The organism is Psychrobacter sp. TPE 89C (genome assembly GCF_055522395.1).
In genome coordinates this window covers 1-56,050 of record NZ_JBVFXW010000019.1, presented here as the reverse complement: position 1 = coordinate 56,050, position 56,050 = coordinate 1, and the positions used below count along the sequence as shown (strand labels likewise).

The window sequence follows — 56,050 nt, the reverse complement described above, 5'->3', positions numbered from 1 at the left end:
TGTGGTAGCTCATCCAGCTACTACAGGTATACCCAAAGATAATAACCCCATTCCCAATAAATTTTTCATATCCATTCAAGAAATTATAATATTATAATTAAAAACTAATTAATCGATTTTGATCCCAAAAAAAACTCTGCACGAGTGCAGAGTTTTTATTTGAATCAATTCAATAAATCAATAATTACACACGCTCGATGATAGTCGCAATACCTTGGCCAAGACCGATACACATCGTCGCTAGACCGATTTCAGTATCTGACTGTTCCATCGCGTTTAGCAACGTAACTGTGATACGGGCACCTGAACATCCTAGTGGATGACCTAGTGCAATCGCGCCACCGTTGATGTTGACGATGTCTTGCTTATCCGTCAAGTTCAATGCTTTAAGTACTGACAATCCTTGAGCAGCAAATGCTTCGTTTAGCTCGATGGTTTGCATATCATCGATGCTCATGCCAGCACGCTTAAGTGCTTTTTGAGTCGCAGGTACAGGACCATAACCCATGATAGCAGCATCACAACCAGCCACTGCCATGCTACGAATACGGGCACGTGGTTTTAGACCTAGCTCTTTGGCTTTTTGTGCGCTCATCACTAGCATTGCAGACGCACCGTCAGACAATGCAGATGACGTTGCAGCCGTTACTGTACCACCTTTAGGATCAAACGCTGGACGTAGCTTTTGCATTTGCTCCATGGTCGCATCTGGACGAATCACTTCATCAACAGTACATAGTTGCAAGCGACCAGAAGCATCATGACCTTCGATGCCGATGATTTCATTATCAAAACGACCTTCAGTAGTCGCAGCCCATGCACGGCGATGAGACTCAAGGCCAAACGCGTCTTGCTCTTCGCGAGTGATATTATTCATACGACCTAGCATTTCAGCAGTCAAGCCCATCATGTTTGAGGCTTTTGCATAGTGCTTTGATGCTTCAGGGTTTAGATCAACACCATGCATCATGCCGACGTGACCCATATGCTCAACACCACCGATGATGAAAATATCACCTTGATTGGTCATGATTTGAGCTGCAGCAGTGTGAAGCGCCTGCATAGAAGAACCACACAGACGGTTAACTGTTTGGCCACCAGCAGTTTTTGGAATACCAGCTAGCAGACCGATATTACGACCGATGTTTAGGCCTTGTTCTAGTGTCTGGTTGACACAACCCCAGATAATGTCTTCAACGTCACGTGGGTCAAAGTCATTACGCTCAACCAATGCACGTACCAATTCAGCAGACATGCTATCAGCGCGAACGTGGCGGAACATACCGTTTTTAGTTTTACCCATCGCTGAGCGTACGCCATCTACGATGACCACGTCTTTTGGACTTAAAATTGTCATACTATCTTCCTTTTCAATTTTTATTGTCAGTGTAGTCGGCTCAATTTACTACTATAAACTCGTCAATCTCGCTTAAAGTACAATAGGTACATTTGCGCTCGATTTCTTGGTACTAGTATTGAATTGAACCAACTATAATCGTACGTTCACTATTGGAGACGATTCATGTCTCAATTGCTTTCATGCAAAAATAGCAAACGTACGGCACTTCATCCTAGTAGTGACTGCCTATTACGCTGTTGCGTAAAAGGTCTCGCCCGCTGCTGCCATATCGCGAATCTTTTGCGGGGCTTCATAAGCTTTGCCTAGATATGCGTATTTTTCACACAGTGCCAAGTAGTTCTCTAGACCCATTTGGTCGACATAACGGCAAGGGCCACCGCGGAATGGCGGGAAACCTACGCCCATGATCATTGCCATATCAGCTTCAGCAGGCGTGCTCACGATGTTGTCTTCTAAGCAACGTACTGTTTCATTACAGAACGCAATCATGGTGCGGTCAATGATGGCTTGATCGTCAAATTCTTGCTTTTCGCTATCTGTCGTGGTTTTTAGCAGCTCATAAGTGGCTTCGTCAGCGACTTTCTTTGGCTTGCCGCGTTTGTCCATTTCATACTTATAGAAACCAACACCATTTTTCTGACCTAGGCGTTTGTTTTCATATAAAAGCTCAATAGCACCTTTATAATCAGGCTTCATGCGATCAGGGAAACCTTCTGCCATGACTTCTGCGCCATGAACACCCGTGTCTAGACCGACGACGTCGATTAGATATGCAGGACCCATTGGCCAGCCGAATTTTTCCATGACTTTATCAACATGAGCAAAGTCAGCACCTTGCTTAAGCAGTAAGTCAAACGCGCCAAAGTATGGGAACAATACACGGTTTACGAGGAAACCTGGGCAGTCGTTTACTACAACTGGCACTTTACCCATTTTAGACGCTAGTGCAACGGTGGTCGCAACCGCTTCTTCAGATGATTTCTCACCGCGGATAACTTCGACCAATGGCATACGATGTACTGGGTTAAAGAAATGCATACCGACGAAGTTTTCTGGACGCTCAAGCGCTTCTGCTAAGAACGTAATAGAGATGGTTGAGGTGTTTGACGCTAGAATACAGTCGTCTTTTACTAGACCTTCTACTTCTTTTAGAACCGCACGCTTCACGTTTGGATTTTCGACTACCGCTTCGATAACGATATCAGTTTCAGCAAAGTCGCCATAGTTAAGCGTTGGACGGATACGGCTTAAGGTTTCGCCCATTTTTACTGGGGTCATTTTGCCGCGATCGACCATTTTACCAAGTAACTTGCTGGCTTCACCCATACCAAGGTCTAATTGCTCAGACTTGATGTCTTTCATGATGATTGGCAAGCCTTTGCTGGCTGCTTGATAGGCAATACCGCCACCCATGATACCAGCGCCTAGTACAGCGGCTTCATTGATTTCATGTGCTTTTTTGCTGTGTTGCTTCGCTAACTTCTTAACCAACTGATCGTTTAAGAATAGACCAACCAAGCTCTCTGCTTGTGGGGTTTTAGCCGCTTTTGCAAAACCAGCGGCTTCTACTTCGATTGCTTTGTCACGTGGTAAATTAACGTGCTTCTCAATCGCTGCGATTGCTAGCGCTGGTGCTGGGTACTGCTTAGGATTGGCTTTGGCAAAGATCATACCTTTGGCACTGTTGAATGCCATGGCTTGCTCAAGCTGATTTAGCTTAACAGGAACCAGTTTTTCTTCACGTTTTGCTTTCCAATCAAGCTCACCTGAGATACATTTTTTGACCAAGTCAATTGCCGCATCTTGCAAGTCATCAGCAGGAACCGTTGCATCAACCAAGCCTAGCTTTAGTGCTGCTAGTGCTTTTTTAGGAGCGCCAGTCGCGATAAGCTCAAGTGCATTGTCGATACCAATGATACGCGTACAACGAACCGTACCACCAAAACCTGGGAAGATGCCCAATTGGGTTTCTGGTAGACCGATAATCGCTTTATCGCTCATGACACGATATTCACAAACCAAGGTCATCTCACAACCGCCGCCCATTGCAGCACCATTAATGGCAGCTACTTTTGGAAACGGCAGGTCTTCAAAACGATTGAAAGCGTCATTGACATGAACGACCCAATCTTTGATCTCGCTTTCTGACTTCTTGAAAGAACCCACGAATTCTGTGATGTCAGCACCAGCGATAAACACGCCTTTGGCTGAAGTAACGATAAGACCTTTTACGTCGTCCGCTTTTTCTAGCGCACTAACTGCTTCACCAAACTGCTTATTGGTCTCAGCATCAAATTTGTTCACGCTCTCATTTTCGGCGTTGTACTGCATATTGGCGATGCCATCCTCTAGCATTGTCACCGTGATGCGATTTCCTTGGTATACCATGTGGAACTCCTTTCTATTGTAATAAAAACGATGTAATAAAATTTATGACTTATAAAATTTATAACTTATAAAGCTACTTTTTAGACTGTAAAAAATAGCCGGTTATTGTTAGTAAAGTAAGTAATAGCACTGATTGGTCTATATTTTCATCATGACAGACAAAAATAACGTCATCATGACAAACAACATGGCAGATTAACCAGTGAAGATGTCTTTATTATCTAGCGCTTATCATTATGTATTTATGGCTATATTGTTTCTTTAACACAAATAAATACGGCGCTTCATTTATATAATTTCTTTCAAGGTGCTACTGCTGCAAGTATTGATGTTATAAATACTGACTGTGATTTGGTTTTATATGGGTTGTCCGCTTAGATGCAGGTACAAAACCCATGTTTTCATCATCAGACTATCTCTACGCCAATTAGTGTAGGGGATTATGCCCCTCACTGTCACAAGCTAATGCCATACTCACAAGTCACTCTTAAATCACCTGTAAGCATTTACCTTATGCGCAAAGTGCTTTAGTGAATGATTGTATACTCAAATCAAGCGTGGCACTGTCAGGCTTTGAGTAAATATTGTCTTGCAGCGCATAAATAATAGCAGCAACCATCAAACATACGCCTTTATCACAACACATTCAATCCATCAGTAAAATCAATGACACGTAACGAGAGATTGTTAGAATATTATGGTCGCGAAAAACAGTCGCGAAAAACAATCGATTGATACTTTGTCACACACAAGCCATACGCTCTATCATGCTACACTAATGTCGTTTTTACCTTATCCCTAATAATTTTTACTGCATTCCTATAAACTGTATCCCTATAAATGGTTGGATTATGACTGTTTCTTCTACGCTAAACCCTACTCCTTTTGGCTTTATATCGTTCGATAATAATGAACAATTTCACAGCATGGTGCGCGAGCAATTGGCGCAAGATATCGAAGTCCTATTTGCTTATACCAAGCTCCCCAGCCCACTAGTCGATGCTTGCCGTTATGTCATGACTGGACAAGGTAAACTGGTACGTCCACTGTTGGTCGCCAGTGCTTTCGCTAACGTGAATGATCATAATAATAAGAATGTTAATAATAAGTTGGATAAAGATACTGCAGTCAGCGATGACTTAGCGTCACTATTAGAAAACGACTCAGACTATGATATGGCACGCCGTGCCGCATTGGCGGTAGAGCTGCTGCATACTTATTCGTTGGTGCATGACGACTTGCCCTGTATGGACGATGACGAGCTGCGCCGTGGTCAGCCAACGGCTCATATCGTCTTTGACGAAGCGACGGCACTGCTAGCAGGGGATGTGTTACAAACGCTCGCCTTTGAAGTATTGACCGCGGAGCTGCCTACTTTTGCGCCATTTGATACGGCTATCGCAAGCCAGCTCATAGCTATATTTGCGCCACGTGCCAGACGCATGGTCTCTGGTCAAATGCTGGATCTCAATGCCGAAGCCAGTGATAGCATCTCACAAACCGATTTGGAAGCCATTCACCGTGATAAAACGGGCGCATTGATTGAAGCAGCCATGCTCATGGGCGGCGTCTGTGCTGGCGCGACCGCTCCTCAGCGTATGGCACTGCAAGAGTGTGCTCAGCATATTGGCCTAGCCTTTCAAGTTCAGGACGATATTTTAGATGTCACCACTAGTACGGATACGCTTGGCAAGCCTGCTGGCAGTGACGAAAAACTAGACAAGTCTACCTATGTGAAATTCATGGGCGTTGATAAGGCGACTGACTATGCGCAATCGCTATTCAATGACGGACGCGCAGCCATTATGCATGAACTAAGTAGTGGTGATTTGAGTAGTGAAAACGAAAAAACAAATACAGACAACGATGCGCTATTGGCATTGATTGAATGGCTATGGTCGCGTAAGAAATAGTCTAGCGAATAACCACTGAGTAAAAACAGCTCAGCAAGTTTTATTACCCAAAACGGCAGTGAGTGGTCAACATGGACAGTAACCCTACCCCGCGTATTTACCTTGGCACTGGCGGCTATAGCGATACCGACCTACTCGGTACGCTGTACCCTACTGGCACAAAAAAGACCGACTTTTTACGTGAGTACGCCAGGCAATATGGCGCAGTTGAGATTAATAGCAGCTTTTACGCTCCCATTGGACAAAAAGCTTTTGCAGGCATGGTTGATAAAGCCTACGTGCAAGCAGACAGTCAGTTAAAGTTCGCCGTCAAACTGCATCAAGACTTTACTCATGCACGCAAAGGCACTGCCGAGCATGCACAAGCATTTCTAAACGCTTTATCTCCACTTATCGAAGCAAATGCTTTAGCGCCTTTACTGTTACAGTTCCCACACGGCTTTGATCGTACTCGTGAGCATCGCCTCTATCTCGCCAATCTTGTCAGTTGGTTTCAAGACTACCCCTTAACTATTGAGTTCCGTCATAACGCTTGGCACACGCCGCAAGTGGTCGATAGTTTTGTACAGCAAGGTCTCATTTGGTGTAGCGTTGATTACCCAAAGGTGAATGGCCTACCACCATCACGATTGATATTTACCGAACGCACTGGCTATCTGCGCATGCATGGTAATAATCTAAACTGGTGGGATGCGATGAGCGCAGCTGATCGCCATGATTATCGCTATAGCGAGGCGGAAATGCAGGACTGGGCGCAAGCGATTGCCAATCAGCGTCAGCATTTTGATACGTTATACATCTTCTTCCAAAACACCACCAAAGCGCATGCTTATTATAATATTGCGATGTTACGTGAGGCTTTATCCGCTCACCATTTTGAAATTTTTTAAACCAAAAACTGTCTAATTTGATAGTCAGTCATTACTCACACTCAAATAAGCAATCAAATAAAAAACCATACAAGTAGATAACCATGGATTCACTCAGTCAGATTGTGTTAGGCGCTAGTGTACAAGGTGCGATACTGGGTAAATACCAAGGACGCAAAGCCTATCTATATGGGGCAATGCTGGGCACTTTGCCCGACTTAGATGTACTAATACATTATCCTGATCCCATCAGCAATATGACGTATCACCGTGGTTTTAGTCATTCCTTAATTGTCCTAACGGCAGTCGGTATCGTGGGCGCGTGGGCAATCAGCCGCTATCATGCATGGCGCAACTTACCACTACCTTACTCTACTATGCGCTTGGCAACGGCTATGACGCTAGCGCTCACGACCCATCCAATTTTAGACAGCTTCACGGTCTATGGCACGCAATTGTTGTGGCCGCTACAAGAGTCTTTATCACTCACGCCTGTTAGTATTGCCTCGATGTTTATCATCGATCCGCTATATACGTTGCCACTGCTCATCGCCTTGATTATAGGACTGACAAAAGGAAGCCACCTTGGTATTTTTAAAATAGGCGTATTAGCCCACTGTCAACAGCTTGCCATTTGGATGCTGGTGATCAGTAGTGGTTATTTGATGCTGTCATTAGGGCTAAAATATTACGCGCAAGACAAAGCCGAGCAGACGTTGGCGGCTGCTAAAATAGACAATATAGTCCGTATCAAAACCATGCCTGTCCTACCTACTATCCTGATGTGGCGTACAGTCGCTGAGGACGATCAAAATAGACTGATTGAAATACGCGGTAGCGTTTTAGACAGTCGCTTGCCTGAGTATCGCTATCTGACGCAGTATGACAATTCGCAGACGCTACGCGCAAACTTACCAATAGCGAGCCAGCCCTATGCACAAAGGCTGGATTGGTTCTCTGGTGATTGGACAGGCTACCGAACTCAAACAATGCTTGATGACGCTGTTGAACCTCACAAACAAGACGTCCAGTTGGTCGTTGATGATCTGCGTATGATGGCAGGCGACACTGCGTTCTTTAGTTTTGTATTAGCCAATAAAACAGGACAGGCGTCACCGTGGCAATCGATTACGCCTATAGATGCACCCATTGTCAAAACTGATGATAAACCTGAAGTGTCACGTATTGAGTTGGTGAAGCAAGGATTTGTGAGAGTGTTTGATGAGTCGGTTGTGGATATAGATAGCGGTTGGGTTTTGGTTGATAAATAGATAGAATTTCAACATGTGAGATTACTAAACTTTTAATATGTCTAGATAAAGCATGTTACCTAATGAAAATTCAAAAATAGAGAGGTTAAATTTGTGAGCATAAAAATTGATGAAATCGAGAATCTACAATTAGATACGAAAGATCATGGAATTATGATTTTGCCATATAACTACGAATCTGATAATAATCATAAATATAATTCAACATCTATTTCTTTTTATAAATTTGCTAAAGACAAAATCGACATAAAATACTTCTCTGAACCCAAACTCCTTGTTGAACAACGTTCTGGTGATTGGTTCGCACCTATACTACTTATATCTTCAATAGACGTCTTTCAAAGCCCTGAATTAGTAGCTGTTGTTTGTGGTGTGGTTGCAAATTATGTTACTGATTTTTTCAAGGGTAAAGATAAGAAAGATATTAGAATAAAAGTAATATATAAAGAGACAGAAACTTCAAAGTTTACATCAATTTATTATGAAGGTGATTTGGATGGATTAAGTGAATTAGAAACTACAATAAATAAAATTATTCATGAAGGCTCACCTGATGAATGATAGTAAAATTTCACTCGAAGAAATTAAGAGTAAACTATATGAATTTATTGACTCCTGCGACAAATATAGTTTTTATACTAGATCAACAGAAGTTCAGTACGAAAAAATTTTGGAATGTGAAAACCATATTAAGATAATTAAACAGTATAAACTTCAAGCAATTAATAGGAATGATGAAAGTGCAGCTAATCAGCTTTTTCATGTTCAATGCATAGTTAACGCGTTGAGATCCTTTTTGATTATGTATACTGAAATAAAGAAAGAAAAGTTTAAAGAAGCTTGGATAGCTTTAATGGATGCTCAAGATTATAATAATATTGCTTTAAATATTAATCGAAGGGAAGGCGATGAGAACCTTAAATCTAGACTAAAAGCAGCTGAAACATCATTATTTCCCGGCTGGAATATTTTCAATAGTCCTGGTTTTGTAGAAACAATAGGAAACTGCTCTATATGCTCTAGTTCGTTTATCGATTGTGAACATTTAGAAAACGAAATTTATATGGGAAGTTTGTGCCAACGTGTAGATAGAAATATCATAGAGATTGATCATTTTGCTTTTGTCAAAAACCCACGGGATAGAAGATGTATTGTCACTAAAATATCAGACACAGATGGAAATGAAATCGATTACTTTACTTGGGAAAAGACAGGTAAAATAGTTGAGAATGACGATGGACTTCATATAGAGTGCATACTTTTTAGTATCCCTGTATTAGATATATTCTAAACAAAAAAGGACACCTCACTGTGTCCTTTTTCTCATCCAAACCCCTAGTAGCTAAAGAGTGCCTTTCAATACCAACATTGTCATCTTTATGCTTTACATCTGCGTAGACACAATAGATAAGCTTATCCTAAAATAAATATACGTAACCGCTCTACTCATTGTCTTTGCACACTGGTAACGTCTATATCGTTAATTAAAAATCATCAGTCAAAGCCTCATATAGGCGTGCTGATATCTATTTATAACATTGGAGAAAGTATCGATGACTACACTAAAAAATAAAGTCGCGATTGTAACCGGTTCATCAAAAGGAATCGGCGCTCAAATAGCCATATTACTCGCAGCAACAGGCGCTAAAACCGTTATCAATTACGCAAATGATGACGCAGCAGCCAATGATATCGTAAATCAAATTAAATCGGCAGGCGGTGAAGCCATCGCCGTGCAAGCCGATGTTAGTAATGCCAAGCAAGTCGAAGCAATGTTTGATGCCACTATTGATGCATTTGGTAAGCCAGATATCTTGGTGAACAGCGCAGGCATTATTATCTGCAAGCCTATTGCAGAGACGACCGATGAGGATTTTGACCGTATCTTCTCTATCAATGTAAAAGGCACGTTTAATACATTGCGTGAGGCAGCGACTAAACTTAATGATGGTGGCCGTATCATCAATCTCTCAAGCACGACCACTCGAATGATGCTGCCCACTTATGGCACCTATTGCGCGACCAAAGGTGCGGTAGATCAGCTGACCCGAATCTTCTCTAAAGAAGTTGGCACGCGAGGAATTACAGTCAATGCAGTGTCACCCGGCCCTACCGATACCGAGCTGTTCCACGAAGGTAAAGCAGATGACACGGTAGAAAGCCTCGCTAGCATGTCACCGTTTAACCGTATTGGCGAACCAGTCGATATCGCCCGTGTGGTGGCATTTTTGGTGAGTGAAGAAGCCGCTTGGGTCACTGGGCAAAATATCGGTGCTAACGGCGGTATCGCGTAATATCCTTGTTCTATTAAGAATTACCAAGCCAAAAAAAGGACACCTCGCGGTGTCCTTTTTTATCAATCAAATACTTAGTGGTTAAAGATTACTCTTCAACGCCAGCATCTTGACCTTTATATTTTGCGTTTGCGTAGTCCCAGTTCACTAGCTTGTCTAGGAACGTGTCTACATAGTCAGGACGACGGTTGCGGTAATCAACATAGTACGCATGTTCCCATACATCACAAGTCAATACAGCGACTTGGCCGTTCGCTAGTGGCGTACCAGCGTTAGCTGTTTTAGCGATAGACAATTTGCCACCGACTTTGTCAGCGACTAGCCATGCCCAACCTGAACCGAATTGAGTCAATGCTGCGTTTTTGAACTCTTCACGGAACTTGTCATAGCTACCGAAATCTTCTTCGATTTTTGCTTTTAGATCACCAGTAGGTTCGCCGCCGCCGTTCGTTGGCGTCATGCAGTTCCAGTAGAACGTGTGGTTCCATACTTGGGCTGCTTGATTGAACATACCTTGCTTGCTGTCATCGTTAGCAGTGGCTAGGATGATTTCTGGCAATGTTTTGTCTTCTAGACCAGAACCTGGTAGCAAATCGTTAAGCTTGGTCACGTATGCATTATGATGCTTGTCGTGATGATACTCTAGCGTCTCGGCACTGATATGTGGCTCTAGTGCGTCTTTTGCATATGGTAGTTCTGGCAATGTAATGTTTGACATAGTTATTTTATCCTTGCTGTTTAGCCGTTAGTTTATAAAACTGATTATAGAAACTGAATTTTACGCTATTTTTACACCGTAAAAAACACTATAAAATAGCGGACTAAATTGGCTGAGTTTATTGTTTGAAACGAATATTATTGCTTGATACAGGGTACTGCTCAATACAATATCACGTATTATTATGAATCCAAAATGAACCTAGCGGTTACTGCTTGCTATTATTCTTTGCTTAAAAGCCAAGTGTTTGACTTCATAAGCATTTATTAATTAAATATTCAAAAGTTACAGGATATAACTCGCTGTAGCTTGGCGAGTATTATAGCAACAATGACCAAAAGTATCAGTTACCAAATGTTATAGACCGTACAATCAGTATAGCCATTGGCTATGTATTAGCGGATAGCCCAAGCTACCTCACAGACATCAATGACTACTGCAAATATGAAGGTTAGCTAGATTTATAGCCATAGTAAAAGACACTAAAAATAAAAGCTAGATTAAACAGACTACACATAACCACTTAACGGAAAGACACTATGACCAACACGAGCACCATCGACACTCCCCTACACGCAACACAGTTAGCACCAAGTACCCAATGGGTGCTCGCCAGTAATAATAAAGGCAAGCTGGCTGAGTTCAAACGGTTATTCGCTGAGGCCAATCTGGAGGTAACCATCATCCCGCAAGGTCAGCTCGATATCGAAGATGCCATCGAAGACGGCTTGAGCTTCGTTGAAAATGCCATTATTAAAGCGCGTCATGCCAGCCGTATCAGCGGATTGCCTGCTATCGCTGACGACTCAGGACTGTGTGTACCCGCACTCGGTAATGCACCGGGGATTTACTCTGCTCGCTATGCTGGTGAGCATGGTAACGATAGTAAAAATAATGCAAAGCTCATCGCTGACTTGCAGCCTATCCGCGCAGCGCAGCCAGATACTCCTGTTAAAGGTATGTTCGTTTGCATACTGGCGATGGTGCGTCATGCTGATGACCCACTCCCGATTATCGCTCAAGGATTATGGCATGGTGAGATTTCAGAGACAGCGCATGGTGATGGCGGCTTTGGTTATGACCCGTTGTTTTGGTTACCTGATTTGCAAGCCAGTGCGGCCAGCTTGAGCGCTGCTGATAAAAACAGTATCAGTCATCGCGGTCAGGCCATTCAGCAGCTATTGGCGCAACTGCCTTTATAAGTACTCATATAAAGGCAAGCAACATAAGGAAACATGACACCAAAGAGATAATTTTTACTTTAATAATCAGATAGATTATACTGTTCTACTTTTAAAAATTTTGTCGAAAACCGTTATTTGTCTGTATAATTCACCAAAAAGCGTTATTATGCGGTGCATTAACGGTTTATTATTGATATTTGATAGCATTTACAACCTCAGCAGTTTTATATTTTGTGCTGGCAGCGATTGCTACTGACACTGATATGGACGTTGCGGGCTATCATTGTCCCCTATTTATTCCAACGGCAATCCGTTGTACACGCCCGTATTTTGAGGCTCGGTTTGTCTATTACCATTTAATCCTAAGTACTGCTTAATTTTAAGTACTATCTAATCCTAAAGGTGTAATTAACATGGCTACAGATTTACAAGTCACAACCAACAAGCTGTCTAACAAAGAAACCCAATTGACAGTTAAAGTACCTGTCGAAAAAATTCAAAACAAAGTCGAAGGCCGTATTCGCCAAGTTGCGAAAACTGCCAAGATTGACGGTTTCCGTAAAGGTAACGTCCCTATGTCACACATCCGCTCTCAGTACGGTGCTGGCATTCAACAAGAAGTTATCAACGATGTGATCCGTGATACCGTTTTTGAAGCGATCAAATCTGAAGACATCCGCGCTGTTGGCATGCCTAACATCGACGACGTAAAACTTGAAGACGATTTCTTGGTATATCAAGCGACTGTCGAAATCTTCCCAGAAGTAGACGTACAAGGTATCGATGAGATCGAAGTTGAGCGTCATACTGCCAAGGTTGATGAAGCTGACGTTGACACCATGATCGAAAACCTACAAAAGCAACGTGAAGAATTCGTTGAGAAAAAAGGCATGGCTGCGAAAGACAACCAAGTAACTTTTGACTTTGAAGGCTCTATCGACGGCGAAAAATTCGAAGGCGGCTCTGCTGAAGACTTCAAATTGGTTATCGGTAGCAACCAAATGATTCCTGGCTTTGAAGCGGGCATCAAAGGCATGAAAGCTGGCGAAGAAAAAATCATCGAAGTGACTTTCCCAGAAGATTACCAAGCTGAAAACTTAGCGGGTAAAGAAGCTCAGTTCAAAATCAACGTAAAATTGGTTGAAAAATCTAAGCTACCTGAAATCGACGATGCGTTCCTTGAGCTATTCGGCGTAAAAGAAGGCGGCGTTGAAAAATTAAAAGACGACGTACGCAAAAACATGGAACGCGAAATCAAAAACGCTGCGCGTAGCCAAGTTAAGCAAGCGACTTTTGATGCATTGCTAGAAAAGAACGAGTTTGATGTGCCAAACGCTATGCTAGAGCAAGAAATCGAGCGTCAACGCAACATGATGATGCAACGTTTTTCTCAGCAGTTCGGTGCCAATGCTGATAGCTTCGATAAAGACATGCTACCAAATGAGCTATTTGAAGAGCAAGCGCTACGTGCTGCCCGTCTTGGCATCATCGTTGCTCGTGTTATCGATACCAAAGGCTTAGAAGTAGATCAAGCACGCGTTGAGACGTTCATCAAAGAAGCGGCTGAAAACTACGAAGATCCAGCAGAAGTGATCGAGTACTACACTACTGATAAGCAACAACGCGCTAACATTGAGTCTGTTGTCCTAGAAGACCAAGTGGTTGATTATCTAATCGAGCAAGGTAAAGTAACTGACAAAGAAGTTAGCTACCAAGACTTGCTAGCTGCTCAGCAACAACAGCAGCAAGCCATGTAGTCTAGACTGAGCGCTATCTATTTTAATTAGATGGCACTCATGTTCTTAGCTCACAAAAATACGGCCCCAATCATCGATTGGGGCCGTATTTTTATGGGTAAATATAATGAACTCAGTGAATAGCTAAATCATGTAATAGAAACTGATACTCTATAGTTGATTCAATTTAAAAGAGATACAAGGCAACCGAGTGCAGATGTATATGTGATACTTCAAGCGAGGTTAACGCTGTAGCTCTTTTATAGAGGATTGACTATATTCTATATTTAGGTTAAAACAGGAATGAACACTACCCCTAAACCTAGCATAACCAACCCACGTTGGAACCAAAAGTGACCGCCGAGACGCTGTTGCAACTGCTGATTGATCACCATACCAACCGCATAGAGTCCTAACATAGACACCATCATACCAGCATAAAAACCTAACTGACCTGATACACCGATCTGTGCTGGCAATTCCATCGCATGTGCCATACCGTGAAATACTGCCAAGCCGCCAAAAGTCATGCTCAGTAATGGCACGTAACTTGTATTTGGAGCGCTCGCTACTGATGTATTCAATGATGCAGCTTTTCCGCGCCATTGTCCCATTAAAACAAATGCCAATACTGCAACTGACAATAGTATCGCCATCTCGACCATGCCAGCGGCCGAACCAAACGCAGCACCACCTACCAAAGCACCGATAGTCGCTAATACCGCGCCCAGTGATAGTCCTCCTGCCAACGACATCATACCCAAGCGCTGCTTTTGCAGTCCATAAAACAACATGCCCATACCAACTGCCAAAAACAAATGATCAAAGCCTGTCAGTGGATGCATCAATCCTGCTTGCAAGGCTCCTAACAGCGATGAAGTGTGCGCAGTCGTTGAATGGATATGCCCTGCATGCGCCTGCGCCAACGACGGTAGCATCAATGAGGTCATCATCACCGTTGAACCACCCACTATATTACGAGCGGATAGCACCTGTGAAAAATGCGTTTTTGTTATAGTTTTTGTCTTGGTAGAGGCTGTCATGGAAGTGCTCCTTAGTATTAATAATTTGGTTGTTCGTAGCTTGCAGTTCATAGTTAGTGAGATTTTATTGGCTAAGCAAGCATGCCCTGCTCTTTGATGAAGGCGATAATCTCATTTAGCCCATCCCCTGTTTTCATATTACTAAATATAAATGGCTTGTCACCGCGCATTTTTTTGGCATCTCTTGCCATGACTTCTAGCGAAGCCCCTACCATAGGCGCAAGATCAGTCTTATTAATAATTAATAGATCAGACTTGGTAATTCCCGGCCCACCTTTTCGAGGTATCTTATCGCCTGCTGAAACATCAATAACGTATAGTGTCAAATCAGACAGCTCTGGGCTAAACGTCGCCGCCAAATTATCACCACCTGACTCGATGATAATCATCTCTAAATCTTCGAAAGTTGCTTGCAGCTCGGCAATAGCAGTCAGATTAATAGACGCATCTTCGCGGATAGCCGTATGCGGACAGCCACCTGTTTCTACACCGCGAATACGCTCAGCAGGCATGGCATCATTACGGGTCAAAAACTCTGAATCTTCTTTGGTATAGATATCGTTGGTCACTACTGCCATATTGACCGTGTCGCGCATGTTTTGGCACAAACGCAACGTCAACGCGGTCTTACCACTACCAACAGGCCCACCAATGCCAAGGCGTAGGCACGATAATCCAGATGGCTGATTTTGGCGGTCGTTATCAGTCTGTAAGTCTGATATAGATTGAGAGTTTTTTGGTTTGAGCGGGGTTAGAGACATATTGAATTCCTAAAGCAGTTTGTATATTAATAAGTATAAATAGAAATAAAGGTACAATTATGAGCGGAATAATCGACTGTATTGCTCCTCATGCATACTTGAGAGGATAGCCAAATTGGGCAAGTTATTCGATATATTGAGTATTTCATAGAGGTCTTGGCATAGTTGCTGACAGTCTTGCTCTTCAAGCGAATCTGACGATACCATTAATGTATCAAAAGCATGCTGTATGTTAGTGCTAACGGCATCAATCTGCGCCGCCAACTCACTCTGTAATTGCCACAGGATACGCTGACCTGCCATCTGTCCTAACGGTACTGTCTTGACCGCAGCCAATACCATGTTTTCTAGTTGGGCGAAGCCATACGTGGTCATTGACTGTGCCAATGGTAGCTGCCAGTGCTGTGCAATATGAGCAAAAAGTGGCAAGTATCCGTCTTCAGGTATCTCAGCAGGTATACCGAGGCTAAGTACTTCATTGAGCCAAGATACCATTGCTTGAGCCAGTTGCTGAGACTCAAGCACAAACTCTTTACTCTCTAAGCCAGCATGATAATCGTGTGCTAGATTTGCAGCTAGCGTATCATTACCTTGACCAAGTGCGAGCATTATTAGCCCTAATACGGGTAACTCGTAGCCGATAACAGCAAGCGCTAAATAGTCCTGCATAAATACCAGCGTACTGGCTTCGTCAGAGACCACGCCTGACTCAATCGCTGACTCAACACCTTGCGAATACGTATAGCTACCAATGGGTAAGTTGCTCGATGCCAGCATCAGCAGCTGACCAAGTTGGTCCGGCTGAGCAGACTGCGCACTGATATCTACCATCACTTTGGCTGCCCTACAGTCTCATCATGATGGCTGTGGTTATTTTCATGACTGTGTTCATGGCTATCTGATGCGCCATGAACACAGTCATGTATGTCGCTGTGCGAATGGCTATGTGAATCACTACTTGAATGCGCATGCGCATGTGAGTGAGAGTGGCCATGTGAATGTCCTTGCCCTGACTGATATGCCCCTGTTTCAGGTTCAAACGGTACCGAAGCATCTTCAACACGCAATCCAAGACGCTCTAACATTTGCGCAAGCACATGGTCGTTTTCAAAATATAACGCGTAGCCTGTATCACCGTGGTCAAAACTTTGGTCAAACATCAGTGGCACGTGCCGATTGCCTAAATGATATGCGCCTTTCATCAACGTAAAAACATCATCAGCGGTAACTTTGGTGACGACCTGAGGTTTAGCGATGACTTGTATTAGCTCGCCTGCCTCATTGATTAGCACGTCATTACCTTTGAGAGTACCTGTTCGAGGCAAGTCAACACCAACGCTCTCACCTGACACAGTGGTAGCCTTAAATCGAGAATGCTGGCGAGTATCAAAATCTAGCAGTAGATAGTCATCGGTTTGATGCTGTTTTGCTAATTGTATTTTTTGAGCATCATTTGGGGCATTTAAACGGGTATTGAATATCTTCATCATTATTATACTCTGGCTGTTGTTGCTCAAACTATTAGGACGTAAAACTCAAAATCTTAGAATAATAAAATACTTGGAATAACAAAGTGTTTAGAATAAAAAGTAACGCTGCGCCATGGGCAATACATCGACAGGCTCGCAGGTTAGCATCTCGCCATCGGCACGCACTTCATAAGTTTCAGGATTAATATCCATATCAGGGCAGTAACTATTGAAGCGCATGTCACTTTTACGAATATTACGAATACCATGTACTGGCTCGATAACTTTGGTCAATCCTAGCTGCTTATCCACTTGTTTATCGATAGCAGCCTGCGACATAAAGGTAATGCTGGTTTGAGCAACCGATTTAGGATAAGTAGCAAACATAGGACGATAATGTACGGGTTGAGGGGTAGGAATAGAGGCATTAATATCGCCCATTGGCACAGCAGCGATGAGTCCACCTTTGATGATGCATTCAGGCTTTACGCCAAAAAATTTGGGCGACCATAGCACCATATCTGCCCATTTCCCCACTTCGATAGAGCCAACCATATCGCTGATACCATGAGTAATCGCAGGGTTTATCGTATATTTTGCGATATAGCGTTTGATACGAAAATTATCGTTGTCCGCGCTTTGGTCGTAGTCCGTCAGAGTGATGAACTGCTGCTCATCTTCTATGGTAGCTGTTGCATCAGGTGCAAGATGTCCGCGTTGAACTTTCATTTTATGCGCAGTCTGCCACGTACGAATGACAACCTCTCCTACCCGTCCCATGGCTTGCGAATCACTACTCATCATCGAAATCGCGCCCAAATCATGCAAAATATCTTCTGCGGCGATAGTCTCTTGGCGAATACGACTTTCAGCGAAGGCCACATCTTCAGCAATAGCAGGGCTTAGGTGATGGCACACCATCAGCATATCGAGATGCTCGTCAATGGTGTTAACGGTATATGGGCGCGTTGGATTGGTAGATGATGGCAAAACATGCGACTCACCAATTGCTTTTAGAATATCAGGAGCATGGCCACCACCTGCCCCTTCAGTATGAAAAGTATGGATACAGCGATTCTTAAACGCTGCTAGTGTGCTCTCAAGATAGCCACTTTCATTTAAGGTATCGGTATGGATCGCCACTTGCACATCATACTCTTCAGCGACACTCAAACAGTTATCAATGGCTTGCGGCGTCGTGCCCCAATCTTCATGTAGCTTTAGCCCTACGGCGCCCGCTTCGATTTGTTCAGCAATAGGTTCTGGCACGCTCACATTTCCTTTGCCCAGTAATCCGATATTCATAGGAATACTGTCGGTAGATTTTAGCATTGAGGCAATATGATAAGCCCCTGGCGTACAAGTAGTCGCGAGCGTACCCTGTGCAGGCCCTGTACCACCGCCCAGCATTGTGGTCACGCCTGACATAAGCGCTGTCTCACATTGCTGGGGTGCGATGAAGTGAATATGACTATCGACACCGCCTGCTGTCAGTATTTTACCTTCACCAGAAATGATTTCGGTAGCACCACCAATCGCAATATCGATGGCAGATTGTATATCAGGATTTCCGGCTTTGCCAATGCCGCTAATGCGACCGTCTTTGATACCGATATCTGCTTTGTAGATGCCCGTATAATCCATGACTAGGGCATTGGTAATGACTGTATCGGCAACATCAGCACCCAATAACTGCCCTTGACCCATACCATCACGAATAACTTTACCGCCACCAAATTTAACTTCTTCGCCTTTTATCTCGGTAGGTTTGCTAACCTGCTCACCATTTTTCAGTGCCACCGCTTGATCGGTATTCTGATAACTGGTCAAGTCAGCTTCAACCTGTAGCCACAATTCAGTGTCAGCTAGGCGAACCTTGTCACCTGTCGTCGGGCCAAAATGCTCAGCATAAATATGCCGACTGACCTTCTTCTGCGAGGTAACTGGCGGATTTTTATTATCAGTATTGTCTAATGCTGTGTCTGAGCTAGCGGCACCCATTACACGCCCAGCGAAGCCATATACTTCCTGCTTGCCAGCATAAGCGACCAGTTCCACTTCACGTGACTGCCCCGGCTCAAATCGCACTGCTGTACCAGGGATAATATTCAGGCGATAACCACGCGTCTGCTCTCTCTCGAAACTCAGGGCATCATTGACCTCATAGAAGTGATAATGCGAGCCGATTTGAATAGGTCTATCACCTGTATTGGCGACACTGATGCGTTGTACCTGCCGTCCTTGGTTTAAGATGATATCGCCATCTTGGATATGGTATTCACCTGCTTGCATAAGAGTCGCCTTATTTTATAGTTATCATTTTAGTGCTATATATAACAGTGCTACACGATGGGATTATGTACCGTGACTAATTTGGTGCCATCAGGGAACGTCGCCTCGATTTGCACTTCATCTACCATCTCCGCCACACCTTCCATCACATCATCAGCTGACAGATAGGTAGCGCCTTCACTCATTAATTCGGCAACTCTTTTGCCATCTCTTGCGCCTTCCATCAGTAGCATGCTGATATAAGCAATGGCTTCGGGATAGTTCAGTTTTACGCCTCGGTTTTTGCGGCGTTCAGCCACCATGCCAGCCGTAAATAGCATGAGCTTGTCTTTTTCTGTCGGGGTCAAATGCATGGGACTTCCTTATTGTATTTATAATGTTCTGTATCACAGAGTAGCGTATTTCAAACGTTTAATGCCTTAACCAAAATAACGATTATGTTTTTTTATATCAGAGTAACGTCATAACAAATTAAGTAGAATACAGCACCAAATCACGTGTCCCAGATCCGTGGACGACATGGCTCAAGTTGCCACCAATGCTCACGCAACACTTCTCTAAGCTGATAAAACGCTTCGAAACATCCACGCACATCTGTGCCTATATATCGGATATTAATCGCTTGATAGTTGTGGGTGCAATATATAGGCAGCTTCGCTTCAGCGATTGCTTGCCGTAATGTCAGTATCGTACTGTCCAAATAACGGGTTAAGGCTTGCTTAGTCGTCGCTTGCGCAGTCTCTGTCGTTTCTCGTGCTTTTGACGAGGATAAAGGCTTTTGATGTACGTCACTCAAGCTCGGCACTGCCCAAAACGACCCATAGATATGCTGTCCTGCTAGTCCTAAATTTGAGGTAAACCAGCGGCTTTGTGCTGACTGTGCCACACGTTCGGCTACGATGACTTTGCCTTCACGGTAGATATTCAGTCCTGTATGGTAATACCCTTGCAAAAACTGTTCATCATAGGCCTGCCGCCCAAAAACGCTAATCTCCCACGTCAGTAAGCTAGATGAGTCCGTTAAATCAAAACGACTCGTCGCATGCATGTTGGCTTCGTTATAAATAATACTCTCTTGCGGCAGCCATTCTAGGCGAGCATCTCTGTCTAATGTGGCATATACCTTTTGGCTAGCATATTCAGCCATGTCGTTTGGCACTGAGCTTATTTGGTCAGTATCATCACTATGTACGCTACCCTGATTCACTGGCATGGTTTTATCAAAAGCGCTTTGTGTGGGCGACTGTCGATGCGAGGTTTTGCTTTTTTGGCTGACACTATCTTTGCCATACCACTTACCCGCCCCCGGTGTCGTAATGACAGCATGACTGTCATTATCTAAACGCAGATCTATCGTCAACGTGTCACCACCTGCGATACCTGCTGGCGGATATAGCATTAAGATATGACAGATACCCTGCTGCACACGCGGCTCGGGATACAGGGCACGCTGTACCATCAAAGCACCAGTATGCTTACGATGATAAAGCCGAGTTTTTGACTCAGCCGTGGCTATACCTTTGATAGTATTCGTGCGTTTTACGGTGTCAAAATCTAAAGCTAAAGAAGAAGCCCAGCTCATTTTATATACTCATCTACTAATTAGGGCGTGTTGAACATCAAATATAACACACGATTGTGATGCTAAGAGGTCGAGCACTAAGCCGATCATACAAAACTCGGTGGTATAGTCATTCCACTATAAAAGAGAAAGTAACGATACCAACAGTCAAAATGCCAAAAGCTTATGAAGCTGGCTACATCCAGCAACGACGTCATTCCATATATACAATCATTATGCCAACTTACTGACACTGGCTATCAGAGTAAGCAGTCGATACTATGCAAATGAATGATATTGCTTGGTTTTTGAACACTGAAATTTTTGGTTATATTGTCCACCTCATTTTCACGATGTCTCAAATAGATATCAATCATTTTTATTTTTTTAGCAGGCTCTAATTTGCACCAAAATTGTACAATTTACTATCACAAATGCACCGTTTTTTATCATCATATTTCTTTTTAACGTAGCACCATATTCATAAATAATGAGACACCTGTAATCCATACAGAGGTAGCCTGTCTGCTATCTTTATGGAGGGTTTATAGGCAAGCCCCTTGATAAATGTATACAAACACCTTATTAATAGGGAGTCATTTATTATTTTTCACATTAAAAAGTTACTATTGCCACGATAAAAAAGTTACCATTAGCTCAATTATTTTTAGCGACATCTAGATCGTAGCATTGCATCTAGTTAGTGTTAACAACAAGCGGTAGTATTTATCATGATAAGCACCCATAAAATCTTAACCGTTCGCTAATCCCAATCCCTTTATTTTATGTACTTATAAACAGGACATCTTTATGACAGATTATGATCGCATCACTGCCAACCCGCATTTTGATATGCTGATGAGTGCGCACAACGACATGCAATATACCCAAAGTGCACCTCAAGCTGCATTAGTGCCTATGGTGGTTGAACAATCATCACGCGGTGAACGCTCGTTTGATATTTTTTCACGTTTATTACGTGAGCGCGTTATCTTTTTGACCGGTCAAGTCGAAGACAATATGGCCAATCTCATCGTCGCACAGTTACTATTCTTAGAAGCTGAAAACCCTGATAAAGATATCCACCTATATATCAACTCACCAGGCGGTTCAGTGAGTGCTGGTTTGGCTATCTTTGACACGATGAACTTCATCAAGCCTGAAGTATCAACCATCTGTATGGGCGGTGCTTACAGCATGGGTTCATTCTTGTTGGCAGCTGGCCAAAAAGGTAAGCGTTATTCACTTGCCAATGCTCGCGTCATGATTCATCAGCCTTCAGGTGGCGCGCAAGGTCAAGCCACTGATATCGAAATTAATGCTCGTGAAATCTTGAAAACTCGTGCACGTTTGAACAAAATATTGGCTGAGCGTACTGGTCAGCCAGTAGAAAAAATTGAAAAAGATGTTGAGCGTGATTATTGGTTGGATGCAGACGAAGCAAAAGAATACGGTTTGGTTGACGAAGTATTAGAGCGCCGCCCTACTTCTTTATAATTAGCATATAACAGCCTTGATAGGCATCAATTGCCTGAGCGCGATGCGTTTTGGCATTGATGCAAACAATCAAAATATTTGTAAGTTTTAAAATTTTAGGAGCGCCTTTTATGGCAGAAGACAATACCCCGCAGTGCTCGTTTTGTGGCAAAGCCAAAAGCGATGTGCAGCAGCTGATTGCCGCTGACGATGCCAATATCTGTAATGAATGTATTGAGCTATGTACCGATCTAATCGCTGACAGTGCCGAAGACGGCGATGACGATAGCGAAATCGATACCTCTTGGGTCAATAAAAAGCTACCAACGCCAAAAGAGCTGCGTGCCAAGCTTGATGAATATGTCATCGGTCAGGACGCTGCTAAGAAAGCATTGGCAGTTGCCGTTTATAACCATTATAAGCGTCTAAAAGTTAGCCAGACACTTGCTAATGACAGCAAAAAATCGAAGATTGGTGCTGATGATGCGATGGTTGAACTGGCGAAAAGTAACATCTTGCTAATAGGCCCAACAGGCTCAGGTAAAACATTACTGGCGCAAACCTTAGCACGTCTGCTTGATGTGCCTTTTGCTATGGCTGATGCCACGACGTTGACTGAAGCAGGTTATGTCGGCGAAGACGTTGAAAACATCGTGCAAAAGCTACTGCAAGCATCTGACTATGATGTGGCCAAAGCTGAGCAAGGTATCATCTATATCGATGAAATCGACAAAATCAGTAAAAAAGGCGACAACCCATCGATTACCCGTGATGTGTCAGGCGAAGGCGTACAGCAAGCATTACTCAAGCTTATCGAAGGCACTGTGGCTGCTATTCCACCACATGGTGGCCGTAAGCATCCACAGCAAGAACTGATTCAAGTCGATACCAGCAACATCCTTATCATCGTTGGTGGTGCGTTTGCTGGTCTTGATGCTGTCATTCAGCAACGTACTGAAAAGGGTGGTATTGGTTTTAACGCAGATGTCAGCTCAAAAGACGATAGCCGTCGTAGCTCAGATTTGCTACAGCAAGTTGAGCCAGAAGATTTGATCAAGTTTGGTCTGATCCCTGAGCTGATTGGTCGTCTACCTGTACTCGCTGCACTACAAGAGCTGGATGAAGAAGCATTGGTACAAATCCTAACTGAACCTAAGAACGCACTGGTAAAACAGTATAAGTACTTGTTCGATATGGAAGGTGCTGAGATCAACTTTACTCAAGAAGCACTTGATGCCATCGCCAAAAAAGCCATGGAGCGTAAAACTGGTGCACGTGGTCTACGTTCTATCGTAGAGAATGCATTGCTTGAAACCATGTATGAGCTACCTTCTATGGAAAATGCAAAGACCGTCATGGTTGATGCAGATGTCATCAATGAAGGTAAAACGCCTGAAATATCTTAAGGTGTCTTTGAGTTAATATCGCTAGTTATACTTAATTAGCTATTAATACAAAAAAGCGTCTGGCAAATTTTGCTAGACGCTTTTTTTATGTTTACTACAACGCCATATACTTCGAAATGAGGGTGGCATTTATCAAACTTAATCAGTAGCAGCTCTAATCACATTTCTAAACGGTTTTAACGTGGCTAATCTTAACTTCTAAAAATACCATTACGGCAATTTCATATCACCATCTAACAACCAGCCCATACGGCGCATCATGTAAGCAACCATGCCGGCAATGACAGCGGGCAATACAAACATCAATAAAATAATTGCTGTCCATAATTGAGCTGTACTCATGATTTCTTGTGATGCCTCAATGACACCAAACACGCCGACTAAACCAGCAGTACCCATACCTGCCCCTGTAGCAGTACAGGCAAGCCCAAACCCGACGGTTGCGATAGGGCCAACGATAGCACTGGCGATAACGGCTGGCAGTAGAATCAGTGGCTTTTTTAGGACATTAGGAATTTGCAACATACTAGTACCCAAACCCTGAGATATCACACCGCTTACACCGTTGTCTTTGAAACTAGCAACCGCAAAGCCAATCATATGTGCTGCACAGCCGACTACTGCCGCACCGCCAGCCACACCGCCTAGCCCAATAGCAATACAAATAGCCGCGCTTGAAGTGGGCATGGTCAGCAAGATACCGACCACGACTGCGATGACAATACCCATTAATAGAGGCTGTAACTCAGTGGCTGCTTGGATACCTTGACCAATAGCCGCAACAGCAGCAACGATAGGTGGATTCAGTAGCGCACAAACGGCTAATGCGACGGCACAGACTAATAAAGGAATTAACAAAATATCCAGCTTAGTCTTGCCAGCGACCCAAGTACCAGCACGATACGCAAATACCGAGGTTAAATATGCCCCTATCGGATTACCAGGCAATGCCACAAAAGTCGCAGGTCCACCCACTTGCGGGGTAAAAAGCGTACCTGCCATCAAGGCTTCAGAATGTGCGCCCAGCATACCTGCTACCAAGCAACTTAGCATAACTAGCGTTGGCGCTTTAAGATAGTAGGCAATGCCCACGCCGATACCCGCCCCCATCAATATCGATGCTAGCTTACCGACTGCAACCAATGCAAGCAGATCTAACCAGCCACCAATTTGTGAGATGATAAGACCCGCTATCAATGTGACAAAGAGACCTAAAGCCATACCAGTAAAAGCATCGATAAAATACTTCTGAAAAAAAGATTTAATGACGCCAGTAGATTCAGATGTTGAGTCAGATACAGTCATAGCCATACTCGTTGAGGAAGTAATGATAAGATATAATAAAACCACAAAGTAAAATAGCGTTACTAAAAATAAGAGACAAAAAAAGCGTCATTACGACGCTTTTTTATAAATAAACCATTAAAACTAATACAGCAACTGGATCTAACGGCGCTGCTCAACGATGATAGAGTCAATACCATTATTCTGTAAACGCTGCTGAGCAGTCGTCACTGCCTGACGATTACTCATCGGCCGTGAGATTACTTGATAGATAGGCTCACCATTACCCGTTGTATTCTTGGCAACTCTAGCATCGACACCAGCCATCAATACCTGTGCACGGCGACGATCCGCTTCATCTGCATCACCAAAACTGTTTATCTGCAAAATGTAAGTTGCAGCAGGCTTGGCAGCTTGAACACTGGCAGTACCTGCACCACTTGCGCGATTGGTTGCACTACTGGTGCTATTGGTCGGTGCTGAGCCATCATAGGTCGCATCTTCTTCAACGATCACGATATCATCACTCGCAGCATTGCCACGGCTAGGTTCGATCACGGTGTTTTCAGTAATACCAACATTGCCAGTGTCTTCACTGCTGGTCGCTGAAGCACCATTCGGCTGAGTGACCACGATATCAGGCTCAAAGGCTTCGATACCACCGATACGATCATTGTTTATTTCACCAAAATCTTCATCAGGGATGGTCGCCATCTCTTGATTGGGTAAAATATCATAAAACTCATAATCGCCATTATCGGTATCAGTCTCGACTCGCGGCTGTACCTGACGATCAGGGTCATTGTCGGCACTGCTATCAGCAGGACTGAAATTGAATAATGGTGAGAGGTATATAAACACACCGATCATCAGTGTCAGTACTGCTCCGACAAACATCCATAACAAGCCTGATACGCTACTTGTTTTGCGCTTTTCAGTCGCACCTTTAGGTTTTTTGGCTAGCATGGATCTGGTTCTCCCTACTGAATCTATCTATCATAATCACATTATTGTTATCAATCGTCTATACTCATAATACTACATATTATAAAGTTGCTGCATGTTAGAAGCTGACTACTTATTAGCAAGCGACTACATGCTAGACGGTGCAGACAATCCTAATAAACCAAGCCCATTGGACAAGACCTGTCGCACGGCTTTAGACAAACGCAGACGTGCTTGCATTAAGTCCAGCTCGTCAGCACTTGGCGTGCCACCAGAGGTCAAACTCATCGGCAAGATACGATTGCTGTCATACCAGCCGTGGAACAATGCGGCCAAATCTTTTAAATAATTGGTCAATATATGCGGCTCATAGCCAGTCGCGGCACGCATAAGGGTTGCTGGATAGCCTGCCAATAGCTTAATCAACTCATCTTCATGGGACGCATTAAGCAATTCTTGATGCGCCAAACCAACCGCATCATCTACTGTAAGCCCACTATTTTGCAAATTCTCTAATACTCGGCACACGCGTGCATGCGCATATTGAATATAGTGCACCAAATTATCTTTGCTTTGTGATTTGGCAAGCTCTAAATCAAAGTCAATATGCACTTCAGGCTTACGTGCCACATAATAGAATCTCGCAGCGTCATTGCCAACTTCTGCACGCAGTTCGCGTAAAGTGACAAACTGACCAGAACGCGATGACATTTGTACTTTTTCAGAACCGCGCCATAATGCGACAAACTGTACGAGTACCACGTCTAAACGTTCTGCATCGATACCCAATGCTGTTAACGCTGCTTTTACACGTGGGACATAACCATGGTGGTCGGCGCCCCACACGTTAATGACTTTGTCAAAACCACGATCGAACTTGTTTTTATGATACGCAATATCAGAGGCAAAATACGTTGACTGACCATTGGCACGGCGTACCACACGGTCTTTTTCATCACCAAAATCGGTCGATTTAAACCAGATATTGCCATCTTTTTCGTACAAGTAACCTTTGTCATCTAAGATCTGTAGTACTGGCTCAATCTCGCTATCGATAGAGCGCTCGCTAAACCAGCACTCATAGCTAACACCAAAATCATTTAAGTCGTCTTTGATATCCGCCAAAATACTGCTCAATGCTGCATTTAAAAACAGCTCATAGCCATCACTGAGCAAGGCTTTGCTATTGGCAATTAGCCCATCGATATGCGCTTCTTTGTCGCCTGACAATAGAACTTTTTCGCCGTCTGCATTTATCTCAAACTTAGCATCGGCAGGCACGTCTTTGGCAATATCTGCAAAACTATGCACGTAGCTATCAGCATGTTGTGTTTTTAAAGTCTGGGCAATATCACTGACATAGTCGCCTTGGTAGGCATTGACAGGAAAGGTCACTTGCTCGCCATTTGCTTCTAAATAACGCAGATACGTACTGGTCGCTAGAATATCCATTTGACGGCCAGCGTCATTGACATAATATTCACGCGTGACGTCATAGCCAATCGCTTCTAGCAGATTAGACACGCTCATGCCAAATGCAGCACCGCGGCCATGACCGACATGCAGGCTCGACGTTGGATTGGCAGAGACGAACTCAACTTGGATTTTTTGCCCTTCAAACTGATCGCTTAAACCAAAACGGTCTTGTAAGGTAAAAATATCGTCCAATACCGCAAATTTGGCTTCAGCGTTTAAAAAGACATTGATAAACCCTGGCCCTGCGATTTCTACTTGGCGAATGTCTTGGTTTTCGGGTAGCGCGTTGACGATTTTTTCGGCAAGCTGGCGTGGGTTGGCCTTGGCAGCTTTGGCAGCAGTCAGCGCGATATTACTGGCAAAATCACCATGACTAAGATCTTTAGTACGGGTGATTTGGCTATTGTTTTGCCAGTCAGCAGGCAGTGTACCGTCGGCTTGTAAGGTATGAATAGCATCGTTGAATAGTGATGCAAGTGTATCAATTTGGGTTTGTGACATAGGGATTTGAACTCAATTAAATAAACAACAAAAACGATGTGAAAATGTGACGAGTGCAAGCAGTCAATAACTGCTTATTATAATAGCGACCGACATTGCAGGGGGTAAAATAATACAAAAAGATAAGTAACCTGTAAATATAACAATCTTTGCGCTTTATTGCACCATTTGCGCCGAAATTAGTACTAAAATCTTACGGTTAAGATAGTCAGCTCTAATAGTTGAGATAGGTGACAGACGTACTTTACGTACTTACTGCCTATAAATCATGATAAAGCAGTATAAAAGTAGCTATTCAAAGCAGCTATTCAGTAAATATCAGCCCTACTGATTGTAGCGTTACTGTTGCTCGATACTGGGCAGTCGTTTATACCTGACTGCTTCCACGTTATAATAATGGTTTGTACGACTCTTCTCAGATATATAAGAGGCGTTACTATTTTCTTATAGGATCATGCCATGTTTGCTATTGCTGCCAGTACTGTTACTAGTTGGGGATTGTACCTTTTATTGCCAATCTTTATTGCTTTCTTGTTTTTTATTATGTGGGATATCTCTAAAGAATCTCAAGCTGGACGCGCCGGTACATTTTGGATTTTCGTAGCGCTTGGCGCAGGCTGTGTTGGCTTCATCATCAAGATTGTCATGGAAGTCGCTTTCAAAAAGTGGTTAATCTAATCAGCGTTAGTCACTTTGTACAACTTTGCCTATTCTATAACTTCGCTGACATAGGTTGGTAAATCCCATGCGCCACCAGCAAAACCTCGGCACATTCCTGAGCTAGAATCTTCTGATTTGGCAAAAGTTTGACCATCCCAAACCCAAACTAAACGATTCCAGCAGTCACCCAATCCTCGATCTTTATGTACTGCCCAAATCTCACCATCAGAATAATCATTGCCTGCAGTGGTAATTAGCTGAGGGTTACGAGGTTTTGCATTATCTATAAGCCAATATCCACTAGCTGCGTTGTAAGCACCCATCCAACAGCTATGGACAGCTAAAGTATGAGTAGCATCAATAGGGATAAACTCCCAACCAGAGCTGTCGCCAGCATATTTTGCAAAATTTATAGAAGTGTCACTTTTAGGATTTATAAGCTCACAGCTTCCCATCGTATCTTCAGATCCTACAAACTGCTCATCATCAATATTTACCCACGTATTAATATTTTTCTGAAAATAAGCCTGTTTTGATGCAGATAGTGTCTTATTGTCTTTTTCTGAATACGAAAATGCCTTTTTAATGATTGGCTTTGGCTTAGCAGCTTTAGGTGCCTGAGACTTGGGCGCATTTTTACTGACTAAAGCCAATGGCGTTCCTACACGACCTTGTACTTCGTCAAGTTTGAGCAGCACTGCTCCCATACCTTTGTCACTAATTGCCCAACTGTCACCAGACGCTTTGACCTCTATTTTAGTGTTGAAGCGAGCATTACTGATAAGGCTATTGGTTTGCTTGGCCGTTAAATCGTACACAGATCCTTCGGCATCAGGTTGTAGCTTACCTTGACTTTTACCATTCAACCACAGCTCAGCATCATGGTAAGTTTTGTCTGTTATTTCCGATACAAACTGTATTTGGCCAGTCGGTAAAGCCTTTTTGGGTATAGCAGTCAGTAAAATAGTGGCTGGCATATTCCACTGGTCCTCGCCTGCATATCCGGCTGCTCGGCAGGTCAGCGTGTTGTCGCAAACTACATGCCAGTCAGCCTTGACGAATCCACTGCCTTCAAATGGATCGCCATACGCATCTGATGCCATAGCGGGTAGCGAAAACAAACTGAACGTCATCAAAGCCATTACTATTTTCACAATCTCTCACCCTTGTGTTAATTGCTGTTTGTTTTAGCGACTATTTATATTAACTGACGGTGGCCCTGCTACCCTAAAAAATTATCTTTTGGCAATCAAGGTCGCACGCATCGGTGCAGGATAGCCTTCCATGGTTTTAGTCGAGTCATTAGGATCCAAGAAGTCTGCTAGCGAATGATAAGTCATCCATTCCGTTTTGCGCTGCTCTTCCGTCGATGTCACTGCCACATCAACGCAGCGCACATCTGAGAACCCAGCTTTTTCTAACCAACCAATTAATGCTGCGACTGAGGGTAAGAAATACACGTTATTCATTTGCGCATAACGGTCATGTGGCACCAGTACGGTATTGGCATCGCCTTCAACAACTAACGTCTCAAGCACTAACTCACCGCCTTTGACCAATTGTCCTCGGAGCTGCTGCAAATGCTCAAAAGGTGACTGACGATGATAAAGCACACCCATGCTAAATACGGTGTCAAATAACTGACTGTGCGCAGGTAGGGCTTCCAGCGGTACGGGGATATAATGCGTACGGTAGCGGCCCCTGTCCTTAGCATGAGCATCAGTATGAGCATCTGCCGCCCCAACGAAATGGCGAATCGCCATAAACTGATGATAAAACAAGCATGACGGATCAATGATAATGACCGTATCCGCCCCTGCCCCTGCCATACGCCAGCCGTGATAACCAGAGCCACCGCCCACATCTAACACTCGGCGACCTTTTAAACTACCTAAATGCGGCGCAACTCGTTGCCACTTCCAATCACTGTGCCACTCGGTATCAATCTTAATACCTGACTCATCATTACCAATTTGACCACCAATCTGAAAGGGCCCTTTACGCCACGGCATCAGCTGCTTTAACAGTGCCATTGTTTGTTTACGCTCAGACTCACTAAGACTCGCGTCAATCGTCAATGTATCACTGTTTAGATCAACATTATTGACGGTTAATGTTGGCAAACGAGCGACTGATGCTTGGTAAGCAGGCGCGTGCGCATAATTGGCTTTGTCTTTGATAGCATTTAGCCATGTTGGTAATTGCTTAAGCCACTCATAAGCGATCGGCTGCTGTTGCGCCAGCTCTAGCAAGGTTAAGTACAGTTCGCGTTCAGCATTGATGATAGTGTCGTTGAGCATAAAAGCAGGTTACCGTGTTGATTGTTATTTAAATAAATAAAATTAAAAGGGTTAAAAGAAGAAGATGAGTCTAGATATATAAGTTCTTTGAAAGTCGTGAACTACGCATGTCCTTGCAGAATTTCCGCTTCACTACGAAAGTCCTCATATTCAAAAACACCATCACTATTATCCTGACTTTTGAAAACAATTTTGCCTTCTTCTAACCAATGTAAGACATTTTTAGCATCCTCAATAATCTCGGGATAAAACTCATTTAAGATACCATCCATACTACTGTTTGATACCGATGTATCGATGTCTGTTAGGCGAACTCCATATACCATCCCTAGCCTATTGAGAAAATTATAACCATCGTAATAGAGGTGGTACATCATATAAATCACATCACAACACTTATCATCTCTATCAATAATTGAGTTTAAGTACCCTTTTATGCGATCAGCTTCAAATTTATAAAAATGGACGTATTGCGCAAAACTATCATAAAAACGGTAATAGAAATTATCTTCAGAACTATAATCAAATGAAATCAATTCAAGATACAAATCAGGGTTGCTAAACTCTAATACATCATCTTCATACAACCATTGCTCAAATGATTGTATGCTCATTTTTTGTGTTAATACTTGATGAATATTTTGTTCAGCTATAGATGGAATCATATTAGTGCCTTGTTAGCTCCCAAAATCAATCCTATTTAAACGCCACCACAGAAACAAAATTCAAAAACTGAAACCATGTCAGATGACGCTTAAAACCAACATCACTCAACCGTGCATGATGCTCATCCAAAGTATCAGTAATAAGGACATTTTCTAACGCATTGCGCTTGCCGCTGATTTCCATCTCGGTATAGCCGTTGGCACGTTTAAAGTCGTAATAACGCTCAACCAGCCATGCATCATACTGCTCGTCAAAGGCATGGGTTTTTTCAGTCAGTACCAATATGCCGCCTTCACTTAATGCTGCATAAATCTTCTCTAGCACCGCGACTCTATCGGCAGCTGGTAAAAACTGTAGCGTTAAATTCAAAATCACCATATCGCATGGCTCAAGCTCCACATCACGAATGTCAGCGGTAATCACTTCGATATCGTGCTCAGGATAGTTTTCACTTAGCAGCGTGGTCGCCTCTGTCGTCATCGCTGGTGAGATATCAATCGCCTTAATCTGCAAGTCTTGCGCCTCAAATTCGCCTGCTAGCGCCATTGTAGCCCCGCCAAGTGAGCAGCCCAAATCATAGATACGGCTGACGCGTTGTCCATTATTACCTTGCTGACGATACTTACAATGTCGACGGGCAAAGATAGGGAGCATCGCGAGCACTTGACCATAACCGGGCACACTGCGACGTATCATATCGGGAAAACAAGCCACTACCTGCTCATCAAATGAAAAGCGCGACGCTTTATCCAGCGGTGTGGTAAACGGTTTGTCAAATAGGGTGTCATGTTTGATGGTAGGCTTGGATTGGCTCATGGTGCGACTCGTTTTTGGATAATAGAACTTACATTAGGAAATATTTGGCGATTTTGCTCGTCATTATGAAGCGAGACAAAGCAACGTATAGGTCATTCAATTTAACAAAGGTACAAGGCAACCGAGTGCAGATATATATGAAATATTTCAAGCGAGGTTAACGCTGTAACTTGTTTATAGTGACTGTCCTATAGCAAAAATCCATTATAACATTACTGTTTGTTACTTATCGCGTTTGGCTCGCCTGCTAAGCTGAATAATTAGTGCTAAAGATAGTGAGGCGTTTAAAAGAAGTATTGAAAAATGAAAACATCACAACCAAATACAGCACTTAACTCATATCTATAATAATAGGAAAAATTATGCAAACCATTATATTAGGCGGTGGCTGCTTCTGGTGTACCGAATCTATATTTTTATCAGTGAAAGGCGTGCAATCTGTCGTATCAGGCTACATGGGCGGCGATGCCGTATCAGCCAATTACGAAGATGTCTGTAGCGGAACGACAGGGCACGTTGAAGTGATCAAAGTTGAGTTTGATGACACTATCGTACCGTTAGAAGTTATCTTAGATGCTTTCTTTGCGACTCATGATCCCACCACGATGGATCGTCAAGGCAATGATGTCGGTAGCCAGTACCGCAGTGTTGTGTTTTACACTGATGAAAATCAAAAACCAACTGTCGACCGTACCATTAATAAATTGCGTGATATGGGTGTCAGCGTGGTCACTGAAGTACATCCTGCCGTTGATTTCTACAAAGCTGAAGAAGCACATCAAGACTTCTTTAATAGAAACCCAGGACAAGGCTATTGCAACTTTGCAATCCCGCCAAAGCTTGCGAAACTACGTAAAGAATTCAGTCAGTACATGGTAAGCTAAATAGCGAATTACATCAGCATTTATGTGTTTAGAATAAATGCTTAGCGCCATATTTGATAAAAGCCAAACGCCTATATTGCAAGCGTTTGGCTTTTTAATGTTGTCAGTAGCATCCATTAAATCCCTATCGCAACAAGCGTAAAATAAAGGCTAACATCATGAATCCAGAATTTTGGCAAATACGCTGGCAGGAGAAACGCATTGGCTTTAATCAGTCTGTGGTGAATCCATTATTAGTGAAACACATGAGCTATTTAAACGTGCCAGCTGGTGGCTGCATCTTTGTACCTTTATGTGGCAAGTCGATAGATATGGTTTGGCTAGCAGCGCAAGGCTATGATGTGGTGGGTGTTGAATTAGTAGAAACAGCGGTACAGGAATTCTTCGCTGAACAAGATATCGTGCCCACCGTGCATGAGCATAAAACTAGCTCCACTCTCAAATATTATCAAGGTCAGTTGTCGGGACAAACCATTACTTTATGGGTCGCTGATATTTTTGCACTGACGCCTAAAGATATTGGCACCATCGATGCCGTATATGATAAAGCGGCATTGATTGCCCTGCCAGCCGATATGTGTGTGAAGTATAGCGAGCAAGTTCGGCAGCTTAGCGATACTGCTGGTAAAGCATGTGCACCGCAATTATTAATCACGCTCAATTATGATCAGAGTAAAAGAAACGGGCCACCCTTCTCAATTAACGATGAACAAATACAACAGTATTATAGCCAGCATTATCAAATTACCGAACTGACTGGCGAACCTACTTCTATAGGATCGACACCTGAGTTGACGGTGACAGAGCATGTCTGGCTGTTAAATAATAACTAAAATGCTAAGCACAGCGATTAAGCAGCTATTAAAAAATAACGGAGCGTTCTTATGAAAATTTTAGTCAGTATGATAAGTTTAATCGCATTCTTGCTGGTTGCACTACCAGCACCGCTTTATAGATTTGGGGTTGTAGAGTTAGGCACGGCCTTTGCAGGATTTAAATTTGGTCTGGTCGTTGGTATTGCGGCACTCGTACTCTTGGCGATTCAGATTATATTTAAACGCAAAACGGTCAGCCTTGCTAGCGCAGCAATAGCCGTTATATTTTCTGCGATTGCTATCGCTCTTCCACTTGGCATGATGACTACTGCCAAAAACGTACCACCGATTCATGATATTTCAACTGATTTAGTGAATCCACCTGAGTTTGTCGCGATTGCACCACTACGGGCAGATGCGCCCAATCCAGTAGAGTATGCAGGTGCAGAAGCGGCTGAACAACAACGCACGGCCTATCCTGATCTACAGACATTGACCTACTCTCAATCAAAGCCTGAATTGGTTGAAGCATCCAAACAAGCCGTTGAGAATTTAGGTTGGGAGCTTGTAAATACTGATGCAGATAAAGGCATCGTTGAAGCGACAGAGACGACTGCTTGGTTTGGCTTTAAAGATGATGTCATCATTCGTGTGACTGACAACGATAGCGAACGCTTGGTTGATATCCGCAGTAAATCACGAATTGGCAAAAGCGATTTGGGTAAAAATGCGGCACGTATCCATGCGTTGATTGAGGAGTTGGATAAGGTTTTGAATAAATAGTTGGATGTAAGTAGCTGTAAAAACAAGCGGTGCTTGCTACGTAAAAGCTAGCAAGCATCGGTTTAACATGAGAGTGTTATGACAACTTATTTACGATATACTCAAGTTCTCTATACTGCGGAAAATCTTTAACCAACTCTAAAAAACTATCTTTGAAAGTGCTACTTTCTTGCAGTTGATAGATATCATCACACACATCAAATAATGGTAGATATGTTTGTACTAACTTAATTAAATCTGTTCGGTGATTAATCAACTCATTATGGTTTAATTTTAGTATATCTATTGACTCATCAGCATCTTCTTTATGTTTCTCACCGAACAACTGAGCGGATAAAGGATTCATTTTAATGCTGTTATCACAATCAATATGCAGCGGATGAACTTTTATCTCCTTACTTTGCTTTGCGATGTTGCAATGCTTGTTCGAGACACAGCTCAATAACAAATTATCATAACTGAACTGTAGTTTTCGATGTTGATGCTTGTCTTGCAAATGTTCTACGCTCACGCTTTTAGTAGATATCTTTTTGCAACAGTAACAGCATAGTCCATGCTGCTCAGCATGAAGCTGTTCTCTTAAAACCTCTTTTTCATCGAAAGGTAAATCGTTCCAATTGAGCGTATTATGTTTCTTAATCCACTTAGCAGTTATGTCGGGCATAGTACCTGTTTTATTAATCTTTTGCATAACTGGCTAGCCCTCTTTTTTTGCTGCAAGTTGGGCTTGAGTGAGATGCAATCGACAGCGCAGCAGTTCTAAATTCTCTGGCATCTGTTTTTCTAATTTTACGATATAACTTTCTGCATCCTCAAATTTTTTCTGATAAATAAGTTCTGCAACTTTATCGAAGTCTTTTTGTGCTTTTGGATCTCTAATTGGCACATCAAATACTTTGGTTAAAACCGTATTGACGTCTTCACCATAAACATTTGGTACTTGAGTTAGCTCACCATCATCAAGAGCATAAACCAAAATATCAGGCCGATCACTGATAACATGTGGCGAATGAGTGGTTAAAATAAATTGCACATTGGGGAAAGTTTTGACAAATTTATCAATCAAGTCATGCTGCCACTTTGGATGAAGATGCAAATCCACTTCATCAATCATAACCACGCCTTCACCTTCTAGCGGATTATCAAGGCTAGGATTGAGCAAAGCTAAACGGCGCGCAATATCTCCAACTAAAGCTAATAAAGACTTTTCGCCTTGAGAGAGTTGTTTAACGTCTAATTCCTCTCCATCTTTTTCAACAATCATAGTGGGTATGCCTTGACGACGTATACGAGGATTGGTTAAGTCCGTAAACTCTTCAATTGCTATTCTCACTACTGTTAACTGTTTATCACTGAATAATCGACATGAAAGAACTTCCTCAAAATTTGTCTCAAAATTTCGTATAGCTTCACGTAGTTTCTGCACCTCTTTACTCGAAAACTCTTCTATCTTACCTTTTTCAATATAGGTTTCCTTTAAAGACCTCATGAAAATGTCAGCAACATCTTCCTCTCTATCCTTTACCTTAGCTTTAGAAGAAGCGAAACTTTCATTCTCTATATCTTCACGCTCTCGAAACCATGAAAAGAAAGTTTCAAAACTGACCGAACTTTTTAATGCATCTTCATAAGCTGTTAATTGATTTGTAGTCGAGTCTTTATTGATATCCATGGGTGTTGAGATTACGCCCCTATTTACTGGATAGTAAGCTACTATAGGTAAACTTATATCTTTGCTTTTCTGAAAATGTTTTGAATATACTTTAATCAGTTCATCAAAACCAGTTCTTTGTACACCATACGATGCAGGTACTAGAATCTCTTTTCTAGTTGAGTTTGTATTTAAAATCTCCATTCCTATACTTTCATCATAGAAAGACAACTCTAATTCTGAATAATCCTTATTATTCAGAATCTGGTATTGTTCAATATATTGACCTTCGTCGGATTCTAGGAAACCATGCTCCTCAAATTTTATAACTGATATCTCTTTGTCATAATTAGATAATCCGTTCACAAACCAACTCAAACTCGTCGCCAGTGCTTGCAAAACTTGCGACTTGCCAGCGCCATTATTGCCCACGATCACAGTGACATTACCCGCCTTTTCAGAAGTTGGTGCAAAGTCTATGTTTAAATTTTCAAAGCGACCATAGTTTTGTAGTTGCAAGCGCTTGACTTTCATTGTTTACCTTATTTTTATAGGTAGTAAGTATTTTATCAATTTCTGTGGTAATGCTTACCAGTCAGTATAGCAACTTAAAACGCAGCTGAGGAACGGTATTGTTTTAAGAAAAAGCCTCAACTTATCTAAAACCCTCTTCTAATCTTGCGCCACCGTCAATTTATAGTAACCATTCACAATCTTAGTCCTTCGATACCTTTTCTTTACTGTTTAGATTGGTTACTCTAGGTGAATACTGCTTTTATCCACTTTGTTTTACTTTTCAATGACCGTTTCGATGTTTATAGGATATTTTCATGCGTTTGACTTCACTTTCTAATTTATCGCTACTTAGTATTGCTGTCGGGCTAAGTTTTGTGAGCACCGCCCAAGCTGCCAGACCAGAGGCTCCGAACTTATCTAATGCCGAATTCCAACAATGTCTAGATGGACTAAAAAACTCTAGCAAATTTCGTGGCGTCGACAGTTTCACCTTTAATAACTACCGACCTACCCAGCCTGATCCTAGCGTGATTCAATCACTCAATTATCAGCCAGAGTTTCAAAAAGACGTATGGGATTATCTATCAGTGTTAGTGGACAAAGAGCGCGTAGAAGACGGTGTCCGTGCCAAACGCCAATGGAGTGATACACTACGTCAAATAGAGTCCCGTTATGGTGTAAAAGCTGAGCATGTACTGGGTGTGTGGGGCGTTGAGTCTAATTTTGGTCAGACGTTAGGTACAAAGCCACTGTTTGAATCCTTGGCGACCTTGTCTTGCTTTGATCGTCGCCAAAGTTATTTTCAAGGTGAATATGCCAATGCCTTAAAAATCGTCCAAAATGGTGATATCGCGCCAAGTGATATGACTGGTTCTTGGGCAGGTGCTTTTGGGCAGACACAGTTTATGCCAAGCACTTTCTTAGAGTTGGCCGTTGATTTTGATGGTGATGGACGCCGTGACTTAGTTAACAATGTTCCTGATGCACTAGCCTCCACTGCCAACTTTTTGAGTAAGCGCGGCTATCGCTCAGGCGAGCCTTGGGGCTATGAAGTCAAACTGCCGAGTGGCTTTTGGGCTGCGTCTGACCGTAAAAACAAAAAGTCCATTAGTCACTGGCGTGGTCAAGGTCTAACACTTGCTAATGGTGGCTCTTTACCGTCTGATTTGAGCAGCGCAGGATTATTATTACCTGCTGGTATTGAAGGCCCTGCATTTTTAGTTGGTAAAAACTTCGATACGTTTTATTCATATAATGCATCAGAGAACTATGCATTGGCCATCGCCCATTTATCAGATCTCATCACCCGCGAAGACAGTAGCAAAACCGACTTTGTTACGGCTTGGCCGACAAACGATCCTGGTATCAGCCGCCAGCAATCTAAAGAGATTCAACAAGCCCTATTAAATGCTGGTTACGATATTGGTGGTGTTGATGGTATCATTGGTGATAATACTCGTACTGCTATCCAGCAATACCAATCTAGTAAAGGTATATTTCCAGCAGATGGCCGTGCAGGACAGAAATTCTATCGCGCAATCGTTGGTAATGCAGCGCCAAATCAAACTCAATATGGCCAACCTACGAATAGCCGACCTTTAAACCCTGCCCCTGCTGATCGTATGGGACAACTGATTCAACAGCAAACGACCACGCCTAACAGCACTTATTCGGCGCAACCAGCTGCTCAATCATCGACGTCTGGCAATACACGCTATCGCCGCGTTACTAGTGCCGATGGTACTATTCAGCTCGTCCGTGTTGACGAAGGTTCGTAGGATTAAATAATCTGATCTTTAGCCCATAAAAAAGCCACGCTATGATTAGCGTGGCTTTTTTTGGTTTTTCAGAAAGTCATATAATTTTTTGAAAGCTAGAATAAAAGCCTAAACGATAGGTGGTGGATTTGGCTTACCGTTGTCACCATCCCAGTTTTCACGCGCTTTGTCATCTAAATCAGCAGGGGTTTTTGGTTCCCACTTGCCATTCTCTTTCCAAGTTGCATCGCCCCAATCTTCGTCTTGTTCCTTTCTATCCAAATCTTTATAAGCTTGGCTAGGATCGATACCACGGCGTTTCATATCTGCTACTTGCTCTTCTAATGTATGAAACTGTTCGGAATCATGCATCGTTTTTTCTAAACCATCTAATTCATTTCTTAGTTCGTCACGTTTATCGTTACTCATTATATACTCTCCTTAATGGGTCAATATCATTGTACGTTCTATACATTTTTAATTTTAATATAAGCGATGTGTTCATCATAAACATCTAACCAGTCTTATTATCACCAGTCTTGAACGGATTCACAACCATTAGCTCGTATGCTTTGTATTACAAAACGTATTCATAGAATCATATATACTACTGACAATATCTATCACGATAGATATTTTAAAATTCAGGAGATGTGAAAAGTACTAATAATAATTTCTACTAAAAAGGTATATTTATCATTGCGACTGAGAATCCGAGTTTTTCCACAGATTCTTTGCATAAAAGGTCAATTTCCAAAGCTCTTGTGAAGCTCGAGTACCGTACGTGGTCAGCTGTATCCAGTTTGCACCAACCAGTTGGCGCTGCAATTTATTTAAATCATCTTGAGAAATTTGGCAGCGCGAGACAGCATGAACATTGGGCATATCTTGTTTGACGTCTTGTTCGGCCTTTGATGCTATGAGGCGATTCATGGTGTTTTGCAGGCCATAGCTAGAAAAAGTCGATGGAATCTTCATCAATGAAACCAGTATCTCATCCCATGTCAATTCAAGCGGTCTGGTCACATCTGTTAAATTACCGCCCTCATAAGCTTGAGCGCTATACTGAACCTCTATCGCTTCTGTCAATACAATTGGTTGGCTCACGCTATCCGCCGCAAAGGCTTCATCGACAGGACTGTCTTTCTTATCAGTTTTATTGGTAGATAGTATATCTGCAAATCTTTCAGCCACGGATTGGTTGCTGAACTTGATGGTTTCCTCATTAGCCCTTACCCAACCACCAGTCACCTTATGATCAACCATGATATTGTCGTAAGCTTTTGCGATCAGTTTTTCGATATCAGCTTCTGTATCATAATAATATAATTGATTGTCTTGCCTAGTCACCAACTTAATGAACTCTTGTAGTTGACGGCTAATGAGCGCATCTTGAGAATGATTTTTGACTAACACAAATAAGGGTTTACTTTTGGCTTTAGCATTCAAATAGCTCAAATGCATTTGACTGACGCCTGTTCTTTGTACCGTACCGTAGCTGTCTCCAATGATCATCGCCACATAATCGCAGGAATCGATACATTGTCGACCATATAAAGAGGCTGTCGGTAATTGGCTCGACACATCATAGGTCAAAAATGCAAACGGCTGAAAAAATATCGCTAAGCTGTCTAAGACCAACAACTGGTCATTATCAGCGCATATGATATGAATATGGTAGCGACGGTTTGGCACAATCACCTCTAAAATCAGGTCATGATATAAAAGAATATGATATAAAATAGAGCACAAATAATTTGTTTTGCACAGCCTAGCACAGTCTTATAAAAATTGGGCTCAATTTATTTTAACGATATAAGTATGATTATGGACCTTATATAAGCAGTATCAGTCGCCCTTACTTAGCATAATATTGTAATACGACTTCGCTGCCAAGCAACCGCGTAATCAAAACATCCAGTTTGTCATCATATTTGGTCGCATAAAAAACCAATGGCGACCGCAGATTAATATCTGAGCCACCAATGGCAGCTAGACCATTTGACTGACTCTCAATTGATGCCGACAGCTGGTTTATGACCAATAGTTGTTTGACGCGCTCGGCGATTGCTTGTCCAGAGTCAACCACCTGCATCGATAACTGCTGCTGAACAATCTCATCTAATAAAAATGCTTTAAAAAACGGATAATGCGTACAACCTAGCACCAACTGGTCAATACCATCATTTGCAAACACTTGTAGCTGCTGGCGCAAATTTAGCGCCGTTTCGCTTTCCTCTGGCATCCCAGCCTCTACCCAAGGTACCAATTGCGGATCAAAGTACTTGGTAACTATCGTACGATTAGGTTTTGCGACGTTGTCGATAACGTCATTCAACAACGTACCATTCAAAGTCGCCTTGGTCGCCAATACTGCAACACGGCCACTTTTACTCGCGAGCACTGCGGGCTTCAAGGCAGGGACTAAACCGACGATAAGTAGCTTTGGATAATAACGCCGTGCTGTCTCAAGTGCATAAGCTGAGGCACTGTTGCACGCAATGACGATAAGCTTACAGCCTTGCTGATACAACCACTCTACTGCCGTCAACGTTAGTGCTTCGATGTCTGCACTGTCACGATTACCATAAGGCACATTCAGCGTATCAGCATAATAAACATAACGCTCAGTAGGTAATTGCTTCGCTAAATGTAGATAGACAGACAGTCCCCCGAGACCAGAATCAAACAGTCCAATTGGCGCGTTTCGACTTCTATTATGCACAGTGGTATTAATGCCAGTTTTAATAATAGTAGCATTAGATATACATTCAGAGCCGTTACTATTAAGGCCATCTGAGCGTACTTTGATTGTATTAGGGGTATTACTTGCGGCAATATCCATGATTACGTTACTGCCATTTTTATACACATATCGTCATCTTTATACTACTTATTCAATCACGGATTGACTTAAATATAGCCATTCCACTATATAAAGTATTACTGTGTTAATCTCGCTTGAAGTATTAAATATACATCTACACTCAGTTGCCTTGTACTACTTTTAAATTGAATCGACTATATCATACCGCTATCAGTGTTTTAGTTGATAAAAATCATCCTATCTATTAAGTGTAGCGTAATTTACCCATATTGTTAATCAGCTGGCATCGATAATTGATATGAGTTGCCGCCACTTTGTAAGGTTAATATTACTTTACCATCTTGCTCTTTCAGTTCACCAATTTCTGTCAAATGATAAAAAGTGTTGCGACCGATCAGCGCTGTCAAACCATTCCTAACGAGCATATAAGGACGTATTTGCGTTTCGGATGTTTTTCCCTGATAACTTTCAGCCTCTACCTCTACATCAGCCATTGTATGGTCGATTATATTATTACCTTTAATATTATACGCCTTTAATATGATTTGATGCTCATCATCTAAACGTACCACATCGCCTGTTGTGGTCGTAAACTCTAACCAACTTTTATTGCCCTCATTGACGATACCGACATCGTTAATCAGAAGTGGCGCATCTTCCACTTGAATGCGGATTTTTTGCACAGGTGTCTTCAAAAAGTACTCAGTAATGCCCTCATTTTCTTCTTTCCACAATATAGTCGCAAACAAGCTGACTAATGACTCTCTAGTCATTTTCCCACCCTCATGCCACCACTCACCATTTGCCTTTATGACCAGATCCATATCAGCCACATTATCAGGATGCCAGTTCTCTAGTGGTGGTATCGCACGACCCTTACGTGACCCTGCAGTAGACTTTAAATACAGGCTAAGCGCATCCATGTTATTTAGGTCGCGCGACGCGTCATCAGGGACTTCAGCACCATTTTTACGATTACTAGCAGCACTATTATTATCATTATTCATTGTATAATCCTTTACCTAGTATTCAAAGTTTGGCAAATCTGTTATTACTATAAATTTTAGTTTCGGGTATGATGAGACCATGTCATCATAAACCACTCATTAACTCGATATTACCTTAACACCTATACTCATAAATGCGTATCGTGTTTATAGGACTTTTCTTTTATAATGAGTAACGATTTTTTATTTTTATTAAAACGATCAAGTGGCTATTGTGTTAATGACACATTTTACGTTATGTGTTGATATCTTTAAATAAATTGATCTCAATAGCAGCGTGATCAATTGATGCCGCAAAGACAGTTTTTATCGGGCAGCCATATGTCTGAGTAACGTTAGCGCCGCAACTCTATTATTCAATTGTTAAGCTAATGATGCCCTGAGATAAGCCACTAAAAGTTTAGGAGTAGGTATGCAAGAGCCAAACAATCAAGAAGCAATCATCGACGGTAATACTGTGAACACTGATAAGCCAGAAACAGCAAATCTGAACAAAGCAGCGCCAGAAGTTGCGACTCAAGAAGTTGCGACTCAAGAAGTTGCGACTCAAGAAGTTGCGACTCAAGAAGTTGCGACTCAAGAAGTTGCGACTCAAGAAGTTGCAGTTGAAGAAGTTGCAGTTGAAGAAGTTGCAGTTGAAGAAGTCGCGGTGGAAGAGCAACTTGCTGAAGAAGTTATTATCGAAAAAGCACCAGAGCCAGTCGTAGAACCTGTGGCGGCAGAGCCTGAAATCGAACGTGAATCAATGGAGTTCGATGTCATCATCGTCGGCGGCGGACCTGCTGGGCTTTCTGCTGCTATTCGTCTACGTCAACTTGCTATTGCAGCTGGTAATGATGAATTCATGGTTTGTGTGGTCGAAAAAGGCTCTGAATTTGGTGCTCATACCTTATCTGGCGCGGTCATCGAACCACGTGCGTTGAACGAGTTAATTCCAGATTGGAAAGAAAAAGGCGCACCGCTTAACGTGCCAGCGACCGAAGATCGCTTCTACTATCTAAACTCAGCCACACGCTCTACTAAAGTGCCTGATTCTCTGATTCCAGGGCCGATGCACAATGACGGCAACTATATTGTCTCCTTGGGTAATGTGGTTCGTTGGTTGGCCGTACAAGCAGAAGAGCTAGAAGTTATGATGTTCCCAGGCTTCCCTGCCGATGACATCTTATATAATGACGATGGCTCTGTACGCGGTGTCTTAACGGGTGATATGGGCGTGGCTGCTAATGGCGAAGCCAAGCCAAGCTTTGAGCCTGGTTACGAGTTGCTTGCCAAATATACTATCTTTGCTGAAGGTAGCCGCGGTCACCTAGGCAAACGCTTGATCAGCCGCTTTGATCTTGATAAAGACTCAGATCCTCAGCATTACGGTCTTGGCTTAAAAGAGCTGTGGGACGTTGTGCCTGAAAAACATGAGCAAGGCGTAGTGATGCACGGTCTGGGCTGGCCACTAACCGAAACGGGTTCTACTGGTGGCTGGTGGTTGTACTTTGATGAAAACAACCAAGTCAGCTTTGGTCTCGTCGCTGACTTGTCTTATCACAACCCATATATGTCGCCATTTGATGAGATGCAGCGTTTGAAAACGCATCCTGTCATCAAAAACGTATTAGAAGGCGGTAAACGCATCTCTTACGGCGCACGTGCATTGACCAAAGGCGGTCTAAACTCACTACCGAAATTCACCTTCCCAGGTGGTGTTTTGGTCGGTGATGATGCTGGCTTCCTGAACCCTGCCAAAATCAAAGGGACTCATACCTCGATGAAATCAGGTATGCTCGCAGCCGAAGCTATCTTTGAAGCCTTACAAGCTGACCGTCAGCATGACGAAGTCGTTGCTTATACAACAATGTACAAAGAGTCATGGCTGTATCAAGACAACTATGAATCACGTAACTTCTCGCCTGCGATACATCGCATGGGTCTGTTTATGGGTGGTGCTTTCACCTTTATTGAGCACAATCTATTAAAGGGTAAAATGCCATTTACCTTACATGACAATCTACATGACTATGATCAGCTTGAACGTGCTGCTCATGCTTATCAGCCAACTTATCTCAAGCCTGATGGCAAGCTGGTCTTTGATAAATTGTCGTCAGTGTTTATCTCTAATACCAACCATGCTGAAGATCAGCCAACGCACTTGAAACTGACCGATCCAACGGTTCCTGTCTCAATTAACTTACCTTTATATGCAGAGCCTGCGCGTTTATATTGCCCAGCTGGTGTTTATGAAGTGGTTAAAAATGCTGAAGGTGCTAAGTTTGTTATCAATGCACAAAACTGTGTACATTGCAAAACGTGCGATATCAAAGATCCTTCGCAAAACATCACTTGGGTAACGCCAGAAGGTGGCGGTGGCCCTAACTATCCAAATATGTAATCTATGATTGAGGCAATCATTGATCCCATAGCGTAATAGCAGCTCAATAAAAAACCGCCCTTTCTATATACAGAAAGGGCGGTTTTTTGTACTTACAGACTTCATTTAATCATCAAAATTAATCTGTCCATGCATCACGATTGGCTTCATCTTTCAGCTTCACGAAATCATCAGGGTTAAACTTGATTTGATCTCCTGTTTTGCCCTCTTTTATTTGACGTTCATAATCACGTAAAATTCTAAGCGCCACTGGAGATAGCATGACAATAGCCACCAAGTTGACCAATGCCATCAGACCCATTGATAAATCGGCGAAATTCCAAATAGCAGGTAAGCTAGCAACGGCACCAATGAATACCATGCCCAATACCATGAAGCGGAATACCATGATCATTACCTTGGCGTTTTTGGCACCAGAGATAAACTCAAGATTCGACTCACCATAGCTATAGTTGGCGATAATAGAAGTGAACGAAAAGAAGAAAATAGCGATGGCAACGAACACCACACCTAAGTCACCCACATACTGTGATAACGCTAACTGTGTCAGCTGAATACCTTCTTGCTCAACATTCGGATCGACCACACCAGACAATATAATAATCGACGCTGTTGCTGTACAAATAATGAGCGTATCCATAAATACACCCAGCATTTGCATGAAGCCTTGCACTGCAGGATGATCAGGATGGCTTTTTGCAGTTGCTGCAGCATTAGGCGCTGAACCCATACCTGCTTCGTTAGAGAATAAGCCACGTTTGATACCATTAATCATTGCCTGAGCAATACCATAACCAATCACACCACCTGCTGCTTGCTCAAAACCAAATGCTGATTTTACAATCAAAGCAATCGCTGCTGGGAACTGGCTGAAGTTGGTAACGATAATATATAAGGCCAACAATACATATAAAATAGCCATAACTGGTACGATTTTACCCGCGATACGAGCAACCGAACGCAAGCCACCGAATACCACTGGCGCTACTAAGACTACGAGTATCAAGCCTGTCATCCATGTTGGAATACCGAAGGCTTCATGCGTTGCCTGTGCAATGGTATTTGACTGTACGCCGTTGAACGCCAAACCAAAAGCCACCAGCAAACATAATGAGAAAAATATGGCCAACCAGCGTTTACCCAGACCTTTTTCAATATAGTAAGCCGGTCCACCACGATAGACATTGTCGTTGTGCGGTACTTTATATGCTTGAGCGAGCGTTGACTCAATGAAGCTCGTCGACATACCGACAATTGCAGTCATCCACATCCAAAACACAGCACCTGGACCACCAAGATAAATGGCAATGGCTACCCCTGCCAAGTTACCTGTGCCGACGCGCGCTGCTAATGATGTCATTAATGCTTCAAATGAGCTAATACCGCCATCTTTACGCCCTTGATTGGAAACGCGTAATAGCTTCCACATATGGCCAAAATGACGAAACTGAATAAAGCGTGTAATAATGGTAAAGTAAAGACCTGCGCCAATAAGTACGAACACTAACAATCCATACCAAGGGTTACTGGCAATCAACCAATCATTGTTACCCCAAATAATGCTGACACCATAATTTACGATGCTATTAAACCAACCTGCTATTCCGTCATTCATACGGACTCCTCATTAACGATTAACACTTTATAGACTTTCTCTAAGAGTTGTATCTGTATCATATTTTGACCAATGCAGGACACTAAAGCATCTTGCTCAAAACATTCGATACCAAAATATCATGTGCATGATATAGACATTGAGTGATTAACGATTATCACATTTAGTTATTAATTCTGATAATATATTTATTAAATAAATGTTACTTACACTTGATATACTATAGAATGTATTGAGTAACAATTTAGCAGTATTTATTAAACTATTGTTGTATCATCCCTACGATTTTAACTATTGAGAGGATATATACCAATATTAGATGCTATATAGATATCTTAAATGCACACTCAATTATTGCCATTACTTCTATTTAGTACAGGCAAAATGCATTTTAGACATTCATGTTGATGTAATATTCACTGATCGACATGAATTTTTGGAACATTAAAAATGTTCAGGCCCTTGTCAGGAAGACAAGATTGCAAAAAAGACAGTGGATTGTCCTACTCTCTCTCTTCCTCGATAAGCCCTATTATTCCTATACAACATTTTTAATAAAAGTGACCGATGCAATACTGAAGCATTCATTTATCACTTTTGGCAATCAGCTTTCAGTAAAAATATGCTGTTACGTATTGCGTTTCCCACTGTTTGGCACAGTACGTATCTATTTTTTATGACCATTTGAGTAATAAAAAATAGCCAAAACCTTTCTCATGTTGTTGGTACTTTTTTAGTAACACTATTAAATAATTTTGGACTTGCAGTCTATCAAGCAAATTGTTGCCATAGATATAATATCGCGGTAATCGATAAATGTGAAACCATCACGATTTAGTAAAACTAGACCAACAATAACATTTTAGGTAAGACAAAAGGAGTTGTCCTATGGAGAACCACAGCGATTCATCTGGATATTGGAAAGCCAATATTCGTCTCATTCAAGGTTGCCTTGTCGTTTGGGTACTATGCTCGTACGGCTTTGGTATTTTGTTTCGTCCATTGTTAGCTGGTATCAAAATCGGTGGTACTGATCTGGGCTTTTGGTTTGCTCAGCAAGGATCTATTGGTATTTTTATCATCCTAATTTTCTTTTACGCTTGGCGTATGAATAAGTTAGATAAACAATATGGCGTAGACGAGGAATAGCCCCATGAGTCAATTTGTAATTAATCTTATTTTTGTGGGTCTATCTTTCGCACTGTACTTCGGTATCGCGATTTGGGCTCGTGCTGGTTCAACCAGTGAATTTTATGTTGCTGGCGGTGGTGTCCATCCGGTCGTTAACGGTATGGCAACCGCTGCTGACTGGATGAGTGCGGCGTCATTTATCTCAATGGCAGGTCTGATTGCTGCTGGTGGTTATGGCGCTTCTACCTATTTGATGGGTTGGACAGGCGGTTACGTTCTACTAGCGATGCTTTTAGCGCCTTACTTGCGTAAATTTGGTAAATTCACGGTTCCTGACTTTATCGGCGATCGTTTTTACTCAAAAACGGCTGCTATGATTGCTGTGGTCTGTTTGATTACTGCATCGACCACTTACGTTATCGGTCAGATGACCGGTGCTGGTGTTGCATTCTCGCGCTTCTTAGAAGTTGAGAGTAGTACTGGTCTTGTTATCGCTGCTATTGTTGTCTTCTTTTATGCTGTACTTGGTGGTATGAAAGGGATTACCTATACGCAGGTTGCACAGTATGTGGTTCTGATGATTGCCTATACTATTCCTGCCGTCTTTATTTCACTTGAGTTGACAGGTAACCCGATTCCAGGTTTAGGTTTGTTCTCAAACCATGTCGAATCAGGTGTCCCTATTTTGACCAAGCTGAATCAAGTCGTTACCGACTTAGGTTTTTCTTCGTATACTGCTGACGTACCTAACAAGCTCAATATGGTACTGTTTACCTTGACGCTTATGATCGGTACAGCAGGTCTACCACACGTTATCATTCGCTTTTTCACTGTACCTAAAGTCGCTGATGCTCGTTGGACTGCTGGTTGGACGTTAGTATTTATCTCACTATTGTACTTCACTGCTCCAGCAGTAGGTGCTATGGCGCGCTTAAACTTAGTAGATACTATCTATCCACAAGGTGTTGAAAACCAACCTATTCTTAATGACGATCGTCCTGATTGGATGAAAACTTGGGAAGAGACAGGTCTTATCAAGTATAACGATCTAAATAATGATGGTCGTATCCAGTTATATAGCGACAGTGGACTTGGTGCCGCTCAGATCGCCCTTAATACTGCTCAAGCTGATGGTGGCGATGTTGCTGCAGCAACTGCAGCAGTAGAAACCGCTCGTATTGCACATGATGCAGAGCTTGATGGTCGTTTTGCTGACGCTGGATGGGCAGGTAACGAGCTTGATGTTAACGCTGATATCTTAGTTCTAGCGAATCCAGAGATTGCACAGCTTCCACCATGGGTTATTGGTCTTATCGCTGCAGGTGGTTTGGCAGCAGCACTATCAACAGCTGCAGGTCTACTGCTCGCAATTTCATCAGCCATCAGTCATGACTTGATTAAAGGTAACTTAAACCCAAATATTACTGATGCACAAGAGTTGAAGTATGCTCGTATCACTATGGGTGTGGCAATTGTAGTAGCGACTTACTTAGGTATGAACCCACCAGGGTTTGCCGCACAGGTTGTAGCACTGGCCTTTGGTATTGCTGCCTCTTCATTGTTCCCTGTATTGATGATGGGTATTTTCTCTAAACGCATCAACAATCTTGGTGCTATTGCAGGTATGTTGACTGGTTTGATAGTTGTTCTTGTCTATATCTTTATGTTCAAAGGTTGGTTCTTCATCAGCGGTACTGCTAACTTCCCTGATACTGAAGAGTACTGGTTATTTGGTATCTCACCATTATCATTTGGTGCAGTTGGTGCATTGCTTAACTTCATCGTAGCATTCGCTGTATCTTATGCTACTGCGCCACCACCAGCACATATCCAAGAGTTGGTTGAGAGCGTACGTTCTCCACGTGGCGCTGGCGGTGCAGTCGACCACTAAGCTCACAACTGAGGATATATCTTCTGTTACTATATATCACTCACAGGCAGTAATTGCTTGTGGGTGATTTTTTTATTCTATAGCTATAATAACTAGATTTTTAATTTATCCAATAGGTTCAATTAAACACATCTAACGCATTAAGGAATATTTTATGCTTTTTGAGTTTATCGCTACCATCGCTGCCGCATTTGGTATGGCTGGAATAGCACTTATCATAACTCACCTCAGCAAACTGGCAGGCAAACGCGCTCCTAAATGGCTGATTCCCTTATTTGCTGCTATTGGTATGTTTGCATTTCAAATAAATCAGGAGTACAGCTGGTATGGTCAACAAGTTGAAAAGCTACCAGAAGGCGTAGAAGTCGTCAAAACAGCAGAAAGCACGGAGTGGTTCCGTCCATGGTCTTACGCTAAGCCGCACATATTACGGTTTATCGCTGCAGATATTGGAAACGCTAGTGTACAAGTAGATAATCCAGATATACATTTATTCAATTTGTATTTATTTGAAAGACGAAGAAGTATAGAGAAAGTTCCTCAAGTTATCGATTGCAGTATTCCTGCACGTGCAGACTATGTTATACCTGAGAAAGGCAATACATTATCAATTGATGAGCATGTAAGACAAACGACTGCATGGCGAGATTTAGCCACAGATGATCCATTATTTATCAGCATTTGCACTGATAAACAAAGCTAACGAATTAAAAGAGAATTAAGACAGTAAATCCATTAGAAGTACATTTTTCAAAAAGACATATGATGATAAGGCGGTATTTTAGATGAATAAAAAATCTAAATTACCGCCTTATTTACTTTGCTTTTCATTGACGAGGCGTTGGCGCATAAGTATGCTTAGAGTTAGCACCTAGCAGCAGCCCCGCACATAAACCACCGAAATGTGCGGCAAAAGAGATACCTTCTTGCGGCATCAAGCCCTCTTTGATAGTGAGCCAATACCCTGCTCCCATAACGATACAAGCCAATAGATAACCCCAGCGTCGTGCAAATACAGCCCCTCCTATCATGTAACCGAGCATCGCAAAGCATAACCCCGAAGCTCCAATATGGATGGAAGATGGCGAACCGATAACCCAAGTGACTAACCCAGAAGCCACTATCAATTTAAGTATGGTTCGATAGGCGTTTTTTTCAAACAAGCCGAATAAAAATAAAATTTGTAATAACGTTACCGTGTTGCCAAGTAAATGTGAATAACTACCATGCATCGTCCATGAAGCAAAAACGCCTATCATGCTGCCCACATCTAGGGCACGTGGCACAATACCAAAAATATTCCACAGTCCAAATAATGCCACTTCATTCAGAAAAAACATTCCCCACATGGGTATTAGTACAAAAGCATATAAACCAAAAACTTGCTTGATTCGGGCTACGAACAAGGTAAATAATTGCCGCCAGTTCATATTATTTTTTATCCTTTGGGTTAATTGACTCAACCATTTCTTACGGATTTATAGCAAATAGTGGGTGCTCTACTGGTTTAAATGACAATAATGCAGCATCTTTATCAGCCGTTAAGTAACTATCACCATGTAATAGTGATGTCGAGTGGTAAGGAACCAAAGCAGTAGGAATGAAGCTGCGTGCCGCATCGATATGCTTGATTGAATCATCAAAAAAGATATGCGGTGCAAACGTTCTCAGGACTGCAGTCTTCTCCAATCCTCCTAAGAAGAACGCCATATCAACGTTTACGCCCCACTCTCGCAGCGTCTTGATAGCACGCAGGTCAGCTGGGGCATTACGAGCGGTGACTAAAGCAATCTTTATCGGAGACAGCTTCAGACCAGCTGGCAGACGCTCTTGCAGGCTCGATAGCTTGATTAACAGCTCAGCATAAGGCCCTTTTTCAATTGGCAAGTCACGCATCTGTGCTTCACGATCATGAAAAGCACGCAGACCTTTTTGTTTATAGAGCAACTCTCCTGAATCATCAAACAGCACTGCATCGCCATCAAAGGCAATACGTAATTGCTCAGTATCTAATTCATAAGTATTAACAGGGGTCGCATCCAGTATCGCACAAGCACAAATATTGGCATCGGCAACTTGCTGTGCATCCTCACGATTGGTGGTCAGAAATAAATCGACATTGAAATCTTTTATGTAAGGCGCAACAGGGCTACCTGAAATAAATGCTGAGCGTGAAATATTAATACCATCTGCAAGAATTGCATTGAGTACCTGAATGCCAGTGTCTGGACTGCTTTTTGAGACAATGACCACTTCTACTAAAGGAGCATCGGTCTCTATATCTTGCATTTTATTATTATTACAAGAATGATTAAGATTCAGCAATGCTTTGATTAGTGGATATCCAGCGCCAATATCTAAAGGATCATTTTCACGCTCGGTCATGTAGTCACGAAACTCTTTGATAGCGCTTATCGGGCGCTGCTCTAATAACTCTAATAAATAATTTTCTGATTCCGTTAAATCAAAAAGCGCAGTTGCAGAAATCGCAACTATAAGCGTGTTACTAAAATCAATTGCCATTATTTTCTCTACTTATCAAACTATTTATTCAGAAGTGCCATCCAGTTTACTACATTCACAAGCTCTTAGAATAATAAGAAAAATTATCTACCTATAGTCTAAAAGTATGACAGCGTTAACCTCGCTTGAAGTATCACCTATATATCCACACTCATTTGCCTTGTACTACTTTCAAACTGAATCGACTATATAATCTACGCTAATAAAAAATTCACCTTCGAGCACTCAAAATGACCACTTATAAAGTGTCTCATAGTGTGACTTTATGGAGGATAAGTTAATAATAGAACAATGACGCCAACTTTTTCTTTCGCCATAAAAAAGCCATATTGCTATGAAAACAATATGGCCTTACCAATGAAATCTGTTAATGAACTATGGTTTTTAAGTATGCTTTTACCAGTATAGCTTACGTTAGCAGCACCAAAGATATCGCTGGGAAGGCGACCAAAATAACCAGTCGTATCAAATCAGAGACAATGAATGGTGCGACTCCTCGAAACATATCAGATAGCTTAATATGTGGTGCCATTGCCTTAATCACAAAGATATTCATCCCCATCGGGGGCGTAATCAGTCCAAGCTCTACTGTCAATACAGCGATGATGCCAAACCACACTGGATCAAACCCTAACGCCACAATGATTGGATATACCACTGGAATAGTGATTACTAACATTGCTAAAGCATCCATGAACAACCCTAAGAGGAAGTACATGATTAAGATGCAGATCAATACAATCATTGGACTGACATCTAACGTACCAATCCAAGTTGCTAGTGTATAGGACAAGCGTGAGACGGAAATAAAGTAACCCAAGGCTTCTGCACCCAGTAGCATAAAAAATACCACTGCTGACAATGCAAGCGTCTCAATTAAGGACTGCTTTAAACCATCTAAACGCATACCTTTGACAAAAGCATAAGCCCAAGAGACAAATGCCCCGACGGCTGCTCCTTCTGTTGGGGTAAATAACCCAAAGAAAATACCAGCGATAATCACAATAAAAATAAAGCTAAATGGTATGAGTCCCGTTAGCGAGAGCAACTTGGCTTTCAACGAAGTAGGCTCGCCGCGACGCGCTAAATGCGGCTTCCAGCGTACCATAACCATGACAGTGATTGAGTACATCACCATCCCTAACATACCAGGTAAAAAGCCAGCAATAAACATATCACCGACAGACTGCTGAGTTAAGATCGCATAGACCAGTAACGCAATGCTGGGTGGAATCATGATACCTAATGTGCCACCCGCTGCTAAAATACCACAAGCAAAACCAGGTTGATAACCGTACTTTTCCATTTGTGGCAACGCAACCTTGGTCATGGTAGACGCGGTCGCCAATGATGACCCTGAGATTGAAGCAAAGATACCGGACGAGCCGATACCAGCAATACCCAGACTCCCCCTCACTCCACCAAATATTGTGCGAGTTGCATCAAACAACTTTCCTGCCATACCCGAATGAGAAGCAAAGACACCCATAAGTATGAATAAGGGAATAGCGCTAAAATCATATTTTGCTAAAACATCAACAGGTAAATCCTTAAGCATCTGCACGGCACCAATCGGTGCTGTCACTGCACCGAAGCCAACCAAACCAACACCTAACATAGCAAGCGCAACAGGAACGCGCAGCATGACCATCGCAATCATGCACAACAAACCAATGGCACCAATAATTTCTGGACTCATGCCCCTGTCTCCTCAGCGTCAAAGAACTCGCCTGTTTTAAAGATATTAATGGATTCGATTAATGATCGAATGGCAAGTAGTATGCTTAAAAAGGCACTGATAGCATAAATGGGCATCATAGATATTCGAAGGTCTTGAGTGACTTTTCCATACTCTATCGCATCAAAAGCGCTCTCATAAAGTCCCCATGTGAACACAATACCGATGATGAAGAAACCCATCATAAAAGTGCCCATCATGTAGCCTTTAACAGCTTTTGACATTTTTTGAGTGAAGACATCGACAATGATTTGTGAGCGTTCCACAAAAGCGGCAAAGGCGGCAAGCAACGCAAATAGCATGAAATACGACACAATTTCCACGCTACCCTTGACTGTAAATCCAAACTCCCCACCAGTGAGCTTGAAAATATAACGAGCTGTCACATCTAACATAGTTACAAGAACAAGAATAATAAGACTAACGCCACCGATGAACTGGCATAGCCTAGAAATAAAGGTGCTGATTTTTACTAAAAATGCCATGTGATACCTCCAATGAATTAAACCTTACAGGCTGCACTGGCGGCTTTTGCTTTTTCGTAGACACCATCAGCATCTAGACCCAAAGCTTTGACATCACTTAGATATTTTTGCGTTCCTTTTTCGAGCGGGCCTTTCCAGTCTGGATCATTTAGTGGATCAGGAATTTCGATGATTTCATCACCTTTGTCTTTAGCAGCTTGAATGGCCATCTGATCATGCTTATCGAATACTTCACCAACTTTACTAGCAAGCGCCATTCCTGAGTTTTCATCCAAGACTTTCTTCAAATCATCAGGCAAAGTGTCGTACTTGTCCTTATTCATAGTCACCATCAGCGCCGAACTATAAAAAGGAATATTGGTATGATATTTGGTAATCTCGTCAATCTTAAATGCCGTTACCGCTTCCCAAGGAAAACTCAACCCATCGACAACTCCACGCTGTAACGAGGTATACATATCGTTCGCAGGTAAACCTACTGGTGAAGCACCAGCGCTTTCAATGATGTCACCTGCCACCGCAGAAGGACGGCGGATACGCATACCCTTCATGTCTGCAGGCGTTCGAATCAACTTGTCTGTTGTATGAAGCGCACCAGGCCCTCCACCGTACATAAACAATAGATGCGTATCTTCGTACTCACTAGCAAGCGTACCATCGTCATAAAGAGTCTGTAGCATACAGCCCATTTGACTTGCTGAATTGGACAAACCAGGGAGCTCAGTAATTTGAGTCAATGGAAAACGACCGTTAGTATAGCCGTGCGCTTGTGAACCGATATCTATCGTGCCTTTTGCTGCAGATTCGTAGGTAACATCCGCTTTGGCAAGACCTGCGGAAGGATATAACTCTATTTTTAGACGACCATCAGAATCTGCCTCTATTTTTTTAGCCCAAGGTTCAAAGACCTCTGTGCTAATAGATGAGGTGGCTGGCCAAAAATGTGAGAAGCGTAGTACAGTAGTCTCTTGAGAGGTGGCTGATGAGCCATCATTTGTGTCAGCAGATTGGTTAGAACAGCCTAAAAGACTGGCAGCCGCTAAGGCACCAATTGAAATAAGAGGAGCTAATTTCATTATCAATTCCTTTTGATAATTATAAGAGTAGGAGTAAAGCTTATATTTATTACTTTAGATTAAAAAAATAACGAGTTATCCACAAAGTTAAAACGTCATTTATATAAATCTGTAATAAATACACTATTTAAAATTAACAGCTAAAATGATATAAGTCAAATCATTTTAGTAGATTCGCACCAGTAATATATTCACTAACAATACATATACCTATCTGAGTTAAAAACCCTAAAAATAGAACGTATCTCCATGATAAAAATGAAATAAACTGTATCAAGGAGGGAAGAATAGTACAAATAATATGGAGATACTCATCAGATATTTAATAAAATTTAGCAGTTTTGACTATACTCAAATGGATGTTTATTGAGGTATGAATAAGGTCAGTCTCTAAATTAAAGATTAGCCCCAACACCCGTAGCTATTGCAAACTATAGGCAAAAGAAAACCCCCTCTGACATAAGTCAAAGGGGGTTTATCTAGAATAGAGAGCTGACGATGACCTACTCTCACATGGACGAATCCACACTACCATTGGCGCAACGATGTTTCACTTCTGAGTTCGGGAAGGGATCAGGT

The 56,050-nt window shown here is 42.4% G+C and carries 48 protein-coding genes and 1 rRNA gene; 19 read left to right on the top strand and 30 right to left on the bottom strand.

The features are described 5' to 3' along the window. Positions 1 to 184: 184 nt before the first annotated feature. Together fadA and fadB are read right to left on the bottom strand one after the other, a co-directional pair. Entirely contained in the window at positions 185 to 1,357 is a 1,173-nt protein-coding gene (fadA, locus tag ACZW67_RS07650; protein WP_465182779.1) for an acetyl-CoA C-acyltransferase FadA, read from the bottom strand. A 231-nt stretch (positions 1,358 to 1,588) separates the two neighbouring features. Next, positions 1,589 to 3,748, bottom strand: coding sequence for a fatty acid oxidation complex subunit alpha FadB (gene fadB, locus ACZW67_RS07645; RefSeq protein ID WP_465182778.1), 2,160 nt, complete (start codon positions 3,746 to 3,748; stop codon positions 1,589 to 1,591). A gap of 851 nt (positions 3,749 to 4,599) precedes the next feature. Between fadB and ACZW67_RS07640 the strand changes: the two genes are divergently transcribed. The 6 genes from ACZW67_RS07640 to ACZW67_RS07615 all read left to right on the top strand — a co-directional run bounded on the left by ACZW67_RS07640 (position 4,600) and on the right by ACZW67_RS07615 (position 10,095). After that, positions 4,600 to 5,661 carry a polyprenyl synthetase family protein gene (locus ACZW67_RS07640; protein ID WP_465182777.1) on the top strand — a complete coding sequence of 354 codons (1,062 nt, stop codon included), beginning with the start codon at positions 4,600 to 4,602 and terminating at the stop codon, positions 5,659 to 5,661. A 71-nt stretch (positions 5,662 to 5,732) separates the two neighbouring features. Continuing rightward, positions 5,733 to 6,551 carry a DUF72 domain-containing protein gene (locus ACZW67_RS07635; RefSeq protein WP_465182776.1) on the top strand — a complete coding sequence of 273 codons (819 nt, stop codon included), beginning with the start codon at positions 5,733 to 5,735 and terminating at the stop codon, positions 6,549 to 6,551. An 83-nt stretch (positions 6,552 to 6,634) separates the two neighbouring features. Next, on the top strand, positions 6,635 to 7,801 hold the full coding sequence (locus ACZW67_RS07630) for a metal-dependent hydrolase (RefSeq protein ID WP_465182775.1): 1,167 nt from the start codon (positions 6,635 to 6,637) through the stop codon (positions 7,799 to 7,801). A 93-nt stretch (positions 7,802 to 7,894) separates the two neighbouring features. Further along, positions 7,895 to 8,362, top strand: a complete 468-nt coding sequence (locus ACZW67_RS07625) for a hypothetical protein (RefSeq protein WP_465182774.1) — start codon at positions 7,895 to 7,897, stop codon at positions 8,360 to 8,362. Next, positions 8,355 to 9,092 carry a hypothetical protein gene (locus ACZW67_RS07620; RefSeq protein ID WP_465182773.1) on the top strand — a complete coding sequence of 246 codons (738 nt, stop codon included), beginning with the start codon at positions 8,355 to 8,357 and terminating at the stop codon, positions 9,090 to 9,092. The genes ACZW67_RS07625 and ACZW67_RS07620 overlap by 8 nt, the downstream gene beginning before the upstream one ends. A gap of 262 nt (positions 9,093 to 9,354) precedes the next feature. Further along, the gene (locus ACZW67_RS07615) at positions 9,355 to 10,095 is read left to right on the top strand and encodes an SDR family oxidoreductase (protein ID WP_465182772.1); all 741 of its coding nucleotides are present in this window, start codon (positions 9,355 to 9,357) and stop codon (positions 10,093 to 10,095) included. Positions 10,096 to 10,183: 88 nt separating this feature from the next. On the opposite strand, the gene ACZW67_RS07610 is transcribed toward ACZW67_RS07615, so the two are convergent. After that, positions 10,184 to 10,813 (bottom strand): superoxide dismutase, encoded by a 630-nt coding sequence (locus ACZW67_RS07610; protein WP_465182771.1) that lies wholly within the window; start codon positions 10,811 to 10,813, stop codon positions 10,184 to 10,186. A gap of 539 nt (positions 10,814 to 11,352) precedes the next feature. On the opposite strand from ACZW67_RS07610, the gene rdgB reads away from it, so the two are divergent. Both rdgB and tig read left to right on the top strand, forming a co-directional pair. Continuing rightward, on the top strand, positions 11,353 to 12,015 hold the full coding sequence (gene rdgB, locus ACZW67_RS07605; RefSeq protein WP_465182770.1) for an RdgB/HAM1 family non-canonical purine NTP pyrophosphatase: 663 nt from the start codon (positions 11,353 to 11,355) through the stop codon (positions 12,013 to 12,015). A 395-nt stretch (positions 12,016 to 12,410) separates the two neighbouring features. Continuing rightward, complete coding sequence (gene tig / locus ACZW67_RS07600) at positions 12,411 to 13,754, top strand: trigger factor (protein ID WP_194198232.1); 1,344 nt, start codon at positions 12,411 to 12,413, stop codon at positions 13,752 to 13,754. A gap of 266 nt (positions 13,755 to 14,020) precedes the next feature. Here tig and ACZW67_RS07595 read toward each other — a convergent pair whose 3' ends face one another. From ACZW67_RS07595 to ACZW67_RS07565, 7 genes are all read right to left on the bottom strand, one after another. Further along, positions 14,021 to 14,776: a HupE/UreJ family protein gene (locus tag ACZW67_RS07595; RefSeq protein WP_465182769.1), complete on the bottom strand. Its 756-nt coding sequence runs from the start codon at positions 14,774 to 14,776 to the stop codon at positions 14,021 to 14,023. Between the two features lie 71 nt (positions 14,777 to 14,847). Next, positions 14,848 to 15,537: an urease accessory protein UreG gene (gene ureG / locus ACZW67_RS07590; RefSeq protein WP_110924160.1), complete on the bottom strand. Its 690-nt coding sequence runs from the start codon at positions 15,535 to 15,537 to the stop codon at positions 14,848 to 14,850. Between the two features lie 57 nt (positions 15,538 to 15,594). Continuing rightward, positions 15,595 to 16,368 carry an urease accessory protein UreF gene (locus tag ACZW67_RS07585; RefSeq protein WP_465182768.1) on the bottom strand — a complete coding sequence of 258 codons (774 nt, stop codon included), beginning with the start codon at positions 16,366 to 16,368 and terminating at the stop codon, positions 15,595 to 15,597. Continuing rightward, on the bottom strand, positions 16,368 to 17,024 hold the full coding sequence (ureE, locus tag ACZW67_RS07580) for an urease accessory protein UreE (protein ID WP_465182780.1): 657 nt from the start codon (positions 17,022 to 17,024) through the stop codon (positions 16,368 to 16,370). Before ureE ends, ACZW67_RS07585 begins: the two co-directional genes overlap by 1 nt. 90 nt (positions 17,025 to 17,114) lie before the next feature. Beyond that, positions 17,115 to 19,298 carry an urease subunit alpha gene (gene ureC, locus ACZW67_RS07575; RefSeq protein ID WP_465182767.1) on the bottom strand — a complete coding sequence of 728 codons (2,184 nt, stop codon included), beginning with the start codon at positions 19,296 to 19,298 and terminating at the stop codon, positions 17,115 to 17,117. Positions 19,299 to 19,348: 50 nt separating this feature from the next. Further along, complete coding sequence (ureA, locus tag ACZW67_RS07570; protein ID WP_057761815.1) at positions 19,349 to 19,651, bottom strand: urease subunit gamma; 303 nt, start codon at positions 19,649 to 19,651, stop codon at positions 19,349 to 19,351. Positions 19,652 to 19,791: 140 nt separating this feature from the next. Next, the gene (locus tag ACZW67_RS07565; RefSeq protein WP_465182766.1) at positions 19,792 to 20,880 is read right to left on the bottom strand and encodes an urease accessory protein UreD; all 1,089 of its coding nucleotides are present in this window, start codon (positions 20,878 to 20,880) and stop codon (positions 19,792 to 19,794) included. Positions 20,881 to 21,735: 855 nt separating this feature from the next. Here ACZW67_RS07565 and clpP point away from each other — a divergent pair. After that, complete coding sequence (clpP, locus tag ACZW67_RS07560; RefSeq protein WP_197102574.1) at positions 21,736 to 22,356, top strand: ATP-dependent Clp endopeptidase proteolytic subunit ClpP; 621 nt, start codon at positions 21,736 to 21,738, stop codon at positions 22,354 to 22,356. A gap of 110 nt (positions 22,357 to 22,466) precedes the next feature. Continuing rightward, the gene (gene clpX / locus ACZW67_RS07555; protein ID WP_194198226.1) at positions 22,467 to 23,741 is read left to right on the top strand and encodes an ATP-dependent protease ATP-binding subunit ClpX; all 1,275 of its coding nucleotides are present in this window, start codon (positions 22,467 to 22,469) and stop codon (positions 23,739 to 23,741) included. 210 nt (positions 23,742 to 23,951) lie between these two features. On the opposite strand, the gene ACZW67_RS07550 is transcribed toward clpX, so the two are convergent. From ACZW67_RS07550 to argS, 3 genes are all read right to left on the bottom strand, one after another. After that, the gene (locus ACZW67_RS07550; protein ID WP_465182765.1) at positions 23,952 to 25,046 is read right to left on the bottom strand and encodes a PTS sugar transporter subunit IIC; all 1,095 of its coding nucleotides are present in this window, start codon (positions 25,044 to 25,046) and stop codon (positions 23,952 to 23,954) included. Positions 25,047 to 25,187: 141 nt separating this feature from the next. Continuing rightward, positions 25,188 to 25,991, bottom strand: a complete 804-nt coding sequence (locus tag ACZW67_RS07545; protein WP_197218492.1) for an SPOR domain-containing protein — start codon at positions 25,989 to 25,991, stop codon at positions 25,188 to 25,190. 126 nt (positions 25,992 to 26,117) lie between these two features. Further along, entirely contained in the window at positions 26,118 to 27,947 is a 1,830-nt protein-coding gene (argS, locus tag ACZW67_RS07540) for an arginine--tRNA ligase (RefSeq protein WP_465182764.1), read from the bottom strand. A 459-nt stretch (positions 27,948 to 28,406) separates the two neighbouring features. Here argS and ACZW67_RS07535 point away from each other — a divergent pair, with 459 nt between their 5' ends. Then, positions 28,407 to 28,625, top strand: coding sequence for a DUF2788 domain-containing protein (locus ACZW67_RS07535; RefSeq protein WP_197135204.1), 219 nt, complete (start codon positions 28,407 to 28,409; stop codon positions 28,623 to 28,625). A 29-nt stretch (positions 28,626 to 28,654) separates the two neighbouring features. On the opposite strand, the gene ACZW67_RS07530 is transcribed toward ACZW67_RS07535, so the two are convergent. From ACZW67_RS07530 to cmoA, 4 genes are all read right to left on the bottom strand, one after another. Beyond that, positions 28,655 to 29,761 carry a DUF1176 domain-containing protein gene (locus ACZW67_RS07530; protein WP_465182763.1) on the bottom strand — a complete coding sequence of 369 codons (1,107 nt, stop codon included), beginning with the start codon at positions 29,759 to 29,761 and terminating at the stop codon, positions 28,655 to 28,657. Positions 29,762 to 29,842: 81 nt separating this feature from the next. Next, complete coding sequence (gene cmoB / locus ACZW67_RS07525) at positions 29,843 to 30,907, bottom strand: tRNA 5-methoxyuridine(34)/uridine 5-oxyacetic acid(34) synthase CmoB (RefSeq protein WP_465182762.1); 1,065 nt, start codon at positions 30,905 to 30,907, stop codon at positions 29,843 to 29,845. A 101-nt stretch (positions 30,908 to 31,008) separates the two neighbouring features. Then, a complete protein-coding gene (locus ACZW67_RS07520) occupies positions 31,009 to 31,572 on the bottom strand; it encodes a hypothetical protein (RefSeq protein ID WP_465182761.1) in 564 nt (187 codons plus the stop codon). Between the two features lie 31 nt (positions 31,573 to 31,603). Next, a complete protein-coding gene (cmoA, locus tag ACZW67_RS07515; RefSeq protein ID WP_465182760.1) occupies positions 31,604 to 32,389 on the bottom strand; it encodes a carboxy-S-adenosyl-L-methionine synthase CmoA in 786 nt (261 codons plus the stop codon). Between the two features lie 362 nt (positions 32,390 to 32,751). Between cmoA and msrA the strand changes: the two genes are divergently transcribed. The 3 genes from msrA to ACZW67_RS07500 all read left to right on the top strand — a co-directional run bounded on the left by msrA (position 32,752) and on the right by ACZW67_RS07500 (position 34,871). After that, positions 32,752 to 33,273: a peptide-methionine (S)-S-oxide reductase MsrA gene (msrA, locus tag ACZW67_RS07510; protein WP_197218482.1), complete on the top strand. Its 522-nt coding sequence runs from the start codon at positions 32,752 to 32,754 to the stop codon at positions 33,271 to 33,273. A 158-nt stretch (positions 33,274 to 33,431) separates the two neighbouring features. After that, the gene (tmpT, locus tag ACZW67_RS07505) at positions 33,432 to 34,106 is read left to right on the top strand and encodes a thiopurine S-methyltransferase (RefSeq protein WP_465182759.1); all 675 of its coding nucleotides are present in this window, start codon (positions 33,432 to 33,434) and stop codon (positions 34,104 to 34,106) included. Between the two features lie 51 nt (positions 34,107 to 34,157). Continuing rightward, entirely contained in the window at positions 34,158 to 34,871 is a 714-nt protein-coding gene (locus ACZW67_RS07500) for a DUF1499 domain-containing protein (protein ID WP_465182758.1), read from the top strand. Between the two features lie 76 nt (positions 34,872 to 34,947). Here ACZW67_RS07500 and ACZW67_RS07495 read toward each other — a convergent pair whose 3' ends face one another. Together ACZW67_RS07495 and ACZW67_RS07490 are read right to left on the bottom strand one after the other, a co-directional pair. Then, on the bottom strand, positions 34,948 to 35,562 hold the full coding sequence (locus tag ACZW67_RS07495; protein ID WP_465182757.1) for a retron system putative HNH endonuclease: 615 nt from the start codon (positions 35,560 to 35,562) through the stop codon (positions 34,948 to 34,950). A gap of 6 nt (positions 35,563 to 35,568) precedes the next feature. Beyond that, entirely contained in the window at positions 35,569 to 37,056 is a 1,488-nt protein-coding gene (locus ACZW67_RS07490) for an AAA family ATPase (RefSeq protein WP_465182756.1), read from the bottom strand. Between the two features lie 296 nt (positions 37,057 to 37,352). Between ACZW67_RS07490 and ACZW67_RS07485 the strand changes: the two genes are divergently transcribed. After that, positions 37,353 to 38,816, top strand: a complete 1,464-nt coding sequence (locus ACZW67_RS07485) for a lytic murein transglycosylase (protein ID WP_465182755.1) — start codon at positions 37,353 to 37,355, stop codon at positions 38,814 to 38,816. A 108-nt stretch (positions 38,817 to 38,924) separates the two neighbouring features. On the opposite strand, the gene ACZW67_RS07480 is transcribed toward ACZW67_RS07485, so the two are convergent. The 4 genes from ACZW67_RS07480 to ACZW67_RS07465 all read right to left on the bottom strand — a co-directional run bounded on the left by ACZW67_RS07480 (position 38,925) and on the right by ACZW67_RS07465 (position 42,629). Then, on the bottom strand, positions 38,925 to 39,224 hold the full coding sequence (locus ACZW67_RS07480; RefSeq protein WP_201593041.1) for a hypothetical protein: 300 nt from the start codon (positions 39,222 to 39,224) through the stop codon (positions 38,925 to 38,927). 267 nt (positions 39,225 to 39,491) lie between these two features. Beyond that, entirely contained in the window at positions 39,492 to 40,490 is a 999-nt protein-coding gene (locus ACZW67_RS07475; RefSeq protein ID WP_465182754.1) for a DUF4062 domain-containing protein, read from the bottom strand. Positions 40,491 to 40,653: 163 nt separating this feature from the next. Continuing rightward, positions 40,654 to 41,640 (bottom strand): glutamate racemase, encoded by a 987-nt coding sequence (murI, locus tag ACZW67_RS07470; RefSeq protein ID WP_465182753.1) that lies wholly within the window; start codon positions 41,638 to 41,640, stop codon positions 40,654 to 40,656. Between the two features lie 254 nt (positions 41,641 to 41,894). Further along, positions 41,895 to 42,629, bottom strand: a complete 735-nt coding sequence (locus tag ACZW67_RS07465; RefSeq protein ID WP_197218471.1) for a DUF1285 domain-containing protein — start codon at positions 42,627 to 42,629, stop codon at positions 41,895 to 41,897. Between the two features lie 745 nt (positions 42,630 to 43,374). On the opposite strand from ACZW67_RS07465, the gene ACZW67_RS07460 reads away from it, so the two are divergent. Beyond that, positions 43,375 to 45,012, top strand: coding sequence for an electron transfer flavoprotein-ubiquinone oxidoreductase (locus ACZW67_RS07460; protein WP_110924209.1), 1,638 nt, complete (start codon positions 43,375 to 43,377; stop codon positions 45,010 to 45,012). A 118-nt stretch (positions 45,013 to 45,130) separates the two neighbouring features. Here ACZW67_RS07460 and ACZW67_RS07455 read toward each other — a convergent pair whose 3' ends face one another. Next, positions 45,131 to 46,627 (bottom strand): alanine/glycine:cation symporter family protein, encoded by a 1,497-nt coding sequence (locus ACZW67_RS07455; RefSeq protein ID WP_197102555.1) that lies wholly within the window; start codon positions 46,625 to 46,627, stop codon positions 45,131 to 45,133. 888 nt (positions 46,628 to 47,515) lie between these two features. Here ACZW67_RS07455 and ACZW67_RS07450 point away from each other — a divergent pair. The 3 genes from ACZW67_RS07450 (at position 47,516) to ACZW67_RS07440 (ending at position 50,352) form a co-directional block, all read left to right on the top strand. Continuing rightward, positions 47,516 to 47,776, top strand: coding sequence for a DUF4212 domain-containing protein (locus tag ACZW67_RS07450; RefSeq protein ID WP_110924137.1), 261 nt, complete (start codon positions 47,516 to 47,518; stop codon positions 47,774 to 47,776). A gap of 4 nt (positions 47,777 to 47,780) precedes the next feature. Beyond that, entirely contained in the window at positions 47,781 to 49,649 is a 1,869-nt protein-coding gene (locus ACZW67_RS07445) for a sodium:solute symporter family protein (protein ID WP_110924136.1), read from the top strand. A 154-nt stretch (positions 49,650 to 49,803) separates the two neighbouring features. Continuing rightward, entirely contained in the window at positions 49,804 to 50,352 is a 549-nt protein-coding gene (locus ACZW67_RS07440; protein WP_465182752.1) for a hypothetical protein, read from the top strand. A 124-nt stretch (positions 50,353 to 50,476) separates the two neighbouring features. On the opposite strand, the gene ACZW67_RS07435 is transcribed toward ACZW67_RS07440, so the two are convergent. The 6 genes from ACZW67_RS07435 to rrf all read right to left on the bottom strand — a co-directional run. After that, complete coding sequence (locus ACZW67_RS07435) at positions 50,477 to 51,079, bottom strand: rhomboid family intramembrane serine protease (protein ID WP_465182751.1); 603 nt, start codon at positions 51,077 to 51,079, stop codon at positions 50,477 to 50,479. A gap of 40 nt (positions 51,080 to 51,119) precedes the next feature. Next, positions 51,120 to 52,172, bottom strand: coding sequence for a 5'-nucleotidase (locus tag ACZW67_RS07430; RefSeq protein WP_465182750.1), 1,053 nt, complete (start codon positions 52,170 to 52,172; stop codon positions 51,120 to 51,122). A 409-nt stretch (positions 52,173 to 52,581) separates the two neighbouring features. Next, positions 52,582 to 53,871 (bottom strand): TRAP transporter large permease, encoded by a 1,290-nt coding sequence (locus ACZW67_RS07425; RefSeq protein WP_110924132.1) that lies wholly within the window; start codon positions 53,869 to 53,871, stop codon positions 52,582 to 52,584. Continuing rightward, positions 53,868 to 54,395, bottom strand: coding sequence for a TRAP transporter small permease (locus ACZW67_RS07420; RefSeq protein ID WP_110924131.1), 528 nt, complete (start codon positions 54,393 to 54,395; stop codon positions 53,868 to 53,870). Before ACZW67_RS07420 ends, ACZW67_RS07425 begins: the two co-directional genes overlap by 4 nt. A gap of 17 nt (positions 54,396 to 54,412) precedes the next feature. Next, the gene (locus ACZW67_RS07415; RefSeq protein WP_465182749.1) at positions 54,413 to 55,471 is read right to left on the bottom strand and encodes a TRAP transporter substrate-binding protein; all 1,059 of its coding nucleotides are present in this window, start codon (positions 55,469 to 55,471) and stop codon (positions 54,413 to 54,415) included. 490 nt (positions 55,472 to 55,961) lie between these two features. After that, a 5S ribosomal RNA gene (gene rrf / locus ACZW67_RS07410) occupies positions 55,962 to 56,050 on the bottom strand; the annotation flags it as partial.

Excerpts from the sequence above, each read along its gene's own strand:
- fadA (WP_465182779.1), bottom strand. The coding sequence starts at position 1,357 with ATGACAATTTTAAGTCCAAAAGACGTGGTCATCGTAGATGGCGTACGC.
- fadB (WP_465182778.1), bottom strand. The coding sequence starts at position 3,748 with ATGGTATACCAAGGAAATCGCATCACGGTGACAATGCTAGAGGATGGC.
- ACZW67_RS07640 (WP_465182777.1), top strand. The coding sequence starts at position 4,600 with ATGACTGTTTCTTCTACGCTAAACCCTACTCCTTTTGGCTTTATATCG.
- ACZW67_RS07635 (WP_465182776.1), top strand. The coding sequence starts at position 5,733 with ATGGACAGTAACCCTACCCCGCGTATTTACCTTGGCACTGGCGGCTAT.
- ACZW67_RS07630 (WP_465182775.1), top strand. The coding sequence starts at position 6,635 with ATGGATTCACTCAGTCAGATTGTGTTAGGCGCTAGTGTACAAGGTGCG.
- ACZW67_RS07620 (WP_465182773.1), top strand. The coding sequence starts at position 8,355 with ATGAATGATAGTAAAATTTCACTCGAAGAAATTAAGAGTAAACTATAT.
- ACZW67_RS07615 (WP_465182772.1), top strand. The coding sequence starts at position 9,355 with ATGACTACACTAAAAAATAAAGTCGCGATTGTAACCGGTTCATCAAAA.
- ACZW67_RS07610 (WP_465182771.1), bottom strand. The coding sequence starts at position 10,813 with ATGTCAAACATTACATTGCCAGAACTACCATATGCAAAAGACGCACTA.
- rdgB (WP_465182770.1), top strand. The coding sequence starts at position 11,353 with ATGACCAACACGAGCACCATCGACACTCCCCTACACGCAACACAGTTA.
- tig (WP_194198232.1), top strand. The coding sequence starts at position 12,411 with ATGGCTACAGATTTACAAGTCACAACCAACAAGCTGTCTAACAAAGAA.
- ACZW67_RS07595 (WP_465182769.1), bottom strand. The coding sequence starts at position 14,776 with ATGACAGCCTCTACCAAGACAAAAACTATAACAAAAACGCATTTTTCA.
- ureG (WP_110924160.1), bottom strand. The coding sequence starts at position 15,537 with ATGTCTCTAACCCCGCTCAAACCAAAAAACTCTCAATCTATATCAGAC.
- ACZW67_RS07585 (WP_465182768.1), bottom strand. The coding sequence starts at position 16,368 with ATGGTAGATATCAGTGCGCAGTCTGCTCAGCCGGACCAACTTGGTCAG.
- ureE (WP_465182780.1), bottom strand. The coding sequence starts at position 17,024 with ATGAAGATATTCAATACCCGTTTAAATGCCCCAAATGATGCTCAAAAA.
- ureC (WP_465182767.1), bottom strand. The coding sequence starts at position 19,298 with ATGCAAGCAGGTGAATACCATATCCAAGATGGCGATATCATCTTAAAC.
- ureA (WP_057761815.1), bottom strand. The coding sequence starts at position 19,651 with ATGCATTTGACCCCGACAGAAAAAGACAAGCTCATGCTATTTACGGCT.
- ACZW67_RS07565 (WP_465182766.1), bottom strand. The coding sequence starts at position 20,880 with ATGAGCTGGGCTTCTTCTTTAGCTTTAGATTTTGACACCGTAAAACGC.
- clpP (WP_197102574.1), top strand. The coding sequence starts at position 21,736 with ATGCAATATACCCAAAGTGCACCTCAAGCTGCATTAGTGCCTATGGTG.
- clpX (WP_194198226.1), top strand. The coding sequence starts at position 22,467 with ATGGCAGAAGACAATACCCCGCAGTGCTCGTTTTGTGGCAAAGCCAAA.
- ACZW67_RS07550 (WP_465182765.1), bottom strand. The coding sequence starts at position 25,046 with ATGACTGTATCTGACTCAACATCTGAATCTACTGGCGTCATTAAATCT.
- ACZW67_RS07545 (WP_197218492.1), bottom strand. The coding sequence starts at position 25,991 with ATGCTAGCCAAAAAACCTAAAGGTGCGACTGAAAAGCGCAAAACAAGT.
- argS (WP_465182764.1), bottom strand. The coding sequence starts at position 27,947 with ATGTCACAAACCCAAATTGATACACTTGCATCACTATTCAACGATGCT.
- ACZW67_RS07535 (WP_197135204.1), top strand. The coding sequence starts at position 28,407 with ATGTTTGCTATTGCTGCCAGTACTGTTACTAGTTGGGGATTGTACCTT.
- cmoB (WP_465182762.1), bottom strand. The coding sequence starts at position 30,907 with ATGCTCAACGACACTATCATCAATGCTGAACGCGAACTGTACTTAACC.
- ACZW67_RS07520 (WP_465182761.1), bottom strand. The coding sequence starts at position 31,572 with ATGATTCCATCTATAGCTGAACAAAATATTCATCAAGTATTAACACAA.
- cmoA (WP_465182760.1), bottom strand. The coding sequence starts at position 32,389 with ATGAGCCAATCCAAGCCTACCATCAAACATGACACCCTATTTGACAAA.
- msrA (WP_197218482.1), top strand. The coding sequence starts at position 32,752 with ATGCAAACCATTATATTAGGCGGTGGCTGCTTCTGGTGTACCGAATCT.
- tmpT (WP_465182759.1), top strand. The coding sequence starts at position 33,432 with ATGAATCCAGAATTTTGGCAAATACGCTGGCAGGAGAAACGCATTGGC.
- ACZW67_RS07500 (WP_465182758.1), top strand. The coding sequence starts at position 34,158 with ATGAAAATTTTAGTCAGTATGATAAGTTTAATCGCATTCTTGCTGGTT.
- ACZW67_RS07495 (WP_465182757.1), bottom strand. The coding sequence starts at position 35,562 with ATGCAAAAGATTAATAAAACAGGTACTATGCCCGACATAACTGCTAAG.
- ACZW67_RS07490 (WP_465182756.1), bottom strand. The coding sequence starts at position 37,056 with ATGAAAGTCAAGCGCTTGCAACTACAAAACTATGGTCGCTTTGAAAAT.
- ACZW67_RS07485 (WP_465182755.1), top strand. The coding sequence starts at position 37,353 with ATGCGTTTGACTTCACTTTCTAATTTATCGCTACTTAGTATTGCTGTC.
- ACZW67_RS07480 (WP_201593041.1), bottom strand. The coding sequence starts at position 39,224 with ATGAGTAACGATAAACGTGACGAACTAAGAAATGAATTAGATGGTTTA.
- murI (WP_465182753.1), bottom strand. The coding sequence starts at position 41,640 with ATGGATATTGCCGCAAGTAATACCCCTAATACAATCAAAGTACGCTCA.
- ACZW67_RS07465 (WP_197218471.1), bottom strand. The coding sequence starts at position 42,629 with ATGAATAATGATAATAATAGTGCTGCTAGTAATCGTAAAAATGGTGCT.
- ACZW67_RS07460 (WP_110924209.1), top strand. The coding sequence starts at position 43,375 with ATGGAGTTCGATGTCATCATCGTCGGCGGCGGACCTGCTGGGCTTTCT.
- ACZW67_RS07455 (WP_197102555.1), bottom strand. The coding sequence starts at position 46,627 with ATGAATGACGGAATAGCAGGTTGGTTTAATAGCATCGTAAATTATGGT.
- ACZW67_RS07450 (WP_110924137.1), top strand. The coding sequence starts at position 47,516 with ATGGAGAACCACAGCGATTCATCTGGATATTGGAAAGCCAATATTCGT.
- ACZW67_RS07445 (WP_110924136.1), top strand. The coding sequence starts at position 47,781 with ATGAGTCAATTTGTAATTAATCTTATTTTTGTGGGTCTATCTTTCGCA.
- ACZW67_RS07440 (WP_465182752.1), top strand. The coding sequence starts at position 49,804 with ATGCTTTTTGAGTTTATCGCTACCATCGCTGCCGCATTTGGTATGGCT.
- ACZW67_RS07435 (WP_465182751.1), bottom strand. The coding sequence starts at position 51,079 with ATGAACTGGCGGCAATTATTTACCTTGTTCGTAGCCCGAATCAAGCAA.
- ACZW67_RS07430 (WP_465182750.1), bottom strand. The coding sequence starts at position 52,172 with ATGGCAATTGATTTTAGTAACACGCTTATAGTTGCGATTTCTGCAACT.
- ACZW67_RS07425 (WP_110924132.1), bottom strand. The coding sequence starts at position 53,871 with ATGAGTCCAGAAATTATTGGTGCCATTGGTTTGTTGTGCATGATTGCG.
- ACZW67_RS07420 (WP_110924131.1), bottom strand. The coding sequence starts at position 54,395 with ATGGCATTTTTAGTAAAAATCAGCACCTTTATTTCTAGGCTATGCCAG.
- ACZW67_RS07415 (WP_465182749.1), bottom strand. The coding sequence starts at position 55,471 with ATGAAATTAGCTCCTCTTATTTCAATTGGTGCCTTAGCGGCTGCCAGT.